The 57,671-nt window shown below is 63.7% G+C and carries 46 protein-coding genes (2 of these 46 cut by a window edge); 21 read left to right on the forward strand and 25 right to left on the reverse strand.

Features of this window, described 5'->3' with window-relative positions; all coding sequences use genetic code 11:
* Both KMZ29_RS06405 and fdhF read left to right on the forward strand, forming a co-directional pair.
* Positions 1 to 56, forward strand: the final stretch of a protein-coding gene (locus KMZ29_RS06405; protein ID WP_215622939.1) for an NADH-ubiquinone oxidoreductase-F iron-sulfur binding region domain-containing protein. 1,648 nt of this gene lie to the left of the window's left edge; only the last 56 of its 1,704 coding nucleotides appear in the window; the start codon falls outside the window, past its left edge; its stop codon occupies positions 54 to 56.
* Complete coding sequence (gene fdhF, locus KMZ29_RS06410; RefSeq protein WP_215622940.1) at positions 53 to 2,818, forward strand: formate dehydrogenase subunit alpha; 2,766 nt, start codon at positions 53 to 55, stop codon at positions 2,816 to 2,818. The genes KMZ29_RS06405 and fdhF overlap by 4 nt, the downstream gene beginning before the upstream one ends.
* A 12-nt stretch (positions 2,819 to 2,830) precedes the next feature.
* Here the strand turns inward: fdhF and KMZ29_RS06415 are convergent, their stop codons facing one another.
* Positions 2,831 to 3,301: a hypothetical protein gene (locus KMZ29_RS06415; protein ID WP_215622941.1), complete on the reverse strand. Its 471-nt coding sequence runs from the start codon at positions 3,299 to 3,301 to the stop codon at positions 2,831 to 2,833.
* A 470-nt stretch (positions 3,302 to 3,771) separates the two neighbouring features.
* Between KMZ29_RS06415 and KMZ29_RS06420 the strand changes: the two genes are divergently transcribed.
* The 7 genes from KMZ29_RS06420 to KMZ29_RS06450 all read left to right on the forward strand — a co-directional run bounded on the left by KMZ29_RS06420 (position 3,772) and on the right by KMZ29_RS06450 (position 12,497).
* Positions 3,772 to 3,861, forward strand: coding sequence for a K(+)-transporting ATPase subunit F (locus KMZ29_RS06420; RefSeq protein WP_215614988.1), 90 nt, complete (start codon positions 3,772 to 3,774; stop codon positions 3,859 to 3,861).
* Positions 3,862 to 3,903: 42 nt separating this feature from the next.
* Positions 3,904 to 5,607 (forward strand): potassium-transporting ATPase subunit KdpA, encoded by a 1,704-nt coding sequence (kdpA, locus tag KMZ29_RS06425; protein WP_215622942.1) that lies wholly within the window; start codon positions 3,904 to 3,906, stop codon positions 5,605 to 5,607.
* Positions 5,608 to 5,632: 25 nt separating this feature from the next.
* On the forward strand, positions 5,633 to 7,753 hold the full coding sequence (gene kdpB / locus KMZ29_RS06430; protein WP_215622943.1) for a potassium-transporting ATPase subunit KdpB: 2,121 nt from the start codon (positions 5,633 to 5,635) through the stop codon (positions 7,751 to 7,753).
* Positions 7,754 to 7,936: 183 nt separating this feature from the next.
* A complete protein-coding gene (locus tag KMZ29_RS06435) occupies positions 7,937 to 8,569 on the forward strand; it encodes a K(+)-transporting ATPase subunit C (protein WP_215622944.1) in 633 nt (210 codons plus the stop codon).
* A 16-nt stretch (positions 8,570 to 8,585) separates the two neighbouring features.
* Entirely contained in the window at positions 8,586 to 11,309 is a 2,724-nt protein-coding gene (locus KMZ29_RS06440; protein ID WP_215622945.1) for a DUF4118 domain-containing protein, read from the forward strand.
* Positions 11,306 to 11,995, forward strand: coding sequence for a response regulator (locus tag KMZ29_RS06445; protein WP_215622946.1), 690 nt, complete (start codon positions 11,306 to 11,308; stop codon positions 11,993 to 11,995). The genes KMZ29_RS06440 and KMZ29_RS06445 overlap by 4 nt, the downstream gene beginning before the upstream one ends.
* Before the next feature lie 61 nt (positions 11,996 to 12,056).
* Positions 12,057 to 12,497 (forward strand): PTS sugar transporter subunit IIA, encoded by a 441-nt coding sequence (locus tag KMZ29_RS06450; RefSeq protein ID WP_215622947.1) that lies wholly within the window; start codon positions 12,057 to 12,059, stop codon positions 12,495 to 12,497.
* 590 nt (positions 12,498 to 13,087) lie between these two features.
* On the opposite strand, the gene KMZ29_RS06455 is transcribed toward KMZ29_RS06450, so the two are convergent.
* Positions 13,088 to 14,050 carry an IS110 family RNA-guided transposase gene (locus tag KMZ29_RS06455; protein ID WP_215620640.1) on the reverse strand — a complete coding sequence of 321 codons (963 nt, stop codon included), beginning with the start codon at positions 14,048 to 14,050 and terminating at the stop codon, positions 13,088 to 13,090.
* A 683-nt stretch (positions 14,051 to 14,733) separates the two neighbouring features.
* Here KMZ29_RS06455 and ligD point away from each other — a divergent pair.
* Together ligD and KMZ29_RS06465 are read left to right on the forward strand one after the other, a co-directional pair.
* On the forward strand, positions 14,734 to 17,385 hold the full coding sequence (gene ligD, locus KMZ29_RS06460) for a DNA ligase D (protein ID WP_249779842.1): 2,652 nt from the start codon (positions 14,734 to 14,736) through the stop codon (positions 17,383 to 17,385).
* A gap of 71 nt (positions 17,386 to 17,456) precedes the next feature.
* Positions 17,457 to 17,768: a polyhydroxyalkanoic acid system family protein gene (locus KMZ29_RS06465; RefSeq protein ID WP_215622949.1), complete on the forward strand. Its 312-nt coding sequence runs from the start codon at positions 17,457 to 17,459 to the stop codon at positions 17,766 to 17,768.
* 11 nt (positions 17,769 to 17,779) lie between these two features.
* Here the strand turns inward: KMZ29_RS06465 and treZ are convergent, their stop codons facing one another.
* The 5 genes from treZ to KMZ29_RS06490 are packed head-to-tail and all read right to left on the reverse strand — an operon-like array spanning position 17,780 to position 28,979.
* Entirely contained in the window at positions 17,780 to 19,546 is a 1,767-nt protein-coding gene (treZ, locus tag KMZ29_RS06470; protein ID WP_215622950.1) for a malto-oligosyltrehalose trehalohydrolase, read from the reverse strand.
* Entirely contained in the window at positions 19,543 to 21,618 is a 2,076-nt protein-coding gene (gene glgX / locus KMZ29_RS06475) for a glycogen debranching protein GlgX (protein WP_215622951.1), read from the reverse strand. Before glgX ends, treZ begins: the two co-directional genes overlap by 4 nt.
* Before the next feature lie 3 nt (positions 21,619 to 21,621).
* Positions 21,622 to 23,769: a 1,4-alpha-glucan branching protein GlgB gene (gene glgB / locus KMZ29_RS06480; protein ID WP_215622952.1), complete on the reverse strand. Its 2,148-nt coding sequence runs from the start codon at positions 23,767 to 23,769 to the stop codon at positions 21,622 to 21,624.
* On the reverse strand, positions 23,766 to 27,068 hold the full coding sequence (gene treS / locus KMZ29_RS06485) for a maltose alpha-D-glucosyltransferase (RefSeq protein ID WP_215622953.1): 3,303 nt from the start codon (positions 27,066 to 27,068) through the stop codon (positions 23,766 to 23,768). The genes glgB and treS overlap by 4 nt, the downstream gene beginning before the upstream one ends.
* Positions 27,069 to 27,077: 9 nt before the next feature.
* On the reverse strand, positions 27,078 to 28,979 hold the full coding sequence (locus KMZ29_RS06490) for an alpha-1,4-glucan--maltose-1-phosphate maltosyltransferase (RefSeq protein WP_249779926.1): 1,902 nt from the start codon (positions 28,977 to 28,979) through the stop codon (positions 27,078 to 27,080).
* Between KMZ29_RS06490 and KMZ29_RS26630 the strand changes: the two genes are divergently transcribed.
* Both KMZ29_RS26630 and malQ read left to right on the forward strand, forming a co-directional pair.
* Positions 28,878 to 29,303: a hypothetical protein gene (locus KMZ29_RS26630; protein WP_249779993.1), complete on the forward strand. Its 426-nt coding sequence runs from the start codon at positions 28,878 to 28,880 to the stop codon at positions 29,301 to 29,303. The two genes, KMZ29_RS06490 and KMZ29_RS26630, sit on opposite strands and share 102 nt — an antisense overlap.
* Positions 29,228 to 31,186 (forward strand): 4-alpha-glucanotransferase, encoded by a 1,959-nt coding sequence (gene malQ, locus KMZ29_RS06495; protein WP_215622955.1) that lies wholly within the window; start codon positions 29,228 to 29,230, stop codon positions 31,184 to 31,186. Before KMZ29_RS26630 ends, malQ begins: the two co-directional genes overlap by 76 nt.
* 21 nt (positions 31,187 to 31,207) lie before the next feature.
* On the opposite strand, the gene KMZ29_RS06500 is transcribed toward malQ, so the two are convergent.
* From KMZ29_RS06500 to KMZ29_RS06525, 6 genes are all read right to left on the reverse strand, one after another.
* On the reverse strand, positions 31,208 to 32,020 hold the full coding sequence (locus KMZ29_RS06500; protein ID WP_215622956.1) for a Cof-type HAD-IIB family hydrolase: 813 nt from the start codon (positions 32,018 to 32,020) through the stop codon (positions 31,208 to 31,210).
* Entirely contained in the window at positions 32,017 to 32,535 is a 519-nt protein-coding gene (locus tag KMZ29_RS06505) for a gluconokinase (RefSeq protein WP_215624166.1), read from the reverse strand. The genes KMZ29_RS06500 and KMZ29_RS06505 overlap by 4 nt, the downstream gene beginning before the upstream one ends.
* Positions 32,536 to 32,598: 63 nt before the next feature.
* Complete coding sequence (gene zwf / locus KMZ29_RS06510) at positions 32,599 to 34,119, reverse strand: glucose-6-phosphate dehydrogenase (RefSeq protein WP_215622957.1); 1,521 nt, start codon at positions 34,117 to 34,119, stop codon at positions 32,599 to 32,601.
* Complete coding sequence (gene gnd, locus KMZ29_RS06515) at positions 34,120 to 35,148, reverse strand: phosphogluconate dehydrogenase (NAD(+)-dependent, decarboxylating) (RefSeq protein WP_215622958.1); 1,029 nt, start codon at positions 35,146 to 35,148, stop codon at positions 34,120 to 34,122.
* A gap of 11 nt (positions 35,149 to 35,159) precedes the next feature.
* Positions 35,160 to 38,006, reverse strand: coding sequence for a bifunctional transaldolase/phosoglucose isomerase (locus tag KMZ29_RS06520; RefSeq protein ID WP_215622959.1), 2,847 nt, complete (start codon positions 38,004 to 38,006; stop codon positions 35,160 to 35,162).
* Positions 38,007 to 38,247: 241 nt separating this feature from the next.
* Positions 38,248 to 39,069 (reverse strand): RMD1 family protein, encoded by an 822-nt coding sequence (locus tag KMZ29_RS06525; protein WP_215622960.1) that lies wholly within the window; start codon positions 39,067 to 39,069, stop codon positions 38,248 to 38,250.
* 403 nt (positions 39,070 to 39,472) lie between these two features.
* Here KMZ29_RS06525 and KMZ29_RS06530 point away from each other — a divergent pair, with 403 nt between their 5' ends.
* The 4 genes from KMZ29_RS06530 to KMZ29_RS06545 are packed head-to-tail and all read left to right on the forward strand — an operon-like array spanning position 39,473 to position 43,573.
* Positions 39,473 to 40,633: an acyltransferase family protein gene (locus KMZ29_RS06530; protein ID WP_215622961.1), complete on the forward strand. Its 1,161-nt coding sequence runs from the start codon at positions 39,473 to 39,475 to the stop codon at positions 40,631 to 40,633.
* A gap of 45 nt (positions 40,634 to 40,678) precedes the next feature.
* Positions 40,679 to 41,812, forward strand: coding sequence for an ABC transporter permease (locus tag KMZ29_RS06535; protein ID WP_215622962.1), 1,134 nt, complete (start codon positions 40,679 to 40,681; stop codon positions 41,810 to 41,812).
* The gene (locus tag KMZ29_RS06540; RefSeq protein WP_215622963.1) at positions 41,809 to 42,528 is read left to right on the forward strand and encodes an ABC transporter ATP-binding protein; all 720 of its coding nucleotides are present in this window, start codon (positions 41,809 to 41,811) and stop codon (positions 42,526 to 42,528) included. Before KMZ29_RS06535 ends, KMZ29_RS06540 begins: the two co-directional genes overlap by 4 nt.
* Positions 42,529 to 42,550: 22 nt before the next feature.
* Entirely contained in the window at positions 42,551 to 43,573 is a 1,023-nt protein-coding gene (locus tag KMZ29_RS06545) for an HlyD family secretion protein (RefSeq protein WP_249779843.1), read from the forward strand.
* Between the two features lie 46 nt (positions 43,574 to 43,619).
* Here KMZ29_RS06545 and KMZ29_RS06550 read toward each other — a convergent pair whose 3' ends face one another.
* The 12 genes from KMZ29_RS06550 to pqqA form a co-directional block, all read right to left on the reverse strand.
* Positions 43,620 to 44,069: a DsrE family protein gene (locus KMZ29_RS06550; RefSeq protein WP_215622964.1), complete on the reverse strand. Its 450-nt coding sequence runs from the start codon at positions 44,067 to 44,069 to the stop codon at positions 43,620 to 43,622.
* 46 nt (positions 44,070 to 44,115) lie between these two features.
* A complete protein-coding gene (locus KMZ29_RS06555) occupies positions 44,116 to 44,754 on the reverse strand; it encodes a hypothetical protein (RefSeq protein WP_249779844.1) in 639 nt (212 codons plus the stop codon).
* A gap of 195 nt (positions 44,755 to 44,949) precedes the next feature.
* A complete protein-coding gene (locus KMZ29_RS06560) occupies positions 44,950 to 46,005 on the reverse strand; it encodes a 2-oxoacid:ferredoxin oxidoreductase subunit beta (protein WP_215622965.1) in 1,056 nt (351 codons plus the stop codon).
* A complete protein-coding gene (locus KMZ29_RS06565; protein ID WP_215622966.1) occupies positions 46,002 to 47,849 on the reverse strand; it encodes a 2-oxoacid:acceptor oxidoreductase subunit alpha in 1,848 nt (615 codons plus the stop codon). The genes KMZ29_RS06560 and KMZ29_RS06565 overlap by 4 nt, the downstream gene beginning before the upstream one ends.
* Positions 47,819 to 49,618 (reverse strand): FAD-dependent oxidoreductase, encoded by a 1,800-nt coding sequence (locus tag KMZ29_RS06570; RefSeq protein WP_215622967.1) that lies wholly within the window; start codon positions 49,616 to 49,618, stop codon positions 47,819 to 47,821. Before KMZ29_RS06570 ends, KMZ29_RS06565 begins: the two co-directional genes overlap by 31 nt.
* Positions 49,619 to 49,846: 228 nt before the next feature.
* Positions 49,847 to 50,506 carry a DUF4286 family protein gene (locus KMZ29_RS06575; protein WP_215622968.1) on the reverse strand — a complete coding sequence of 220 codons (660 nt, stop codon included), beginning with the start codon at positions 50,504 to 50,506 and terminating at the stop codon, positions 49,847 to 49,849.
* Positions 50,507 to 50,519: 13 nt separating this feature from the next.
* Complete coding sequence (pip, locus tag KMZ29_RS06580; RefSeq protein ID WP_215622969.1) at positions 50,520 to 51,509, reverse strand: prolyl aminopeptidase; 990 nt, start codon at positions 51,507 to 51,509, stop codon at positions 50,520 to 50,522.
* Positions 51,499 to 52,707 carry a pyrroloquinoline quinone biosynthesis protein PqqE gene (pqqE, locus tag KMZ29_RS06585; protein WP_215622970.1) on the reverse strand — a complete coding sequence of 403 codons (1,209 nt, stop codon included), beginning with the start codon at positions 52,705 to 52,707 and terminating at the stop codon, positions 51,499 to 51,501. The genes pip and pqqE overlap by 11 nt, the downstream gene beginning before the upstream one ends.
* Positions 52,704 to 53,018, reverse strand: a complete 315-nt coding sequence (pqqD, locus tag KMZ29_RS06590) for a pyrroloquinoline quinone biosynthesis peptide chaperone PqqD (RefSeq protein ID WP_215622971.1) — start codon at positions 53,016 to 53,018, stop codon at positions 52,704 to 52,706. The genes pqqE and pqqD overlap by 4 nt, the downstream gene beginning before the upstream one ends.
* 12 nt (positions 53,019 to 53,030) lie before the next feature.
* Positions 53,031 to 53,795: a pyrroloquinoline-quinone synthase PqqC gene (gene pqqC, locus KMZ29_RS06595; RefSeq protein ID WP_215624169.1), complete on the reverse strand. Its 765-nt coding sequence runs from the start codon at positions 53,793 to 53,795 to the stop codon at positions 53,031 to 53,033.
* 11 nt (positions 53,796 to 53,806) lie between these two features.
* Positions 53,807 to 54,736, reverse strand: a complete 930-nt coding sequence (gene pqqB / locus KMZ29_RS06600) for a pyrroloquinoline quinone biosynthesis protein PqqB (RefSeq protein WP_215622972.1) — start codon at positions 54,734 to 54,736, stop codon at positions 53,807 to 53,809.
* A gap of 131 nt (positions 54,737 to 54,867) precedes the next feature.
* On the reverse strand, positions 54,868 to 54,948 hold the full coding sequence (gene pqqA / locus KMZ29_RS06605; protein ID WP_012029362.1) for a pyrroloquinoline quinone precursor peptide PqqA: 81 nt from the start codon (positions 54,946 to 54,948) through the stop codon (positions 54,868 to 54,870).
* 302 nt (positions 54,949 to 55,250) lie between these two features.
* Between pqqA and KMZ29_RS06610 the strand changes: the two genes are divergently transcribed.
* The 4 genes from KMZ29_RS06610 to KMZ29_RS06625 form a co-directional block, all read left to right on the forward strand.
* Positions 55,251 to 55,508: a DUF6894 family protein gene (locus KMZ29_RS06610; RefSeq protein ID WP_215622973.1), complete on the forward strand. Its 258-nt coding sequence runs from the start codon at positions 55,251 to 55,253 to the stop codon at positions 55,506 to 55,508.
* A gap of 115 nt (positions 55,509 to 55,623) precedes the next feature.
* Positions 55,624 to 57,024, forward strand: a complete 1,401-nt coding sequence (locus KMZ29_RS06615) for an amidase family protein (RefSeq protein ID WP_215622974.1) — start codon at positions 55,624 to 55,626, stop codon at positions 57,022 to 57,024.
* A 25-nt stretch (positions 57,025 to 57,049) separates the two neighbouring features.
* Positions 57,050 to 57,526, forward strand: coding sequence for a glutathione peroxidase (locus tag KMZ29_RS06620; RefSeq protein WP_215622975.1), 477 nt, complete (start codon positions 57,050 to 57,052; stop codon positions 57,524 to 57,526).
* A 14-nt stretch (positions 57,527 to 57,540) separates the two neighbouring features.
* Positions 57,541 to 57,671 carry the 5' portion of a DUF3297 family protein gene (locus KMZ29_RS06625; protein ID WP_369810082.1) on the forward strand. Its footprint extends 118 nt past the window's final position, so the window shows 131 of its 249 coding nt (coding positions 1-131); its start codon is at positions 57,541 to 57,543; its stop codon lies beyond the right edge, outside the window.

Raw genomic sequence — 57,671 nt, forward strand, 5'->3', positions numbered from 1 at the left:
CGCTCACCACGGTCATTAAATACTTCCCCGACGAGTTCAAGGAAGCGGCGGAATGATGAAGATTCAGTTCGAACTCGACGGCCAGCAGGTCGAAGCCGTCAACGGCGAGACCATCTGGCAGGTGGCAAAGCGCCAGGGCCGCGAGATTCCGCATCTCTGTTATTCGCCGGAGCCGGACTACCGCCCCGACGGCAATTGCCGCGCCTGCATGGTCGAGATCGAGGGCGAGCGGGTGCTGGCGGCTTCCTGCAAGCGCACGCCGAGCGTCGGCATGAAGGTGAAATCGGCGAGCCCGCGCGCCGTCTCGGCGCAGAAGATGGTGATGGAGCTCTTGGTCGCCGACCAGCCGGCGCGTGCAACCTCGCACGATCCCGATTCGAAATTCTGGCACTGGGCTGAAAAAACCGGCGTCACCGAAAGCCGCTTTCCCGCGGCGGAGCGCTGGGAAGGCGACGCCAGCCATCCGGCGATGCGCGTCAATCTCGACGCCTGCATCCAGTGCGGCTTGTGCGTGCGCGCCTGCCGCGAGGTCCAGGTCAACGACGTGATCGGCATGGCCTATCGCAGCCATGAATCCAAGATCGTGTTCGACTTCGACGATCCGATGGGGGAATCGACCTGCGTCGCCTGCGGCGAATGCGTGCAGGCCTGTCCGACCGGTGCGCTGATGCCCGCGGTGATGCTCGACGAGAACCAGACCCGCGTCACCTATGCCGACAGGAAGGTCGATTCGCTGTGCCCGTTCTGCGGCGTCGGCTGTCAGATGACCTACCAGGTCAAGGACGAGAAGGTCATTTACGCCGAGGGCCGCGACGGCCCGGCCAATCACAACCGGCTCTGCGTCAAGGGCCGTTTTGGATTTGACTACATCCACCACCCGCATCGCCTGACCAAGCCGCTGGTGCGGCTGCCGAATGCAAAGAAGGACGCCAACGACCAGGTTGATCCGGCCAATCCCTTCACCCATTTCCGCGAAGCGTCCTGGGAAGAGGCGCTTGATCTCGCCGCCAACGGCCTCGTCAGGATTCGCGACGGCAAGGGCGTCAAGGCGCTGGCCGGTTTCGGCTCTGCCAAAGGGTCCAACGAGGAAGCCTATCTGTTCCAGAAGCTGGTGCGCACCGGCTTCGGCTCCAACAATGTCGATCACTGTACGCGGCTGTGCCACGCCTCCTCGGTGGCGGCCTTGATGGAGGGCCTTAACTCCGGCGCGGTGTCGGCGCCGTTTGCGGCGGCCATGGACGCCGAAGTCATCATCGTGATCGGCGCCAATCCGACCGTGAACCACCCGGTCGCCGCGACCTACATCAAGAACGCGGCCAAGCGCGGAGCCAGGCTGATCGTGATGGATCCGCGCCGCCAGACGCTGTCGCGCCACGCCTGCAAGCACCTTCAGTTCAAGCCCGGCAGCGACGTCGCGATGCTGAATGCGATGCTCAACACCATCATCAGCGAAGGCCTGACCGACGAACAATATATCGTCGGCTATACCGAAGGCTTCGATGAGCTGAAGGAGCGCATCAAGGAATTCACGCCGGAGAAGATGGAGCCGATCTGCGGCATTCCAGCCGAGACCTTGCGCGAAGTGGCGCGGATGTATGCGCGCTCGCGCGCTTCCCTCATCTTCTGGGGCATGGGCATCAGCCAGCATGTGCACGGCACCGACAATTCGCGCTGCCTGATCGCGCTGGCGCTGATCACCGGCCAGATCGGCCGTCCGGGCACCGGCCTGCATCCGCTGCGCGGCCAGAACAACGTGCAGGGCGCTTCCGACGCCGGCCTGATCCCGATGTTCCTGCCGGATTACCAGCCGGTCGGCCGCACCGACCTGCGCGAACCGTTCGAAAGGCTCTGGCACCAGGACCTCGATCCCGTGCGAGGGCTGACCGTGGTCGAGATCATGAACGCGATACATGCCGGCGAAATCACCGGCATGTATATTGAGGGCGAAAACCCGGCGATGTCCGACCCGGATCTGCAGCACGCCCGCGGAGCGCTGGCCAGGCTCGATCATCTTGTGGTGCAGGATCTGTTCGTCACCGAAACCGCGTTTCATGCCGACGTGATCCTGCCGGCCTCGGCGTTCGCCGAGAAATCCGGCACCTTCACCAACACCGACCGTCGCGTGCAACTGGCGCGCGAGGTGGTCAAGTCGCCGGGCGACGCGCGGCAGGATCTCTGGATCATCCAGGAGATCGCCAAGCGCATGGGACTGCCCTGGAACTATGCCGGCCCGGCCGACGTCTTCACCGAAATGACGGAGGTGATGCCGTCGCTGCGCAACATCAGCTGGGAGCGGCTGGTGCGCGAGGGTGCGGTGACCTATCCGGCCGACGACCCCGACAAGCCCGGCAACGAGATCATCTTCACCACCGGGTTCCCGACCGCGAGCGGCCGCGGCAGGATCGTGCCGGCGAATGTCTCGCCGCCGGACGAGTTGCCGGACGGCGAATATCCGATGGTGCTCTCCACGGGGCGCGTGCTCGAACACTGGCACACCGGCTCGATGACGCGGCGCTCCCAGGTGCTCGACCAGATCGAGCCGGAGGCGGTGGCATTCATGTCGCCGAAGGACATGCGGAAGCTGCAGGTCTGGCCGGGCGACAAGGTGCGTCTGCAAACCCGGCGCGGCGCCGTCGAGGTCAAGGTGCGCTCCGACCGTGACGTGCCGGAGAACATGGTGTTCATGCCGTTCTGCTACGCGGAGGCCGCCGCCAACCTGTTGACCAACCCCGCGCTCGATCCGTTCGGCAAGATTCCCGAATTCAAGTTCTGCGCGGTCAAGGCCGAGCGCGCCGAGGTTCGCGCCGCGGCGGAGTAGACGCGCCGGTCCCTAGGCGAAATTTTCGCAGCCGGCCGGCTCGTAGAACGCGTCGGCGTTGCGCGGCACGGTGGGGACGCTGGTCCGGCTCGCCGGCGGCGCATTGATGCGTTGGGCGTCGGCATACGCGCTGAGGATCGCCAGCGGCAAATCCACATGACGGGCCTCGATCGACTGGTCGAGCCATTCCGGCAGTTCGCGCTGACGCGACAGCGCGCAATGCCACTCGCCCTCGTCATAGGCGATGCGGCGAACTTGCCATTGCGGCATTTCCAGATCGATCAACGCCAGCGCCACCTCGGTCCAGGCTTCCGAGCCGATCAGGCGTTCGATCCGCGCGGTCTTTTCGCTCTGGCCGGCGGACGGAAAGCGCCGGCAGGTTTCGCCGATCAGATCCGACAGGAGTTTTGCCGTCACGGCATGCGCCTCGCGCAGCCGATCATGGATCCCGGCGGGTTGCTGACGTCCTGAAAGGGCAAGCATGGCGGTATCTCGCTTCAAGCGCGGCCGCGACCGGCCGCTCCCGCAAGATGGTCAAGACGCCATTTGAAAACGAGGTGGGGCGGGGACCGGAGAAATAGGGATTTCATAAGTGTATCCGCGTCGTCCCGGCGAACGCCGGGACCCATACGCCGCGGCTTATCGGTGACGCGAGCTGGGAGACACCTTCAATCAACAGCAAGCGGCTGTGGTTGTGGGTCCCTGCTTTCGCAGGGACGACCCGTGATCTTTATGAGATTCCTATAACCTCGCCCCAACTCCCGTCTCGAAAACCTATGCGCCGGGTGGCACCTCAGCCCCGACATCGCGAAGGCCGCGTCCCGGTCCCGCGGATCACTGCGCACAGGAGCACCTCATGCTGGACATCGTCATGCTGGCCCTCGGCCTCGGCCTGTTCGCGGTGGGCATAGGCTGCGCCTATGCCTGCGAACGGCTTTAGGGGGAGAACGATCATGATCTTCGACTATTCACTCGCCGCCATCGTCTCCGCCGGGCTGCTGTTTTACCTGACCTACGCCCTGCTGCGGCCCGAGCGGTTCTGACTGCTTCGCGCGCCGATCCCGCACATCTAAAGGCATACGACCATGACCGTCATTGGCTGGATTCAAATCATTCTGTACTGCGCCATCGTCGTCGCGCTCGCAAAGCCGCTCGGCTGGTACATGACGCGCGTCTTCAACGGCGAGCGCACTTTCCTGTCCCCAATCCTGCGCCCGGTCGAGGCCGGACTTTACTGGATCGGCGGTGTCGACGAGAAGCGCGAGCAGCACTGGCTGACCTACACGGTCGCGATGCTGCTGTTCCATGTCGGCGGCTTCCTGATCCTTTATGCGTTGATGCGCCTGCAGGCGGTGTTGCCGTTCAACCCGCAGGAGCAATCCGCGGTCGCCGCGGATCTGTCGTTCAACACCGCCATCAGCTTCATCACCAACACCAACTGGCAGAACTACGGCGGCGAAAGCGCGATGTCCTACCTCGTGCAGATGCTGGGGCTCACCCACCAGAATTTCCTGTCGGCGGCGACCGGCATCGCGCTGGCGATCGCGCTGGTGCGCGGCTTTGCCCGTTCCTCGATGCGCACCATCGGTAACTTCTGGGTCGATGTGACCCGCGCCACGCTGTACGTCATGTTGCCGATCTGCGTCGTCTACACGCTGTTCCTGGTCTGGCAAGGCATGCCGCAGACGCTAGGGGCCTACGTCGATGCCACGACGCTGGAAGGCGCCAAGCAGACTATTGCGGTTGGACCTGTCGCCTCGCAGATCGCGCCCAAAATGCTCGGCACCAATGGCGGCGGCTTCTTCAATGTCAACGCCGCGCATCCGTTCGAGAACCCGACCGCGCTGTCGAACTTCGTCCAGATGCTTTCGATCTTCCTGATCGGCGCAGCCCTGACCAACGTGTTCGGCCGCATGGTCGGCAACCAGCGCCAGGGTTGGGCGATCCTGGCCGTGATGGGCGTGCTGTTCATATCGGGCGTGGCCGTCACCTATTGGGCGGAAGCGGGCGGCACCACCGCGCTCAGCTCGCTCGGGCTGACCGGCGGCAACATGGAAGGCAAGGAGGTTCGCTTCGGCATCGTCGCGTCCTCGCTGTTCGCCGTCATCACTACGGCGGCCTCCTGCGGCGCCGTCAACGCCATGCATGACTCGTTCACCGCGCTCGGCGGCATGGTCCCGCTGATCAACATGCAGCTCGGCGAAATCATCGTCGGCGGCGTCGGCGCCGGCCTCTACGGCATGCTGCTGTTCGTCGTGCTGGCGATCTTCGTCGCCGGCCTGATGGTCGGCCGCACCCCGGAATATGTCGGCAAGAAGATCGAGGCGCGCGAAGTCAAGATGGCGATGCTCGCCATCCTGGTGCTGCCGCTGATGTATCTGGGCTGGACCTCGGTGGCTGTGGTGTTTCCGCCGGCCGTCGCGTCAATGGCCAATGCCGGTCCGCACGGCTTTACCGAGGTGCTCTATGCCTACACTTCGGCGACCGGCAATAACGGCTCGGCCTTCGGCGGGCTGACCGGCAACACCTTCTTCTACAACCTGACCCTGGCGAGTGCGATGTTCGTCGGCCGGTTCTTCATGATCATCCCGGCAATGGCGCTGGCGGGATCGCTGGCCGCCAAGAAGTCGATTCCGCCGTCGGCCGGCACGCTGCCGACCACCGGCGGGCTGTTCGTCGGCCTCGTCGTCGGCGTGATCCTGATCATCGGCGGTCTCACCTTCTTTCCGGCGCTGGCGCTCGGCCCGATCGTCGAGCATCTCGCCGGCAACGCCAACACCTTGTTCTGATCGAACTCATTTCGGAGTTACGTCCATGGAAGTCGTTCATAAATTGAACAAGCGGATGCCGGTGTCGGCGATGCTCGATCCGAAGATCGTGATGCCCGCCATAGGCGCGGCGGTGACAAAACTCGATCCGCGGCTGATGATCAAGAACCCCGTGATGTTCGTCGTCGAGGTCGTCGCCGCGCTCACCACGGTGATCTTCCTGCGCGACCTCGTGACCGGCGGCGCCAACCTCGCCTTCACTTTCCAGATCATCCTGTGGCTGTGGTTCACGGTGCTGTTCGCCAATTTCGCCGAGGCCGTCGCCGAAGGCCGCGGCAAGGCCCAGGCCGAGTCGCTGAAGAAGACCCGCACCGAGAGCCAGGCCAAGCTCGTGACCGGTTCCGACAAGACCTATCGTCTGGTCCCCGGCACCAGCCTGAAGGTCGGCGACATCGTTCTGGTCGAGGCCGGCGACAATATTCCCTCCGATGGCGAAGTGATCGAGGGCGTTGCCTCGGTCAACGAGGCCGCGATAACAGGCGAATCCGCGCCGGTGATCCGCGAGTCCGGCGGCGACCGCTCGGCGGTCACCGGCGGCACCCAGGTATTGAGCGACTGGATCCGCGTCCGCATCACCGCGGCGCAGGGATCGACCTTCATCGATCGCATGATCAAGCTGGTCGAAGGCGCCGAGCGGCAGAAAACACCGAACGAGATCGCGCTTAATATCCTGCTCGCGGGCCTGTCCATTATCTTCATATTCGCGACGGTTACGATCCCGAGTTATGCGGCCTATGCCGGCGGTTCAGTGTCGGTGGTGGTGCTGGTGGCGCTGTTCGTCACACTGATTCCGACCACCATCGGCGCGCTGCTGTCGGCGATCGGCATCGCCGGCATGGACCGGCTGGTGCGCTTCAATGTGCTGGCGATGTCCGGCCGCGCGGTCGAGGCCGCCGGCGACGTCGATACCCTGTTGCTCGACAAGACCGGCACCATCACGCTCGGCAACCGCCAGGCCACGGCATTCCGCCCGGTGCGCGGCGTGACCGAGCAGGAACTCGCCGACGCGGCCCAGCTCGCCTCGCTGGCGGACGAGACCCCGGAAGGGCGCTCGATCGTCGTGCTGGCCAAGGAGAAATACGGCATTCGCGGCCGCGACATGGCGGAACTGAACGCGACGTTCATTCCGTTCACGGCGCAAACCCGCATGAGCGGCGTCGATGCCGGCGCATCCGCGGTCCGCAAGGGCGCGGTCGATGCCATCCTGAACTACGTCACCGGTGGAAGCGGAACGCATACGATTGCGGCTGGAAACACCGTGCGGTCGCTTCAGTCCGCCGCGAATTCCGATGTCGCCCGCGAGATCCAGGCTATTTCGGATGAGATCGCCAAGTCTGGCGGCACCCCGCTGGCGGTCGCCAAGGACGGCCGTCTGCTCGGCGTCGTCCAGCTCAAGGACATCGTCAAGGGCGGCATCCGCGAGCGCTTCGCCGAACTGCGCCGCATGGGCATCCGCACCATTATGATCACCGGCGACAACCCGATGACGGCGGCGGCGATTGCGGCGGAAGCCGGCGTCGACGATTTCCTGGCGCAGGCGACGCCCGAGGACAAGCTGAAGCTGATCCGCGACGAGCAGGCGAAGGGCAAGCTGGTCGCGATGTGCGGCGACGGCACCAATGACGCGCCCGCGCTGGCGCAGGCCGACGTCGGCGTCGCCATGAACACCGGCACCCAGGCCGCCCGCGAGGCCGGCAACATGGTCGATCTCGACTCCAACCCGACAAAACTGATCGAGGTGGTCGAAATCGGCAAGCAGCTGCTGATGACCCGGGGCGCGCTCACCACGTTCTCGATCGCCAACGACGTGGCGAAGTATTTCGCCATCATCCCGGCGATCTTCCTGACGTTCTACCCGCAGCTCGATGCGCTCAACATCATGCATCTGGCGAGCCCGCAGAGCGCCATCCTGTCGGCGATCATCTTCAATGCGCTGATCATCATCGCGTTGATTCCGCTGGCCTTGAAAGGCGTGGGGTATCGCGCCATCGGCGCCGGCGCGCTGTTGCGCCGCAACCTGATGATCTACGGCCTCGGCGGCATCATCATTCCCTTCATCGGCATCAAGGCGATCGACCTCATTGTCGCCGCCTTGCACCTGGCCTGAAACCAACCGTCATTGCGAGCGCAGCGAAGCGATCCACAGACGGTCATTCCGGGGCGATGCAAAGCATCGAACCCGGAATCTCGAGATTCCGGGTCTGGTGCTAACGCACCATCCCGGAATGACGGAGTCAAAATTGCTTCGTCGCTGCGCTCGCAATGACGGAATGTTCCAAGGAGAAACATCATGCTTCGAGAAATCCGCCCCGCCATCCTGATCCTCGTCCTGCTGACGCTGATCACGGGCCTCGCCTATCCGCTCGCCATGACCGCCATTGCCGGCGTGCTGTTTCCGAAGCAGGCGCAAGGCAGCCTGATCGAGAAGGACGGCAAGGTGATCGGATCCGCCCTGATCGGGCAGGAATTCAAGGACGACAAATACTTCCATGGCCGGCCGTCGGCGACCTCGGCCCCGGATCCGGCCGATTCGACCAAGACCATTTCGGCGCCGTATAATGCGGCGAACTCCGCCGGCTCCAACCTTGGCCCGACCAGCAAGGCGCTGAACGACCGGATCAAGGAGGACGTCGAGAAGCTGAAGGCCGAAAACCCCTCGGCCTCCGTCCCGGTTGATCTCGTCACCACCTCGGGCAGCGGCCTCGATCCCGATATCTCGCCGGAAGCTGCCCTGTTCCAGGTGCCGCGCGTCGCCAAGGCCCGCAACATGCCGGAAGAGCTGGTTCGCCAGCTGGTGATCGCAAATACCCAGGGCCGCTTCGCCGGATTGCTGGGCGAACCGCGCGTCAATGTGCTGGCGCTGAATCTGGTTTTGGATCGCGCGGCGTCGAAGGAGCATGCGCCTAGGCTGGACCTGAAGTGAGGACTATAATGGAATAATGGCTCAGCAGCGCCGCGATCCCGAACAACGTCCCTCGCCGGAGGCCCTGCTGGAAGCGGCCCGGCGGGAGGAAAGCCGCGCCGGCCGGCTTAAGATCTTCGTCGGCGCGGCTCCCGGCGTCGGCAAGACCTATGAGATGCTGCAGAGCGCGCACGCCAAGCGCAAGGGCGGCGTCGATGTCGTGGTCGGCGTGGTCGAGACCCACGGCCGGGCGGAGACGGAAGCGTTGCTGCACGGGCTCGAGGTCCTGCCGCGCAAGCGGATCGAGTACAAGGATCAGCTCATCGAGGAGATGGACCTCGACGCGCTGATCGCACGCCGCCCCGGAATCGCGCTGGTCGACGAACTCGCCCACACCAACGCGCCCGGCAGCCGCCACCCCAAACGCTACCTCGACGTCGAGGAGCTGCTCTCCCGCGGCATCGACGTCTATACCGCGGTCAATATCCAGCACATCGAAAGCCTCAACGACGTGGTCGCCCAGATCACGCATGTGCGGGTGCGCGAGACCGTGCCGGATTCGGTGTTCGACCGCGCCGATGCGATCGAGCTGATCGATCTCACGCCTGACGACCTGATCCAGCGGCTGAAGGAGGGCAAGGTCTACGTTCCCAAGCAGGCCGAGCGCGCGCTGGAGCATTATTTCTCGCCCGGCAATCTGACCGCGCTGCGCGAGCTGGCGCTGCGGCGGACCGCCGAGCGCGTCGACGAGCAGCTATTGACCCACATGCAGGCCAACGCCATCGCCGGCCCCTGGGCGGCCGGCGAGCGCATCCTGGTCTGCATCAGCGAGGATCCGCGCGCCGCAGGGCTGGTGCGCTACACCAGGCGGCTGGCGGATCGCCTGCACGCGCCCTGGACCGCGCTCAGTATCGAGACCCGCCGCAGCCTGCAACTGACCGACGAGCAGCGGGACCGGCTGGCCGACACGCTGCGGCTGGCGGAAGCGCTGGGCGGCGAGGCGCTCACCATTCCCGGCGTCGGGCGCCGGATCGCCGACGACATCATCGGCTTCGCGCAGGCCAATAACGTCACCCAGATCATCATCGGGAAGTCGATGCGTTCCTGGTGGTTCGAGATGAGGCGCGGCTCGGTGGTGCACGATCTGGTGCGGCGCGCCGGCAATATCAGTATCAACGTGATCGCCGGCGAGGAGCTCGCGGCGGAGCCGGTTCCAAAGAAGACGGTGCGCACGGCCGAACGGCAGGAGCCGTTCGATCCCGTTCCCTATGCGATATCGCTGCTGCTGGTTGCCGCGGCGCTTGGCGCCGGCCTGCTGATCCATCCGTGGATGGGCATCGAAAACGTCGACCTCGTGTTCCTGACGGCGGTGGTCGCAGCCGCTGTGCGTTACGGCCTGCTGCCATCGGTGTTGGCGAGCATCGTCGCATCGCTCTGCTACAACTTCTTCTTTCTGCCGCCGATCTACACCTTCACGATCACCGACCCGACCAACGTCGCGGCCTTCTTCTTCTTTATGCTGATCGCGATCGTGGTTTCCAATGTGGCGGCGCGGGTGCGCACCCAGGCCGTCTCCGCGATCGGCAGGGTGCGGACCACGGAATCGCTCTATGCCTTCAGCCGCAAGCTCGCCGGCACCGCGACGCTGGACGACGTGTTGTGGGCGACCGCCTATCAGACCGCCTTGATGCTGAAGGTACGGGTGGTCCTGTTGTTGCCGGAGGACGGCGTCATCACGGTCAAGGCGGGCTATCCGCCGGAGGATCAGCTCGACCAGGCCGATCTCGCCGCCGCCAACTGGGCGTGGGGCAACGACCGCGCGGCCGGGCGCGGCGCGGATACGCTGCCGGGTGCCAAGCGCCTGTTCCTGCCGATGCGGACCGGACGCGGGCCGATCGGCGTCATCGGCATCGACGACGACAAGACCGGGCCGCTGCTGACGCCGGATCAGCGCCGTCTGCTCGATGCGCTGATGGATCAGGGCGCGCTCGCGATCGAGCGGGTGCAACTGGTGGAGGACATGGACCGGGTCAAGCGTACCGTGGAGTCGGACCGGCTGCGCTCGGCGTTGTTGACCTCGATCTCGCACGATCTCAAGACGCCGCTGGCGTCGGTGCTCGGCGCCGCCTCGACGATGCGGGATCTCGCCAGCGGGCTGAGCGAATCGGAAAATCGCGACCTGCTGGCGACCGTGATCGACGAATCCGAGCGGCTCAACCGCTTCATCGCCAATCTGCTCGACATGACCAAGCTGGAATCCGGCGCCATCGTGCCGAACACCGCGCCGCACGATATCGGCGAAATCGTCGGCAGCGTGTTGCGGCGCGCCAGCAAGATTCTCGCCCGTCACAAGGTTTCGCTGCAGCTCGCCGCCGATCTGCCGATGCTGCAACTCGACGCGGTGCTGTTCGAGCAGGTGCTGTTCAATCTCTTGGACAACGCGGCAAAATATTCCCCTGCCGACACCACGATCTCGATCAGGAGTTTTCTCGACGAGGATTGGGTGTCGTTGCAAATCCTCGACGAGGGCGAGGGCATTCCGCCGGCGGAGCTGGAGATGATCTTCGACAAGTTCTATCGCGCGCAAAAGGGCGATCATGTCCGCCCCGGCACCGGCCTCGGGCTTGCGATCTCGCGCGGCTTCGTCGAGGCCATGCATGGCACGATCCTGGCCGCCAACCGCACCGACCGCAGCGGCGCCGTGCTGACGATCCGGCTGCCGATACCCGCTGCATCAAAAGCGCTGGACACCGCCGCATGAACGCCACGCCTATCAAGGTCCTGGTCATCGACGACGAGCCGCCGATCCGTAAACTGCTGCGCATGGGACTGAGCACCCAGGGCTACGAGATCCTGGAGGCGTCCAATGGCAAGAACGCGCTGGAATTGCTGGAGCAGAATCCGGCGCTCATCGTCCTCGATCTCGGCCTGCCCGACATCCAGGGCCATGAACTGCTGCGCATGATCCGCGGCCTCAACGACAGCGTTCCGATCGTGGTGCTGTCGAGCCGCGGCGACGAGGCGGGCAAGGTCCAGGCGCTCGATCTCGGCGCCGACGACTATCTGACCAAACCGTTCGGGATGGACGAACTGCTGGCCCGTATGCGCGCGGCGTTGCGGCATCAGTTGCAGGTCCATGGCGAGCGCCCGGTGTTTCGCTCGGGCGATCTCTCGGTCGACCTGGTGCGCCGTATCGTCAAGGTCGGCGAGCGCGATGTCAAGCTGTCGCCGAAGGAGTACGAATTGCTGCGCGTGCTGGTGCAGCACGCCGGCAAGGTCCTGACCCACCGCTTTCTCTTGAAGGAGCTGTGGGACGAACTGACCGACGCGCAATATTTGCGGGTCTATGTGCGCCAGCTCCGGCAGAAGATCGAGGCCGATCCGGAGCGCCCGCAATTCGTCCTGACCGAGACCGGGATCGGCTACCGGCTGCGCGCGCCGGACTAGATCCGCCCCTCCCGGCCGGAGGCCCGATCGACTGTTGACCATACGTGCTCCTGGAGCGCCCATGAAGATTTCCGATATGCTGTCGCCAACCGACGTCCTGATCGACGTCCGTGGCTCGAACAAGCGGCTGTTGTTGCAGGAATTCGCGGCCAAGGCCGCCGACAGCCTCGGCCTGCGCGTCGACCAGGTAGCGCCCTACCTGCTCAAGCGCGAAGAATTGGGCTCGACCGGGATCGGCCGCGGCGTCGCCATCCCGCACGCCCGGCTACCAGATCTGCAGCGCCCCTTTGGGCTGCTGGCGAGGTTGAAAGCGCCGGTCGAATTCGACGCCATCGACGGGCAGGCGGTGGACATCGTGTTCGTGCTGCTGTCGCCGGCCGCCGCGGAAAGCGGACAGATCGGGCCGCTCGCATTGGTGGCGCGGACGTTGAGGCCGCCGGAGAATCTTGCCCGCTTGCGCGCCGCCATGAATACGACCGAGCTTTATGCGGCGGTCGCCTGAGCACTGCGCGCCCGATGATAGGGTCCGCGACGAAGCGATCGAGTGCGCGAGGCAGGCGATTTGCCCGACGGGTTGTTTTTCAGGAGGCGTGTCCAGCCCCCTTCGCAAAAATATTCTGCTTCGCGATTTGGTAGAAACACCATTACTGATTCGCCCATCCTGTTCCGATGAGGGGCGTATCATGATCGTCACGAACGTAGGGGCGGGATGCGGTGGACGCGGCAGCGTCGGGCGCGCAAGTGATCGTAGGGCGGGTTCAAATCCGTGAGCGATGAAACGGCGCGCTGACGAACGATGCTGAAGCGTACGGTGAAGCCGTGTGGTCCTGACGCCTCTGGGTTGGCGTCAAGTCCGGCGGAGGCATGCCGGCCCGACCGGGTGCAGGCACGCCATATCCGCTTGGCGACGGTGACAAACAAATCCTGATCACCGGGGAGCAACTGTATTTTACGTAGACCTGTGATCGGCCGGCCTCAAGGCTGGCGCTGCGCGCCACCGCCTTCGGCGGCTGACGGCCTTGACCCCGTCCGCTCACCGGTCTTTTGGCTTTGCATGCGCTCGGTCCTGGACCGAGCGCAGGGTTCGCTCGATCAGCTGACCGCGTAGCGTTTGGCGTCCCACTTCTGGCGCCGCTCGATCATGATGTTGAGAATGCTGATCAGCTTGCGCATGCAGGCAGTGAGCGCCACCTTCTTCAGTTTTCCCTTCGCCACCAGGCGGTCGTAAAAGGCCTTCAACACTGGATTGTGCTGTGTCGCCGCCCCAAGGCAGGCCATATAGAACATGTTGCGGGTCCGGCGCCGTCCGCCCTTGATGTGCCGTTCGCCTCGACGTCGGCCACTGTCGTCATCGTAAGGAGCTACACCCAACAAGGAGGCCACGATCTTGTTGTTGGCCTGGCCCAGCTCCGGCATGGCGGCAATGAGCGCAGCAGAGGTGACACGGCCGAGTCCCGGAACGCTTTCGATGATCTCGGCGAGTTCGGTAAAACGCGGCGTGGCCTGGATCATGGCTGAGATCTCAGCCTCGATCTTGACCAACTCGACGGCGATCGTCTTCGATATCCGGGCGTGAATCCGCTGCACCGCAGCCGGTAACGCATGCTCGCCCTGGCTTGCCAGCTTGGTTTGCATATCCTTCAGTGCCTGGCGCGCATTGACCATCTGGTGAAGCTGCTCGCACGTCGCATCGTAGGCCTGGCCCCGAGCTTCGTCGAAGGTCTCGGCGAACCAGGCAATCATCTCGGCATCGATCGTGTCATTCTTGGCGAGCCGCCCGGCCGATTGAGCGAAGCTGCGAACCCGCTTCGGATCGACGATCCGAACCTCGATCCGGGCGTCACGCAGCACCTTGGCCCACTCGCGCTCGTAGCCGCCGCTCGCCTCCATCACCGCCTTGCCGACCTTCTTCCGGCGGAGCCACGAGGCCAACTCGCGCCGGCCCTCCGCCGTGTTTGCGAACGTGCGCCTCAACGACAGCGAACGAATGCAACCATCCACCTTGTCTTTAGCGACATCGATCCCCGCGACAACGAGATCATTTTGTGCCATCATCCAGCTCCCTTCCTTGCTCGGTCCGGGCTCTAAGCCCATGCAACTGTTCGGGTTGAGGAAGACACCGGATCTGTCCCACGCTCCCCGGCAGGCTCTAACGGCCTTCGAGCACGAACGGGCTCAGATCCAGCGACGGGCGGTTGGTGAGAACCGCCCGTTCGCACATTCTGGCAGATTTTGCGGACACAAGAGCGCGGAGTAAGCCGTAAAACCATTGCGCAGGGAAGGCCGGATTGCCTCCGCTGAACCTGTATGCTCGTGTGCGTCTTTCTATGTGCATCTTGCACACGAGACCGCGGGTGCAGCGCGCACCCGGCTTTCCCTGCGCCCTCTGAATGGAGGGGGCGGAAAATTCCAGCAAACCTCGGGCATTTCAGGCCGCGAGATCGCGAAGCCGTGTTTGTGGTCGTTCGAAAGCCTGAATCCTCTTTCGTCGTCCCCGCGAACGCAGAGACCCATACGCCGTGGCCTTTCGGATAGGCGCAGGCGTTGGATACTTTCTGCAACAACAAGCGCCGGTGGTTATGGGTCCCTGCGTTCGCAGGGACGACATTGGGAGAGCCAACGGGTCGCAACACCCGGTGCCCGGGAACAATCTTCAACGGTGCCAATTATTTTCTCTCCAATAGCCGCGGCGGGGCACTACAATCTCCGGCATGTCCCGGCGCGAAACGGATCGATCCGTGCCCCCCAAGAGCCTGTCCACCTATCGGAAGAAGCGCGACTTCGAAAAAACCGCCGAGCCCTCGGGCGAGGTCGAGGTCGCGCCTTCGAAGCAGCGGCGGTTCGTGATCCAGAAGCACGATGCGAGCCGGCTGCACTACGACCTCCGGCTCGAATTCGACGGCGTGTTCAAGTCCTGGGCGGTGGCGCGCGGGCCGTCGCTCGATCCGCACGACAAGCGGCTGGCGGTCGAGGTGGAGGATCATCCGCTCGACTACGGCGATTTCGAAGGCACCATCCCGAAGGGGCAGTATGGCGGCGGCACCGTGCAGCTCTGGGATCGCGGCTTCTGGGAATCCGACGACCCGGAAAAGGGATTCCGAAAGGGCGACCTGAAATTCACCCTGCACGGCGGCAAGCTCCGCGGCAGCTGGGTGCTGGTGCGCATGCGCCATGACCGTAACGGCGGCACCCGCACCAACTGGCTGCTGATCAAGCATCGCGACGCGTTCGCCAAGGAGGGCGAGGCCAACAGCATCTTGGACGAGGACAGATCGATCGCGTCGGGGCGGACGATGGCGGAGATCGCGGCCGGCAAGGGCAGGGCGCCGAAACCGTTCATGCTGGCGAAGGCCGGCCGCGGCAACGCCGACGCGGTCTGGGATTCGAATGAGGGAAGTGCGGCAGAGGCGCGCGCGGAGAAGAAGCAATCCGCATCAGGGCCAGCGCCCGCCAGGGCAAACAAGGGCAAAAAAGTCGCCGCGATGCCGGATTTCGTCGCGCCGCAGCTCTGCACCCTGGTCGAGCGTCCGCCGGATTCGCAGGGCTGGTGCCACGAAATCAAGTTCGACGGCTACCGGGTGCAACTGCGTGTCGAGGGCGGCCAGGCCACGCTGAAGACCCGCAAGGGACTGGACTGGACCGACAAGTTCGAGGCCATCGCCAGGGAAGGCAGCGCGCTGCCGGACGTACTGATCGACGGCGAGATCGTCGCGCTCGACCACAACGGCGTGCCGGATTTCTCCATGCTGCAGGCCGCGATTTCCGATGGCAAGACCGACAACCTCGTCTTCTTTGCGTTCGACCTGCTGTTTGCCGGCGGCGAGGACCTTCGCAGCGTGCCGCTCGGCCAGCGGAAAGAGCGGTTGAAGGAATTGCTGGGGGCCCGGAAGGGCAAGAGCAACCTGATCAGCTATGTCGAGCATTTCGAGACCGGCGGCGACGCCATCCTGCAGTCGGCGCGCAAGCTGTCGCTGGAGGGCATCGTCTCGAAGAGGCTCAGCGCGCCCTATCGTTCGGGGCGTTCCGAGAGCTGGACCAAGGCAAAGTGCCGCGCCGGGCATGAGGTCGTGATCGGCGGCTGGAAAACCACCAACGGCAAATTCCGTTCGCTGATGGCCGGTGTCCATCGCGGCGATCATCTCGCCTTTGTCGGGATCGTCGGCGCCGGCTTCGGTCAGGACACGGTGCGGCGGATCATGCCGGCGCTGAAGGCGGCGGCCTCGGACAAGAACCCGTTCGGCGGCAAGGATGCGCCGAAGGAGACCCGCGACGTGCACTGGCTGAGACCCGAACTGGTCGCCGAGATCGAATTCGCCGGCTGGACCGCGGATGGCAACATACGGCAGGCGGCGTTCAAGGGGCTGCGCCAGGACAAGCCGGCCGAGGAGATCGAGGCGGAAACCCCTGCCACGGTGAACATCGCCAACCCCTCCGGCAAAGCCGCGGGCAATCCCGGCAAGGCGCGGTCCGTGTCGGCGGGCAGGTCCGCCGAGGTGATGGGCGTGATCATCTCGAAGCCCGACAAGGAGCTGTGGCCAGACGCCGGCGACGGCAAGGGCGTGACCAAGCTCGATCTCGCCAGATATTTCGAGGCGGTCGGCGGCTGGATGATCGGCCATCTCAGGGGACGGCCGTGCTCGGTGGTCCGCGCGCCCGACGGCATCAAGGGGGAAAAATTCTTCCAGCGCCATGCGATGCCCGGCACTTCGCACCTGCTGGAGCTCGTCAAGGTCTCCGGCGACCGCAAGCCATATCTGCAGATCGACCGCGTCGAGGGTCTCGCCGCGGTGGCGCAGCTCGGCGGCGTCGAGCTGCATCCCTGGAACTGCGCGCCTGATGCGCCCGACGTGCCCGGCCGGCTGGTGTTCGATCTCGATCCCGCGCCGGAAGTCGAATTCTCCGACGTCATCGAGGCGGCCAAGGACATGCGGCAGCATCTTGCCGCTCTCGGCCTGGAAAGCTTCTGCAAGACCACCGGCGGCAAGGGGCTGCATGTGGTGACGCCGCTGGCCTGTGGCGCCAAGGACCAGGTGACCTGGAAGGAAGCCAAGGCTTTTGCGTTTGGCGTCTGCCAGTGGATGGCGAACGAAGAACCCGGGCGCTATCTGCTCAACATGTCGAAGAAGCTGCGCAGCGGAAAGATCTTCCTCGATTATCTCCGCAACGACCGCCTGGCCACCGCGGTCGCGGTGCTGTCGCCGCGGGCGCGCGAAGGCGCCACCGTCTCGATGCCGCTGACCTGGGCCCAGCTGCGCGGCGATCTCGATCCCAGGCGCTATACGGTGCGAACCGTGCCGGCGCTGCTGGCGCGGACAAAGGCGTGGGAGGGCTACGATGATGCGGCATCGTCGATCAAGGCTGCGATGAAGAAGTTGGCGGAGAAGATCTAACCGTTGTCATCCCGGGGCGCGCGAAGCGTGAACCCGGAATCTCGCGCTGATAGTCTCTGGAGGATGTCAAGATGTCCGCACCACTCATCGTTTCGATTCCACATCGGCTTGGCCGCGAAGAGGCGGTGCGCCGCCTGAAAACCGGTTTGACACGGGCCGCCTCCAGCGTGCCGGTGTTGACCGTCGATGAGGAGCGATGGGAGCAGGACCGCATGATCTTCCGCATCCGCGCGCTCGGGCAGGCGGCCTCGGGTCATATCGATGTCGCCGATGATCATGTCCGGCTGGAGGTCACGCTGCCCTGGCTGCTGCAGCGGTTTGCCGAAGTCGCGCACGCCGCGATCAAGCAACGCGGCAATCTGCTGCTGACCAAGAAGGATTGATTGACGCGGTGTTACCCTGCGGCAACGCGCCAGAACACCGACCACGGCGGGAGCACGTCGCCGATTTCGCCGCCCCAGATCGGCGTGCCGGCCGTTTTGCCTTGTTGGCTGGCGATTCCGCCCGGCGACAGGTTGGCCAGCAGATGCAGCGTCGCGCCGTCGCCCATGCGCCAGCTTGCCGTCAGCAAGCCGTTGTCCGCTGCATGCGCCTCGCCGAACGCTGTGCCCGCCAGCCGCGGGACGATTTCCCGGCGGCGGGTCGCGAGCAGGTTCCGCACCAGCGCCAGCCGTGTCTGTCCCGGCTCCTCGTTGCACGCCTGCCAATCCGGCACTGCGGATTGAAACGTTGATTGTTGCAGGGGATCGGGCACCTCGTCGCCATAGGTCGCGTAGGCCCAGTCGTACTCCCTGCGTCGTCCCTTGCGCACCGCCTCGGCGAGATCGCCCTTGAAATCGCAGAAGAACGGGAACGGCGTTTTCGAGCCCCATTCCTCCCCCATGAACAGCATCGGGATCGACGGCGCCAGCAAGGTAACCGCCAGGGCCGCTTCGATCGCGCGGCTATCGACGATGCTTTCGAGCCGGTCGCCGAGCGCGCGGTTGCCGATCTGGTCGTGGTTCTGCAGGAAATTGACGAAGGCGGTGGGGGAAAGTGTGCCGCTGGATTCGCCGCGCGGTCGCCCACCCAGAAACGCGAAGTCCTCGCCCTGAAAGACAAATCCGGAGCCGAGCGCCCGCGCAATGTCCCGCAGCGGAGATGTCGTGTAGTCGCCGTAATAGCCCTGCCTCTCTCCGGTCAGGAAAACGTGCCAGGCGTGATGATAATCGTCGTTCCATTGCGCGCGGTATTTGCCGCGCGGCGGGTCTTGCCCCGTCTCCAGCAGGCTCGCGCGGTTATCGCCGTTTTCGACGACCAGATGGATGTGCCGGCCGGTCGCAGCGGCGAGCTCCCCGGCCGCGCGGCTGAGATCGTGCAGCAGCGAGAGCCCGCCCGGTTCGGCGATGGTATTCACCGCATCCAGCCGCAGCCCGTCGAAGCGGTATTGGCGCAGCCAGTACAGCGCGTTGCCGATGGCGAAGGCGCGCACTTGGGGCACGCGATAGTCGATGACGTTGCCCCAGGGCGTCTGCGCCTGCGTGAAGAAAGCGGGCGCATAGCGGCCGAGGTAATTTCCTTCGGGGCCGAAGTGGTTGTAGACCACGTCGAGGAACACCATCAGTCCGCGCAGATGCGCCTCGTCGATCAGGGTCTTGAGATCGTCGGGGCGCCCATAGGCGCTGTCGGGCGCATACCACAGCACGCCGTCATAGCCCCAGTTGCGGGAGCCCGCGAAATCCGCCAGCGGCATCAATTCGAGCGCGGTTACTCCGGTGGCCGCGAGATGATCGAGTTTTTCGATCATGGCGCGGTAGGTGCCTTGTTGCGTGAAGGCGCCGACATGGCTTTCGAGCAGGACGGTCTCCTGCCATGGGCGTCCGCGCCAGCAGCTCGCGCGCCATTGGTAGGTGGAATGATCGATCACCTCGCTCGGGCCGGATACGTCCTCGGGCTGAAACGCCGAGGCCGGGTCGGGTACGTCGATCTCGCTGTCGATCCGGAATTTGTAGTGTGCGCCGGCTTTGACGCCGGCGATATCGGCGGAATACCAGCCATCGTCGCCGCGCTGCAGGGCGTGAGGCCGATCCAGCAGCAGGTCGACGCGCTTTGCCGCGGGCGCCCAAAGCCGAAATGACGCACCGTCCGCCGTCAGTCGTGCGCCGAATGGCTGCTCATTCATGCCGACCCCGCAAAGGCGAGGACCGAACGGGGAGGTGCCATCGTCTCGTCTCCCGGCGCGAAGTCCGCGGCCTCCTGCTTGACGTCGGCGGTGTTCAACAGTTGCTGCCAGTTGGCGTATTCCGGCATCGTCGGCAGCTTGAACGCAATCGGTTCGGGCGCTGCGTTCAGCACGATGAAGATCGGTTGCTGACCATGCTCGATCGGCCCCAGCACGTAAGCGAGGAACCGGCCTTCCGGAAAATTCCAGTCCTGCTCCTTCATTTCCTCGGCCGCCGGCGTCAGCCACAACACGCCGTAGGAACCGTCGGCGCGCCGCCCATCGAGCCAGCGGTGTGCGCGGATCTGCGGAAAGCGCCTTCGCAGCCCGGTGATGTGGCCGATGAAGTCGGTGAGGTCATCGCCCTCGCGGTCAAGACCGTCCCAGCTCACCCAGCCGATTTCATTGTCCTGGCAATAGGCGTTGTTGTTGCCGGACTGCGAATTGCCGACCTCGTCGCCGGCCAGGATCAGCGGCAGGCCCTGCGCCAGCAACAGGCATGCCAGCTGGTTCTTCCGCAGCTGACGGCGCAGCACGACGATGCCCTCGTCGTCGGTCGGGCCTTCATGGCCGCAATTGTTGCTGTGATTGTCGTTGGAGCCGTCGCGGTTATCTTCGCCGTTGGCCTCGTTGTGCTTCTCGTTGTAGCTGAACAGATCCGCCAGCGTGAAGCCGTCATGCACCGTGATGTGGTTGACGCTGGCGCGTTGCGTGCGGCCGTCATGGTTGAACAGGTCGGACGAGCCGGTCATGCGGCGGGAGACTTCGCCGATCAGGCTGCCTTCGCCGCTCCAGTAGCGTCGCATGGTGCTGCGGTAGCGGTCGTTCCATTCCGACCATTGCGACGGAAATGCGCCGACCTGATAGCCGCCCAAGCCGAGGTCCCACGGCTCGGCGACCAGCTTCACCGATGCCAGAACCGGGTCCTGCCGGATCGCAGTGAGGAAGGCGGCGTTGCGGTCGAAGCCATTCGGCCCGCGCGCCAGCGTGGTGGCGAGGTCGAACCGAAAGCCGTCGATATGGCAGACTTCGACCCAGTAGCGCAGCGAGTCCATCACCATCTGCAGCACGCGCGGATGCGTGAGTTTGACAGAGCTGCCGCAGCCGGTGAAATCGTCGTAGAACCGCGGGTTATCCGGCTTCAGCCAGTAGTAGGAGGCGTTGTCGATGCCGCGGAACGACAGCGTCGGGCCCATATGGTCGCCTTCGGCGGTGTGGTTGTAGACGACGTCGAGCATTACTTCGATGCCGGCATCGTGCAGCCGCGCCACGGTGGTGCGGAAGGCGTCGAGCGGGTTGTCCTGTGCGTAGCGCGCCTCCGGCGCGAAGAAAGCCAGCGTGTTGTAGCCCCAGTAATTCGACAGCTTCTTTTCAACCAGCATCCGATCGTCGATCAGGCCGTGGATCGGCAAGAGTTCGATGGTGGTGACGCCGAGGCGCTTGAGATGCTCGATCATGGCCGGCGACGACAGGCCGCCATAGGTTCCGCGCAGGTTGGGCGGCACGTCGTCGCGCTTCTGGGTCAGGCCCTTGACGTGCGCCTCGTAGATGATGGTGTATTCCCAGGGGACGTTGGGGCGCATTTCGCGCCGGCCCCAGTTGAAGGTCTCGTCGACCACGACGGCCTTCGGCATGCCGCGCGCATTGTCGCGGCGGTCGAACGACAGGTCCTCGCGGGCGCTGCCGGTGCGATAGGCGAAATGCGCATCGCTCCAGACCAGCCGGCCGGCGAGGCGCCTGGCATAGGGATCGAGCAACAGCTTGTTGGCATTGAAACGGTGGCCATGTTCGGGCTCATAGGGGCCGTGAACGCGATAGCCGTAGAGCTGGCCGGGCGAGATATCGTTGAGACAGCCATGCCAGACATCCTCGGTGCGCTCGGGCAGTTCGATGCGCTCGAGCTCGCGGCGGCCCTGGCTGTCGAACAGGCACAGCTCGACCTTGTGCGCGTTGGCGGAGAACAGCGCAAAATTGGTGCCCCGGCCGTCCCAGCTTGCACCGAGGCGAGAGGACGTTCCGGCTGTCAGGCGCATGCGTCAGCTTTCCGGTACGAGAAATATCGCGGCCAGTGGCGGAACGGTGAGATTGAGTTCGGGCACGAGGCCCTCCGACGCCTTTACCTCGCCGACGTTCCCCACATTGCTGCCGCCGTAATGCGCGGAGTCCGAATTGAGCACCTCGCGCCACTCGCCGGCGATCGGCACCTGGACGCGGTAGTTGTAATAGACATTCGGCGAAAAATTGATGACGACGAGGCAGCGGGAACGGGCATCGTTGCCCTTGCGGATCCAGGCGAATACGTTGCCAGCGGCGTCATCGGTGACGATCCATTCGAAGCCGGATGGATCGCAGTCCAGCTCGTGCAGTGCCGGCAGCGTGCGGTAAAGTCCGTTGAGGTCCCGGATCAGGCCTTGGATGCCCAGGTGTCTCTTCTGTTCGAGCAGGTGCCAGTCGAGCGCGCGATCGTGATTCCATTCGCGCTCCTGGCCGAATTCGCAACCCATGAACATCAGCTTCTTGCCGGGGTGGGCGAACATGAGACTGTAATAGGCGCGCAGGTTCGCAAAGCGCTGCCAGTCGTCGCCGGGCATCCGCCCCAGGATCGAGCGCTTGCCGTGGACCACCTCGTCATGCGACAGCGGCAGGATGAAGTTTTCCGAGAACGCGTAATGCAGGCCGAACAGGATGTCGCCGTGATGATGCTTGCGGTGGATCGGATCCTTGCCGATGTAGTTCAGCGTGTCATGCATCCAGCCCATGTTCCACTTATAGCCGAAGCCGAGCCCGCCATACTCGACCGGACGCGACACCTGCGGCCATGCGGTCGATTCTTCGGCGGCCGTGGTGGCTTGCGGAAAGCGCGCGAACACTTCGGTATTGAAGCGGCGCAGGAAATCGATCGCCTCGAGATTTTCGCGTCCGCCATGTTTGTTCGGGATCCAGCCGCCGGCGGGCCGGCTGTAGTCGAGATAGAGCATGGAAGCGACCGCATCGACGCGCAGCCCGTCGATGGCATAGCGCTCCAGCCAGAACAGCGCGTTCGACACCAGGAAATTGACGACTTCAGTGCGGCCGTAATTGTAGATCAGCGTGCCCCAGTCGAGGTGACGGCCCTGCAGCGGGTTGGCGTGTTCATAGAGCGCGGTGCCGTCGAAATGGCCGAGACCGTGCGGATCATCCGGAAAGTGCCCGGGCACCCAATCCAGCATCACCCCCAGGCCTTCGCCATGGCAGGCGTCGACCAGTGTGGAAAAATCCGCCGGTGTCCCGAACCGGCTGGTGGGCGCGAACATGCCGGTCGGCTGGTAGCCCCAGGAGCCGTCGAACGGATGCTCGTTGACGGGAAGGAATTCGACATGGGTAAAGCCGAGATCCCTGACATAGCGCGGAAGCTGCTCGGCCAGCTCGCGGTAGCTCAGCCATTCGTTGCCGCCTTTGCGCCGCCAAGAGCCGAGATGGACCTCGTAGATCGAGACGGGCGCGCCCAGCGCGTTGATGCCGGATGGTGCGGGCCGCGGACGCGGCAACTTGGTCTCGTCCAGCACGATGGACGCGGTGCTCGGGCGCAGCTCCGCAGCAAAGGCCAGCGGATCGGCCTTCAGCGGCAGATGCTGGCCCTGCGGTCCGATGATATCGAACTTGTAGTGGTCGCCGGCGGCGGCGTGAGGCACGAACAGCTCCCAATAGCCGGTGCCGCGCACCCGCATCGGATGTCGCCGCGGATTCCAGAAATTGAAATCGCCGACCACGCTGACCCGCCGCGCATTGGGCGCGAACACCACGAAGGCCACGCCGGGAACGTCGTCCAGCGTCATCGGATGAGCGCCAAGCTTGTCGTAGATCCGCTGATGGGTGCCCTCGCCGAGCAGATAAAGATCCAAATCGCTCAGCACGGGTGGAAAACGGTAGGGGTCGTCGAGTTCGACCACGGTGTCGCCAAAGCAGGCGCGCAGCCGGTAGCGCCTGGAGCCGTTCGGCAGCGCGCCAGCGAACAGGCCGGCGTCATGGATGCGCGACAGCTCCGCCATTGCGCCATGTTCGTCGATCGCGTCGACCTTCGACGCTTCCGGCAGGAAGGCGCGGACCACAGTTTGGCCGTCCTCGGTATGCAAGCCGAGATAGTGAAAGGGATCGGATTGGCGGCCTTCGACGATCGCATAGGCCTCAGCGGACAGTTCGGTCATGCGGCCTCGTTGGTATTCCCGGACAATAATCTGAGCAACCCGGTCAGCGGGACGCGCAGCCATTCCGGCCGATGGGCTAGTTCGTATTCGATCTCATAGAAGGTCCTTTCAAGCAGAAAGAACTTCAGCATCTGCTCGGCCGCGGCCGGATCGGCAGGCCACAGGCGCTGATTTGTCAGGGTTTCGCGGTAGGCGGCAAGAAACGCTGCCGCGGAACGGTCGCGCCACTCCGCGAGCGCAGCACCAAGCTTGCCGTGCTCGTCGGGCGCCACTTTCAGCGCGCGCTCCAGCGCGGCCGTGGCGGAGTAGTCGATAGAACGGATCAACGCCGCGACATCGCGCGCCGCCGGCGCCTTGCGCCGACGTTCTTCCAGCGATCGGCGGGGCTCGCCCTCGAAACCGATGATGAAGATATCGTCCTTGACGATCAATATCCGAGCGAGATTGAAATTGCCGTGATGGCGGATATTCAGGCCGTCGATTTCAGGCGGCAGCAGAGCGCTGAGGCGGTCGTGCAGGCCTTCACGTTGCGCCAACACCAGCTCGACCAGCAGACGATCGGCTTCCTTTATCGTGTCGCGCCGCTGCTTCAGGACGTCGAAGATCCGTTCGGCGCGGGTCACTGCATGTTCGACCCAACGCCGGACGTCCTCAGGTCGCGTCGCTTCAGGCGCGAAGTCGACACCTCCTCCATTGCCGACAAATGCGAGCTGCATCTCGGCGACGCGTCGTCCAGCCTGGGACATGTAACGCAGATAGGGAACCTGTTCGTCGCTTTCGCTCGCATGTTGGCTACTCGCCAGCAGGCGCTGCTCGTCGACGAAACGATCAAGATAGGCCGACGTCACGGTCCAGGCATCGCCCTGATTTGCCACGAAGGCATGCACGATCGCAATTGCGAATTTGTTGTCGCCCTCGACCAGTTCGACGCTGCCGATCAGTGCCGGCGTGTTGGCAAAACCCGCGACCTCGGTCAGAAACCGGCCGATCTCGATTTCGGGGTTGGTGCCGGATTCGAGCTTGCGATAAACCTTGACCACATAGTCGTTGTCCACCAGCGCCATGCTGCTGGATTGTTCGGTTTCGACCGCGCGGATGTGATCTGGCTGTCTGATCGGCTTGTCGGAAAGCCTTGCTGTCGGTCGGAATTCGAGGCGCAGGCCGTTTTCCTCGACGGTCAGGGCTTCGTGCAGGTTGCGCAGCAGCAGCGCGATGAAGATCTGGTCGGTCGCAACGTCAAGTAAAGTTCCTTCCCGAGCGCCCTGACGAACGGCTGCAAATGCGTGAGGGTTATAGCGCTCGCGGTCGAAGCGCACCCATTCGATCCGCATCGGTAGCACGTAGCGCGCGGTCTCGCCGTGTTGCGTCGCTTCAAAGAAAGCGAGCCAGGGGCGGTTGTCGCCGATATCGCAGAATGGAATTGCCGATGTCAGGGTTGGCTGGATCGCCTGCGGCGAACGCTCCGGATACCAGCGGGTCCGCGACAGGTGTCCCGGCAGCACGTCGCGCTCGAACACACTGCGGGTGCGCGCCAGCGACATCCAGGTCGCACCCAGCGGCACCACGAGTGTCTCGAATTCCGGCACCACCGAAGGTTCGACATGCTCCGACCTGTCGCGCTCCCTGAGCTGGAACCAGTAGAAGCCATAGGGCGCCAGCGTGATCATGTAGGGCAGGTCGCCGATCGCCGGAAAGCGGGTGCGGCCGAGCATCTCCAGCGGAACGCGGTCTTTCCAGGCTGAGAGATCGAGTTCAGTCGCCTGCGCCGATCGCGACAGGTTGGCGACGCACAGAATGATTTCGTCCTGATACTGGCGGACGTAGCACAGCACCGAGCGATTGGCCGGACGGATGAACGTCATGGTGCCGCGGCCGAACGCCAGCGTTGACTTGCGCACCGAGATCAGCCGCTTGGTGGCGCTGAGCAGCGACGACAGGCTGCGTGACTGCGCCTCGACATTGACCGCCTCGTAGCCATAGACCGGGTCCATGATGGTCGGGGCATAAAGCCGCGCTGGATCGGCGCGGGAAAATCCGCCATTGCGGTCCGGCGACCATTGCATCGGCGTGCGCACGCCGTTGCGGTCGCCGAGATAGATATTATCGCCCATGCCGATTTCGTCGCCGTAATAGACGATCGGCGTACCAGGGAACGACAGCAGCAGTGAGTTCATCAGTTCGATCTTGCGCCGGTCGTTGTCCATCAGCGGCGCCAGGCGCCGGCGGATACCGACATTGATGCGGGCGCGGGGATCGTTGGCATAGGTCGACCACAGATAGTCGCGCTCGACGTCCGTGACCATTTCCAGCGTCAGCTCGTCGTGGTTGCGCAGGAACAGCGCCCACTGGCATTTGTTCGGGATATCCGGCGTCTGGCGCAGGATGTCGGTGATCGGAAAGCGGTCCTCCTGGGCGATCGCCATGTAGATCCGCGGCATCAAGGGAAAATGATAGGCCATGTGGCATTCGTCGCCGCGGCCGAAATATTCCTGCACGTCCTCCGGCCACTGGTTGGCTTCAGCCAGCAACACCTTGCCCTTGGCATAGGTGTCGAGCTCGGCGCGCAGCTTCCTGATGATGGCATGGGTTTCCGGCAGGTTCTCGTTGTTTGTGCCGTCGCGCTCGCACAGATAGGGGATGGCGTCGAGACGGAAGCCGTCGACGCCAGCATCGAGCCAGCGCTTCATCACCTGCACGATCGCGCGGACCACACGCGGATTGTCGAAATTGAGGTCCGGCTGGTGCGAGAAGAAGCGGTGCCAGTAGAATTGGCCGGCTTCCGGATCCCAGGTCCAGTTCGATTTTTCAGTGTCGGTGAAGATGATCCGCGTGCCCAGATATTTCTGGTCGGTGTCGCTCCAGACGTACCAGTTGCGCGCACTCGACTTCGGGTCGCTGCGGCGGGCGCGTTTGAACCATTGGTGCTGGTCGGATGTGTGATTGACGACGAGCTCGGTGATGACCCGCAGGCCGCGCCGCTTGGCTTCGACGATGAAGCGCCTGAAATCCTTCATGGTCCCGAAATCGGGATTGATGGCGCCGTAATCGGCGATGTCGTAGCCGTCGTCGCGGCCGGGCGAGGGATAGAACGGCAGCAGCCACAGCGCGGTGACGCCGAGATCCTGCAGATAGCCGAGTTTCTCGGTCAGGCCGGCGAAATCGCCGATACCGTCATTGTTGCTGTCGGCAAAGGCCTTGACATGAAGCTGGTAGACAATGGCGTCCTTGTACCAGAGCTCGTCGCCATCCAGCGCGGGGACCGGCAGCTCCGTTGCATCGATAGAGGACAAGAGGTTCATGGCGCTCCCTTACGCCAGACAGCGAAACAGCAGGGCGGGATCGTTCATCGGATTGATCCGCAGCCGAATGCCGCCCCACTCCAGTGGGTAGCGTTCGCCGGTGATGACGTTCTCAAGCGCGGCGACGTTGCGGCGATCGTCGGCCATACCGACCTGAATGTCGCCGAGCGGCAGCCAGAATTCGTATACGTCGCGCGACAGCGCAATCGCGGCGACAACGCTGTTGGTTTGGTTGACGGATTCCTTGACGAAGGCAATGATATTTTCGTCCTCGACCGAAATGAAGCGAAGATTGGCCGTCTGCTGCAGCGCTGCGTTTTGCCGGCGGGCGCGATTGAGATCCCTGATATAGGGCTTGATATTGCCGGGCCTGTCCCAGTCGCGCACCTTGATCTCGTATGTTTCGGAATCGCGATATTCCTCACGGCCCGCAATCGGCTCGTGCTCCAGGAGCTCGAACCCGCTGTAGACGCCGTAAGCGCTGGACAGCGTGGCGGCCAGCGCGACACGGGACTTGAACATCCAGGCCTCGCCGCTCTGTAGATGATAAGGCAGGATATCGGGCGTATTGACGAAGAAATTCGGGCGAAAGTAGTCACGCTCCGGATAACCCGTCAGTTCGCCCAGATACTGCTCCAGCTCGCACTTCCGGGTACGCCAGATGAAGTAGGTGCAGGACTGGGTGAAGCCGAGCCTGGCGAGGCCCTTCATCGGTTTCGGCCGGGTAAAGGCTTCCGCGAGGAAGATCGCCTCGGGATAACGAAGCTGAACCTCGTGGATCAACCATTCCCAAAATCTGAAGGGTTTGGTGTGGGGATCCTTGACCCGGAAGATGCTGACGCCCTGTTCGATCCAGAACAGCACCACGTCGCGTAGCGCATTCCACAAGGCGCCGGCGTCCTCCGACGAGAAATCGGGATTGACGCTGTCCTGATGCTTCCCGGACGGGTCGTCCGCATAGCGCAGCGAGCCGTCCGGCCGCCGTCTGAACCACTGCGGGTGCTGTTTCAGCCAGGGATGATCGGGCGAACACTGCACGGCGAAATCGAGCGCGACTTCCATGTCGAGCACCTTGCAGGCGGCAATGAACTCGCGAAAATCCGCAAGCGTGCCCAGCTCGGGATGCACGGCATCGTGGCCGCCCGCGGCCGAGCCGATGGCGTAGGGGCTGCCCGGATCGCCTTCACCAGCGGTCGGCGCGTTGTAACGGCCCCTGCGGCCGGTAAGGCCGATCGGGTGAATCGGTGTCAGACAGACCACGTCAAAGCCCATCGCCGCGATATCCGGCAGCCGCGCCATGCAATCCTTGAAGGTGCCGTGGCGGCCGGGCGTCTTGCCCTGGCTGCGCGGCACCATCTCGTACCACGCGCCGTAGCGCGCCCTTGGCCTATCGGCGACGAACGGAAAGAATTGCGATCGCATCAGGTCCGGCCGAAACTGGCTTTCGGCCATGGCGATCTTCAATTCATCGGTCAGCAGCGGCGCGGCGTCGCCGGTCTGCAGAAAATCCTCGCATTGCTGCAGGATCACGGCGGACGCGGCAGGTCCGCCGGCCTGCGCCTTGGTCAGCATGCCCGCGCCCTCGAGCGCATCCAGGGGAAGGTCGGCGCCGGTCTTTTGCTTGAGCTCGAAGCCGTGCCGCCAGGTCGCGAATTCGTCGGTCCAGGCCTCGATCGCATAGATGTAGCGGCCGGGGCTATCCGGTACGAACGATCCGCCCCAACGGTCGTTACTGTGATGGGTCATCGGCGCGCGCCGCCATTCGCGGTCGCGCTCGCGGCGCCAGACCAGCGCCACTGAAATCACATCATGGCCGTCGCGATAGATATCCGCCCAGACCTCGACGCGCTCCCCGACGATCCGTTTCACGGGGAAGCGGCCAGCATCGACAAGCGGGTAAACATCCTCGATATGGAAAGCGCCGCCAGCGCTCTCGACAGTTTGAGTTGTTTTGTTCACGGTGATGCCAGTGACATGGAAAACACGTCCCGTCTCGATTGCGGGAAAGGAGACGTTCCGGACATATATACAAAGCCGTTCGCCGGGCATTGGTTCCCGGGGAACGCCGGGGACGCCAGAGAGTTAACCACGGCTATCCTCTTCCTGCATTTAGAGAATTTCGCGACGCCCTTCACCGTTGCGTGCAAACTGCGTGCCGAATGGACCTTTTCGCCAGAGCCAAAGAATTGGGAATCCAGACCGAATTCCTGGACGGTCAGGGTCACCGGCGTGTGACGGATGCGGCCGCGCTGAAAATCATCCTCGATGCCCTTCCGGCCGGCATCCCGCGCCGCCTCCTGGACCAGGCGGTGGTGATCCGGTCAGGCCATCCCGCTCGCACCGAACTCAATCAGGCTGCCACGTTCCCGCTGCGCTGGAAAATCGTTGCGGGCATTAAGGTTATCGCGGAGGGTGAGACCCATGACCGTGTCATCGTGTGGCCCAAGGATCTGCCTGAGGGTTCGTACCGGCTGCATCTGACCGATGAGTCCGGCTTCACCGAGCAAGCGCCCCTGATGGTCGCGCCGCCGAAGGCTTTTGGCGGCGATTTCGACCGCTGTTGGCTGGTGGCGGTACAGCTCTATGGCGTCCGCTCGGCGCGCAACTGGGGGATCGGGGATTTCACCGACCTCGAAGGGCTGATCGAACTGGCCGGTGGTCTGGGTGCCGACGGCATCGGGCTCAATCCGCTGCATGCGCTGTTCGACGATCGGCCCGGCGATTGCAGCCCATATTCGCCGAACAGTCGGCTGTTTCTGAACCCGCTCTATATCGATGTCGAAAAGCTTCCCGAATTCCAGCCCGACGCCGTCGCCGGGAGTAGTGAGGCGATCGCTCGGCTGCGGGTGGGCGATATCGTCGATTATGTCGCCGTCGCGGCCTTGAAATGGCGGGCGCTGCGCTTCGCATTCGAGGCCTTCAAAGCCGATCCCAAAGCCGAACGCTGGCAAGATTTCGAACAGTTTCGCAGCCAGCGCGCGCCGCTGCTGTCGCGGTTCGCCTGTTTCGAGGCGCTGCGGCACAAATTTGGCAAGCCGTGGTGGGAATGGCCCGCGGAATTGCAGCAGCCCGATGAAGTCAAATGCGCAACCCTCCGCGAGGGGCCGGATGCCGTTGAAATCGAATTCGTCGAATTCGTGCAATGGACCGCCGACCGGCAGTTGCAGGCCTGCAAGGAACTCGCGACCCGACTCGGCATGAAGGTTGGTCTCTATCTCGACGTCGCCGTCGGCGTGCAGTCCGACGGCTTCGATGCCTGGAACGAGCAATCGGCGATTTCCCGCCATCTCGCCGTCGGCGCACCGCCGGACCCCCTCAACACCGCGGGCCAGAACTGGGGGCTTGCGGGTTTCAACGCCGCGGGGCTGGAGGTCGCCTCGTTCGAGCCGTATCGCGAGATGCTGCGGGCGTCGATGCGCCACGCCGGGGCGATCCGGCTCGATCACGTGCTGGGCCTGAAACGGCTATATCTGGTGCCGCACGGGTTCGATGCGGCCCAGGGCGTCTATGTGCAAATGCCGTTCGAGGCACTGCTGGCGGCGACCGCGCAGGAAAGCGTGAAGCACCGCTGCGTGGTGATCGGCGAGGACCTCGGCACCGTGCCGGAGGGCTTCCGCGAGACGATGGCGGAGTGGGGTATCTGGTCGTACCAGGTGATGATGTTCGAGCGCGACGATCAAGGCTCGTTTCGCGGCATCGACCATTACTCGGCCAATGCGCTGGTCACCTTCAACACCCACGATCTCTCGACCTATGCCGGCTGGCGCTCGTTCAGCGATCTCAAGCTGAAGCGCTCGCTCGGAATCGATCCCGGCGAAAGCGACGACGCGCGGTGGCACGCTCTGACCATGCTGAGCGACGCGCTACGCCATCACGCCATCGACAGCCATGATCTCTATGCCGTCGCCGGTTTCCTGGCGCGGACCAAATCCCGCCTGCTGGTGATTTCGCTGGAGGATCTCTTGGGCGTGATCGACCAGCCCAATATTCCCGGCACCGTCAACGAACATCCGAACTGGCGGCGGCGCCTGCCGGTGGCGATCGAAGCGATGGCGTCCGAGATCGATCTCGCCGCGCTGAAGGTTGCAACGTGGGAGCGGTCGCGCGGGGCGACTTGAGAAGAGGGTACCCGCCTCGATTCAGCCCGCTTCACTGTTCCTCAAAATCATCTCCAGCGCCTTCGCAAATCCCTCGTCCTCGTTTGAGGCCGTGACATGCGTCGCCATCTTTTTGATGTTGTCGGCGGCGTTGCCCATGGCGAAGGAGATGCCGCTCGCTTCGAACATCGCCAGATCGTTTTCCATGTCGCCGATGGTGGCGACTGCGTCAGTTGAAATGCCGAGGCGTTTGGCCATCGCCTGCACGAAAGTCCCCTTGCTGCGGCCGGGCGGAGTGACGTCGAGATAATAGCTTTGCGAGCGCACGGCGGTGGCCTGCGCGCCCAGCGCCTGCTGCATCGCAGCCTCGCAGCGCTGCAGCCGCGCGGCATCGGAGCTGGCGCCGACGATTTTGCAGGCCGCCGTCAGGTAAGGCGCAAAATCCCCGACGATGGTCGGATCGGCCCGGATCGCGCGTTGTTCATTCGGGACGTATTCGCCGTCAGGATTACGCGTGAGCCAGCGATCGTGGGTGAACAGCCAGGTATCGAGGCCGAATTCGTCGAGCACATCGAGGCTGGCTTGCGCCGCGGCTGCGGGGATCAGATGCTGTTCGATCGGATTGAGCTGCGGGTCGACGATGGCGCTGCCGTTGAAGGCTCCGACCGGCAATGTGATCCCAAGCGGCTCGATCAAGAATCGCATGCCGACGGTCGGGCGGCTGGAGGTGAGGGTAAAGCCGATGCCGGCATCGCGCAGCCGCCGCACCGCGTTCCTCGCGCCGTCGGTCAAGGTCTTGTCTTTGGTCAGTAGCGTGCCGTCGACGTCGGAGACGAGCAGGGCGATGCGGGTCACGGGCGGCTCCGGCTGTTCGCGGCGTTGTCGGCGGGAATGAGCCCCAACCGGCTGATGATGTCATCGACGATGGCTTCGACCGGTGCATCGATCGACACGGTGACGGGATTTTCGCTGTTGGCCGGCGGCTCAAGCGTCCTGAACTGACTGGCCAATAGTCCCGGCGGCATGAAATGGCCTTTGCGCGCGGCGAGGCGGGCTGCGATCAAATCCTGCGTGCCATCGAGAAAGATGATCCTGACGTCGTCGCGGCCATGCACCAGAATATCGCGATAGGCGCGTTTCAGCGCGGAGCAGGCGATGATTGTACGTTCGCCCGCTTCGCAAGCCCGGTCGATCTCATCGGCGATCGCCTGCAGCCAGGGTCGGCGGTCCTCGTCGGTCAGCGGCTGGCCGGCGCTCATCTTGGCGACGTTGCCGGCGGGGTGAAAAACGTCGCCATCTTCGAAATCCCAGTTCAGTCGTTGGGCGAGGCGGTCCGCGATGGTGCTCTTGCCGGAGCCGGACACGCCCATCACGACAAGCACGCACGGCATCTTGCCGATTTCATCGCTCACGACATTCTCCGGCAGCGCCATCTAGCCGAGCTTTCGCCAGCTGCGGCCGTCGCGCGTCAGCAGCGCATTGGCCTCAGTGGGACCTTCGCTGCCGGCCTGGTAGGGCAGTAGACCGTCGGCACCGGCTTTTTTCCAGGCATCGAGGAACGGCTGCACGGCCTTCCAGCCGGCCTCCACGCTGTCGGCGCGCTGGAACAGGATGTTGTCGCCGATCATGCAGTCGTGGATCAGCGTCTCGTAGCCGGTGCTCGGCTCGGCCTGGAAATAATCCTTGTAGCGGAACTTCATCTCGACGCCGTCGATCCGGATTGAGGGGCCGGGCACCTTGGTGTTGAACTGCAGCGCGATACCCTCGGTCGGCGCCACGCCAATCACGAGGTAGTTCTGCGCCAGCGTCTCCACCGGCGTGCAGCGGAACATCGCAAACGGCGCCTGCTTGAACTTGATCGCGACCTCGGTGCGCTTGAGGCCGAGCGCCTTGCCGGTGCGCAGGCAGAAGGGAACGCCGGCCCATCGCCAGTTATCGATGGAAAGCTTCAGCGCTGCATAGGTCTCCGTGGTGCTGCCAGGCCTGACATCCCTGGTGCTGCGGTAATCGCTGACCTCGGTATTGTCGATCCTGCCGGCGCGGTATTGACCGCGCACGGAATTCTGCAGGGCTTCGCTCTCGCTCTGGGTCTGGATCGCCGCCAGCACGTCGGCTTTCTCGGCGCGCACCGAATGGGCGTCGAAACGGATCGGCGGCTCCATCGCCACCAGCGAAAGCAGCTGGAACAGATGGCTCGGCACCATGTCGCGCAGCGCACCGGTCGAATCGTAGAATCCGCCGCGGTGTCCGACATCGAGTTTCTCATCGACCGTGATCTGGACGTGATCGATGTGATTGCGATTCCAGATCGGCTCGAACATGCCGTTGGCAAAGCGCAGCACCAGAATGTTCTGCACTGTCTCCTTGCCAAGGTAATGATCGATCCGGTAGATCTGGTGTTCGTCGGTAATCGCCAGCAATTCCGCATTCAGCGCCTTCGCCGAGGCGAGGTCGGTGCCGAACGGCTTTTCGATCACCAGCCTCCGCCACGCGCCGGCGTCCTGCCGCAGCATGCCGGTGCGGCCGAGCTGACGGCTGATCGGCACAAAGGCGTCGGGCGGCGTCGCCAGATAGAACAGGCGGTTGCCACCGGTCTGCCGCGCAGCTTCGAGTTCGTCGAGCTCTTTTCGCATGCGGTCGAACGAGGCCGGCTCCCCGGGATCGGCGGCGATGCAGGTGACGCATTCCAAAAGGCGTTCGGCCGTTGCGTCCTCCACAGGGCGGGTGGCGAATTGGCGCAAGCCATTCATCAGGCTGTCGCGCAAGGCCTCGTTCGACATCACCTTGCGGGTGATGCCCACCACGCAGAGCCTGTCTGGCAGAAGGTCACTTGCCGCAAGGTTATAGAGTGCGGGGATCACCAGCCGGTGCGCGAGGTCGCCAGTGGCGCCGAAGATAACGAAGGAGCAGGGCTCGGGCTTCTTCTGGATCGGCTGGTCTGACGGCATCGGCATTTACGCCTTTGGCTTGACGATGTCAGGGGCGTTCTGTTGCACCGGCCCAGGATGCTGCTGCGGCTCCTTGTGGCCGCCGAAGCCGTCGCGCATCGCGGAAAGAACTTTTTCGGCAAAGGTATGGTCCTTGCGCGAGCGGAACCGCGCGAACAAGGCTGCGGTGAGCACCTCGGCAGGGACTGCCTCATCGACGGCGGCGTTGACAGTCCAGCGGCCCTCGCCGGAATCTTCCACGAATCCCGAATAGCTTTCGAGCGTCGGGTTTTTGGCGAGCGCGGAGGCCGTGAGGTCGAGCAGCCATGACGGGATCACGCTGCCGCGCCGCCAGACTTCGGCGATGTCGGCAATGTCGAAATCGAACCGGTGCTCGGCGGGCAGCGCCTCGATATTGGCATTTCTGAGGATGTCGAAGCCCTCGGCATAGGCCTGCATCAAGCCGTATTCGATGCCGTTATGAATCATCTTGACGAAGTGCCCGGCGCCGATAGGACCGGCATGGATATAGCCCTGTTCGATCCTGGCATCGCGGCCCTCGCGTCCCACGGTACGCGGGATGTCGCCGGGGCCCGGCGCGAGACTCGCGAAGATCGGATCGAGCCGGTCGATCACCGCCTTGTCGCCGCCGATCATCATGCAATAGCCGCGCTCGATGCCCCAGACGCCGCCGGAGGTACCGACGTCGACATAATGGATGCCGTGTTCCCTGAGCGCCTTGCCGCGGCGGACGTCGTCCTGCCAGAAACTGTTGCCGCCGTCGATGATGACGTCGCCGGCTTGCATCAGTTTGGTCAGTTCATCGATCGTCGCTTCCGTGATCCTACCCGCGGGCAGCATTACCCAGACGCTGCGTGGCCGCTCCAGCTTGCCGACGAAATCCTGCAGCGAACGGCCGCCCGTAGCGCCCTCGGCCGCGAGCGCCGCGACCGCTTTCGGGTCCTTGTCGTAGACGACGGTGGAGTGGCCGTGCTTCATCAGCCGGCGGACGATGTTGCCGCCCATCCGCCCCAGGCCGATCATGCCGAGCTGCATCTGCAGTACCCTTAGTTGAGTGCATCCTGAATCGCTGCGTCGAGCATGTTCAGGCCCGCTGCGAGATCGCCCTTGAGATGCACGCGCAAGGCGCGCCGGCCGCGCTCGGTCAGCACGTCGAAATCGCCGCGGGCCTGCGCCGCCTTGATCACGCCGAAACTGGCCTTCTGGCCGGGCACCGCGAGATCCCTGTCGTCATCTGATGTGATCTGCAGGAATACGCCGCTGTCGGGCCCCCCCTTGTAGGCCTGGCCGGTGGAATGCAGGAAGCGCGGGCCGAATTCGGCGCAGGTCGCAAGATGCCGCCGGTCGTGCACCTTCAGCCGCATCGCCTGCAGGCTGCCGATATGCGCAGGGCAGCGTTCGATATAGGCAAGCAGCGCCATGTAGTCGTCCGCGCCGGCGCGGGCGAGATGCGCCTTCAGCCAGGAGCCGAGATCACCGTCGGCGCCGGCCCTGCGCAGGTCGGCGGCGTTCTTCTCGTCAGTGTAGAGGTCCGCCTGCGCGCTGGACATCACCGGCTTCTCGGCGGGCAGCGAACCGGATTTCTCGAAGGCCGCGGTCAGTTCCCGGGTCTTGACCTTGGCGTCCTCGACGTCGGGCTGATTGAACGGATTGATACCGAGCACGGCGCCGGCCACCGCCGTCGCCAGTTCGAAGCGGAAGAATTCCTGGCCGATATGGTCGATCGATTTCATGACGATGCGGACCACCGGATGGTCGGCCGCTTCCAGTGCAGCGAGCTTGTCGTCATGCGCAGCGTCGTTCTCGGCTTCGGTTCTGAGATCGATGAAGAACCGGTCGTTACCGTAGAGCGAGGGGTCGCCCAACGGTTCGCCGTCGATCGGGATCAGGCCCTTGCCGTCCTTGCCGGTGGATTCGGCGATCAACTGCTCCGCCCAGGCGCCGAAATCGGCGATCTTGGGAGACGAGAGAATGGTGACCTTGTCGCGGCCTTCGAGACCGGCCAGCCCCATCGCGAGGCCGAGCTGCACGCCGGGATTTTCGTGCGGCGGCACGTCGGGACCGCAGGAGCGCACCATCGCAAGCGCATGCCTGATCAGGGCGCTGACGTCGATGCCGGCGGTCGCGGCCGGCACCAGCCCGAACGGCGACAGCACGGAGTAGCGCCCGCCGATGGTGGGATCGCCGTGGAAGATACGGGCAAAGCCTTGCTTGACGGCAACCTTCTCCAGCGAGGAGCCGGGATCGGTCACCGCGATGAAGCGGTGGCCGGCCTTGTCGGCGCCGATGGTCTTGGAGACCTGCGCGAAGAAATAATCCTTCATCACGTTGGGCTCGGTGGTGCCGCCCGATTTGCTGGAGACGATGAACAGCGTGCTGGCGAGATCGACGGAAGCCTGCAGGGTGCGGACCTGGGCAGGATCGGTCGAATCCAGCACGTGCAGTTTCGGAAAGCCGGCTTTCTTTGCAAACGCCTCCGCCAGCACTTCGGGCCCGAGGCTCGATCCGCCCATGCCGAGCACCACGGTGTCGGTGAAGTTCTGTCCCTTCACGCGCTGCGCATAGTCCTCGTAGTTGGCGATATCGGCTGCGGCGGCGCTGTCGAGCCAGCCCAGCCATTTGTGCTCATCGGTGCCGGTCCACACCGACTTGTCCTTGTGCCAGAGGCGGCGGATGTTGGCCGATGCGCGCCAGTCCTCGGTGGCCTTCTCGACGGCCTTGCCGAGGTGGCTTCCGAGCTTGAGCTGCTGACGGTCGATGCCGCCGCCGAGCACGGTGGCGCGCTTGTGCGCTACTGCGCCGTAGAGCTTGTCGGCGGCGTCCGCGAACAGCCTGACGCCGTCCTTGACCAGCTCGGCGGTGATGGCGTCGAGCGAGATGCCGGATTTTTCGAGTTCGGTGAGCACGCGCCAGGCATCCTCGACATTTTCCTCGAGGCTGTCGCGCGGCTTGCCGTGATCGCGGAAGGCGTCGAGCGTGGCCGGCGGCACGGTGTTGATGGTATTGGGACCTATCAGCTCCTCGACATAGAGCACGTCGCTATAGTCCTTGTTCTTGGTGCCGGTCGAAGCCCACAGCAAACGCTGCGGCTTGGCGCCCTTGGCGGCGAGCTTGTCCCAGCGCGCGCCGGAGAACAGGCGTTTGTAATCCTGGTAGGCGAGTTTTGCATTTGCGATGGCGACCTTGCCTTTCAATGCGGCCAACCGCGCTTTCTGGGTGGGGTCGTTCGCCTTCGCGATCTTATCGTCGAGTGCCTTGTCTACCGCGCTGTCGATCCGGCTGACGAAGAAGCTGGCGACGCTGGCGACGCGCGAGGGGTCGCCACCGTTCTTGACGAATTCTTCGAGGCCCGCGAGATAGGCCTCGGCGACCTGCACATAGACCTTCTGCGAGAACAACAGCGTGATGTTGATGCTGATGCCTTCGCCGATCAGATGCTGAATCGCGGGCAGGCCTTCCGGCGTCGCCGGCACCTTTACCATCAGGTTTCGGCGCTTGACGTTGCTCCAGAGCCGCTCGGCCTCGGTGATCGTACCCTTGGTGTCCATCGCCAGATAGGGGGACACTTCCAGGCTGACGAAACCGTCGCCGCCATTCAATCGGTCGTAGACCGGGCGCAGCACGTCCGCCGCGTTCTGGATGTCCTCGATCGCCAGATGTTCGAACAGCTCGGCAATCGGACGATCGCCCTTTTTCAGGGCAACGCCGATCGCGCCGTCATACTCGTCCGAGCTGCCGATCGCCTTCTCGAAGATCGAGGGATTGGACGTAACGCCCTTGACGCCGTCGGTGTCGATTAGCTGCTTCAGGTCGCCCTTGGCGACGAAGCCGCGGGCCAGGAAATCCAGCCAGACCGCCTGGCCGTGGTTTTCGAGTGCTTTGACGGGATTCATGGTGCCTTGTTCTGTTCGAGCTGGGTTCCCGCACCTTTTCTGGCGAGAAGCCGGGTTGTCAACACGTCGTTAGGCGGCGCTGATGAAGGGATTATGCGTATCCCGGCACCATAACGCCACCCGCAACATATCGATCCCACCGGGAGACGGCAGTTTGGTGGCGATCCAGGTTTTTGAAGGTCGATTGAACCGGCCTTTTCTGGCGGCGGCGACCGGCGGCGGTCATGGCGCGACGCAGAAGTCAGCCGGGGCGCAAGAAGAGGTCGTAGAGATAGACCGAAATCTCGAGCATGATCAGGAGCACGATCATCGTTTCCAGCCGAATCCCGCGCTGCGCGTCGATCAGTTCGGTCAGCGCGGTCATCATCACCTCGACGGCGTCGAGCTTGCGCGACAACGCCTTGGCTCGCTTCTTGAAATGATAGGCTTCGGCCAGACGGTCGTGCAAACGTCCGGTTTCACCGTCATTTGGCAACAGCTCGGGTCGCTCTTCAACCTCGACCCGTTCGAGAAGGCGATGATGGGTCAGCAAGGCATGGCCCACGGTGCGCAGCATCCGTCTCCGTTTCCACGGCAGCTGGCCGGAGCTGGCGAGGTCGCTGGCGATCGGTTCCAGCGCCTCCAGTACATTCCGGACTTCCTCTTCCTCAAAGGCGAGCGCGACATTCTTGGCCAGCGCGTCGGCAACGGCAACGAGGCGCGCCGGTGACAGGTCCCGAACGGTGATGATATCCCCCGAGATCCCCTCGCTCGTTCCGATCGAGATCTCCGATGCAACGATGACCGGCGCGTCCAACCGGCTTTCGACGCGGCCGCCGAGCTTTTGCAGCAAGGCTTCTTCCTCGCCAGGCGAAACCCCGATGAGGACAACGGTACCGTAGGGCAACAGCGCGGCAATGCCTCCACCGCCGAGGCGCAATATCAAGGGCGACGTCGTGATCGCTTCTGCTTGATTGATGTCTGCAGCCTCGAGGCCTGTCAGCCTGAGGCGACGGCCAAGGCGGAGTGCGCGAACGGACTGCCGCTTTTCCGAGGTCGCTCGTAGGGGTGTGATGTCAGTCATTTCCTGCTTCAAAGTGCCCGCCTCTTGGGAAAATGCCACACTACAAAAGGCGTCACTTGCGTTACATCAACCTTCCAGCCGCCGAACTCTTGCGGGCGCGCGGTCGCTCGCCATAGACGTTTGAGTGAAGGCAGAAAACGTAAGTGAAGGCAGAAACGGTCGCTGGCCGGTCGCCGCGTTCGCTAACGCAGCGAATATGCCATTGCCTGGGATGTTTTTTTGGCAGCGAACATCCGTATTTGCGCCCAGATTGCATCAGATCAAGGCAAGGTGCGTGCGATTGACAGATTATGTGCTCCGACCGGCAAGAATAATCCCCGGGGAGGGCGATTCGGTGGATTGGCGTGGGACTTGCGCGACAATGAGCGGATCAAGCATTGCCCTCGTTAATCTTCGAGCTGTTGTGATCCTCATCGTATTGGCTTTCCACTCGGTCCTTCCCTACCTCGCTTCCCTGCCGCCGGCCGCCTATCCCTTCGGCAGCGAACCTTATCTATGGCTGGCCTTTCCGATCGTGGACAGCCAGCGATGGTTCGGCTTCGACCTGTTCTGCGCCTGGCAGGACGTGGTTCTAATGACCCTGATGTTCTTCCTCTCGGGCCTGTTCGTGCCATCAAGCCTTGCGCGCAAGGGAAGCTGGAAGTTTCTGTCGGATCGCCTGCTGCGGATTGGCCTGCCGATGGCGCTGGCCATCATTCTTCTTGCGCCGCTCGCGTATTATGCCGCCTATCGCACGACTGCCACTGACCCCAGCCCGAACGCATATTGGCAACATTGGCTCGCGCTGCCGTTCTGGCCGTGTGGGCCGCAGTGGTTCCTGGGTATGCTGTTGATATTCAATGCTCTCGCGGCCGCGATGCATGGTTTCGTTCGCGGATGGGGCCAGTTCCTTGTCCAGCTGGCGGCCTTCGCCAGCGGCAATCCGGTGCGGTTCCTTGTTGTACTGGTGACGATCTCCGCGCTGGCCTATGTGCCCCTGGTGCTGGCGTTTTCACCGTTCGCATGGGTGAACATCGGCCCCATCTCGTTTCAATCCAGTCGCCCGTTGCATTACCTCGTCTATTTTCTTGCGGGAGTAGCGGTCGGGACCTATGGCCTCGACCGTGGCCTGCTTGACCGCGATGGGGTCCTCGCGCGGCGCTGGCCGGCATGGCTCTCCGCAGCCTTTGCCGGTTTCCTGCTCTGGGCCGTGCCGACCTCGGTGACGATGGCGGATTGGAGCAATGCCTCCCTGTTCGCGAAATTGGCCGCTGGCATGGGCTTTGTCGTCGCCTGCGCGGCGGGCTGCATGTGCTCGCTGGCGATCTGCCTGCGCTTTGCACATTGGCGCCTGCGGGCCTTTGACAGCCTGTCAGCCAATGCCTACCGAATGTACCTGATCCATTACGCGTTTGCCGTCTGGCTGCAATATGCGCTGCTGGGCAACGATCTGTTTGCGATCGGCAAGGCCGCGATTGTGTTCGGTGGTACACTGATCATGAGCTGGTCGATCGCCGCCGCCATTGGCGGCGCACCGCCGGTCTCGCGACTGAATGCAACCACGCGCGGAGCACGCCGCGCGTGAAGACTGAACTGATGTTGGACGGAAAGTGATCGAGTCCCCGTAATAATGCCACTGGTTTTTATTCTCGCATTCCGGAATCTGTTTCATGACCGGCTTCGCTTCATCGCGACCGTGATCGGGATCGTATTCTCGATCGTTCTGGTAACCGTCCAGATGGGTCTGTATCTGGGCTTTGGGCGAATGGTGACGACGATGATCGATCATGCGTCGGCCGATCTCTGGATCATGCCGCAAGGCACCAAGTGCTTCGAGGACCCGTCGCTGCTGGACGCGCGTGAGCGATATCGCGCGCTTTCGATCAACGGTGTGGCGGAGGCAATTCCTGTCGTGATCGGATTTGCAGATTGGCGAATGCCGGGCGGTGCGACGACTCCGGTTTTCGTGGTTGGCTCGGATCTCCGGTCCGGCGGCCTGCAGCCCTGGAACCTGGTGGAAGGCCGGATCGAAGCGCTGTCGACGCCCAAGGCGGTCGCCGTCGATCGCTCCTATTTCGACCGGCTCGGCATCTCGGGAATCGGGGCAACCGCCGAAATCCGCCAGCAACTCGTGCGGGTCGCGGTCGTCACCAACGGCATCCGTTCATTCACCACGACGCCTTTCGTCTTCATGGACGTCGATCGGGCGCGCGCTCACACCGGAGTCCCTTCCGGCAAGGCCACCTATTTTCTGGTTCGCCTGAGCCCTAACACCGACGTGGCCTCCGTCCGCCGTCAAATCCTGTCGAACATCTCCGATGTCGAGGTGCTGACACCGGCCGAGTTTCGCGAGCGCAGCCGCGCCTTCTGGCTGTTCAGTACCGGCGCGGGCGCCGCGCTGTTCGCCGGAGCGTTGCTCGGCGTGATCGTCGGTACCGTCATTGTCGCCCAGACGCTCTATTCAAGCACGAAAGAGCATTTGAACGAGTTCGCCACTCTGCGTGCGATGGGTTCGTCCCGGCGCTATATCTATGCGGTGATCGTCTGCCAGGCGCTCCTCAATGCCATCATCGGCTTCTCTATCGCCGCGCTTGTCGGCGAGGCCATCGTGAAGCTGACTGCGGCCACCGCATTGCCGATCGTCATTACGCCCGGATTGACGATCGGGCTGTTTCTGCTGACCGTCGTGATGTGTGTCGGATCGGCCATCGCCGCGATCATTCAAGTCACCCGCATCGACCCGGTCATGGTGTTCACGCGATGACAGATCCCATGATCGAAGCGGTGAATGTGTCGAAGGACCTTGGCAGCGGCGCAGCGAAGGTGGCGGCTCTCAAGAGCGTAAGCCTGGCGCTTAATGGCGGCGAGCTGACGCTGCTGATGGGACCTTCCGGCAGCGGCAAGACGACGCTGCTGTCGATACTCGGATGTATGCTGACGCCGACGGAAGGGACGGTTCGTATCCGCGGGCGTTCAACCGGCGGCGCCGAACCCGAGGACCTCGCACTTCTCAGGAGAGAGCATGTCGGCTTCGTCTTCCAGTCGTTTCATCTGTTTCCGACGCTGTCCGCTACCGACAATGTCCGGTTGGCCCTGGATATACGCGGCGAGCGTTCCAGACGCGCAAAGGCTAAGTCACGCGAAGCCCTGGCCAGGGTCGGACTGCCGCACAAGTTGAAGGCGTTTCCGCGCGAACTCAGCGGCGGGGAGCAGCAGCGCGTTGCGATTGCTCGCGCCATCGTCGGAAATCCGTCTATCATTCTTGCAGATGAGCCAACGGCCGCCCTGGATGGCGAGAACGGCCAGGCGGTCATGAGGATCCTGGCCGGAATCGCCAGGGAACAAGGACGCGCGGTGCTCATAGTGACGCATGATCCGCGGCTGCTGCCGCTGGCGGATCGGGTTGTCCATATCGAAGACGGGCGGATTGTCCGGGAGGAGCACCGCGGCGCGGAGCGGAGCTGCAATGATTGCATGTGAATGTTATCGGGGACGATTATCCATGTCGAAACGCCGCGGGGCCTTGGTTGCGCTCGCTGAGCTGGTCATCGCTGCAGGGGTCTTGATGGCGGCCAGCGGCGTCACGATCGCCTCACCCGATGACAAGCGATGGCAGGCCGTTGCGCCCGGTCGCGTCGAATCCTGCTCCGGCCAGATCAAGGTCGCGACCGATGTCACGGGGGTGGTCGACAAGGTGCTGGTGAAGGCCAGTGACAGGGTTTTTGCTGGCGAACCGCTGATCCATCTCGCTGACGGCGAACCCGCCGCACGGCTCGCCGCCGCCGAAACGCAAGTCGCGCTGCGCAAGCGCGCCCGTGATGAAAGGTCGGCAAGCGGCAGCGCGAACGCGCGACGCAAGGCGAGGGATGCCGTGGCCAATGCCGAACAGGCGGTGTATGACGTTCGCGCCATCGTCGATCGTGCGGCTGCCGAATGGCGAGCCAAAGGCGGGCCGGACGACAGCCTGACGACGGCCCGCTCGGCACTGGCACGGGCCCAGGTCGAGTTGACCAAACGCCAGGAGGAGCTCCAGACAACCGAGGAGGACAGCCCTCTACCCAGCCTGCTGGAGGGGCAGCTCAGCATCGCCCGCTCGGAATATGCGGTGGTGCGATCCGCCCTCGACAAGATGACGGTGCGCGCGCCGATCGACGGCACCGTGCTCCAGGTCAATGTGCGGGCAGGCGAGCTTGTTTCACCGGGTTCGCCACAGCCACCGCTGCAACTCGCCGATCTCTCGGCCCTGTGCCTGCGCGCGGAATTGGACGAACGCGACCTCGGATCCGTCAAGGTGAAGCAACCGGTATCGGTACGGGCTGCGGCGTTTCCGGGTCGCGAGTTCGAGGGAATTGTCTCTTCGATCGCGCCGCTCGTCGAGCCGGGCCGCCTCGAGCCTTCCGGATCGCGCAATCAGACCGATGTGAATATCGTGGAAGTCATGGTCAAGCTGACGGGATCGGGAGAGCTGATGGTCGGAATGAAGGCCGATGTCTATTTCCGTTTTGGGCAAGTCGTCGATCGATAGGCGGCGACCGCCCCAGACCTGTTTGTGACCACACCAGGATGCCGGTTCACGGCCGCAGGTAGAGATAGCCCTGCGACTGCAGTTCCGCGATCCGGACCACGCCGCCCCGGTCGGCGCTGATGAAACCCGGCAGCAAGTCCTTCAGCTCGACCTTCTGCGATTTCATGGTGTTGCCGCAGGCCGCGAGTTCGAGACCGGCCTTGGAAAACTGGCCGACGCGCCGGGTGATGTCGGGGTTCGCGGAGGCCGAGTGAAACGCCCGCAGCGCCTGGCCGTGGATGACGAGCGCGATGGTGACGTGGTCGGGGCCGCCGACGCCGTCGAAATGATTCTGGATGTTGCCGAGCACGAACGAGACCTTGTCGAGGTCGTTGAGGTGGTAGACCACTTTCAATTTGGCCGGAGCTGCGGCGTCAGCGGCGGCATTGGCGCGCGATGCGGCGAAGGCCGCGCCAAGGGTGGAGACCACCCCCCACAACATGCTGCGTCGATGCATGGCATCCTCCATCGTGAGCGTCCCCCGGTGGTTGTCGGTGCGACCGCTATTTGTGCCTGATGGCCGCAAGTTCCTTGCGGTCGGTCACCAATGACGCGCATTCACGGGCCTCGACGCGGTCGAGCCGGAAGATCCTGTCGTCGGCGCCGGCCACCAGCGAATCCTCGGCTTCTTCGTCGGGCTTGTTGTTCTGCCAGATCCGCACCCGTTCGAGCCGAATGATCGCGGACTTGTCATCCTTCGACATCGCCACGACGATGCCGCCGCCGTCGCAATCGACCCCGCAGCCGAACCGAATCTCATGGCCGGCGTCTTCGGAGATGACATGGCCGCAACTGCCGCTGGAATCGAAATCGCCGGCGCGGTGGCGATATTTGACGCCGAGGCGGAACGAATAATTGGTGGTGTTCTCGTCCGGCGGGATCTCCGCCGTTATCAAGAGCTTCATGGCCCGGACCTTCTGGAGCGGATGCCGCGCCAGATGCTCGGGATCGTAACGGCGGACGAAGCAGGCATAGGCCTTGTTGCCGGGTGGCTTGGCGAGCATCCTGACGTCGAACGCATCGGCCTTTGCCTTGTCGATGCCTTCCTCCGCGGCGTGGCCGGTGGCCGAGACGGCAGCAACAATGGCGGCAGCCAGCGTGACGATCGAGCAGCGCTTCCTGATATTCGCGGCCATAGCCATCCATCCATCGGTCGCCGGGCAAGCCATTTTGACGCAGCGCGGGGCGTTGCGTTCCAGGCATGCCGGGTCAATGCTTTGGTCGCGGCAGGTGCGGGGGACGTTCAATCACCGCTGCCCCGATGGAGCGCCAGAGACACAGGGAATGTCGGCGGTTCGGGACCGGACAGCAGTCCTGCCGCGGCGTTGGACGACGCCCTAGCGCAGGCTGGCGTTGATCCTGTCGAGCGCGGTGGTGCCGGGGCAGAGGTCTTTTGCTTCAAGCGTGTTGAGCGGCGTTTCCACGGTATCGAGATGGCTGTGCAGGTCGTCCGACTCGGGATCGACGTACAATAGCCCGGTGACGATCTGGCCCTTGGCGGCGTGCTTCTGCAGGAACGTCATCGCCCCGACGCGATCATGCGCGTCGTAATCGGCATCGATCTTGCGTAGCGCGATCCTGGAGCCGTCGTGCTGCTCGACCACCTGCACCGTGCCCGGCGCGTAATCCACCGAGATCGGGTCGCGGCCGGTGATGACGTCGAGGCGGTTCACCGCATCGTTGTGTTCGCGCACATAGTCGAAGCTCTTGGTCGAGCCGGCGTGATTGTTGAAGGCGATGCAGGGGCTGATCACGTCGATGAACGCCGCGCCCTTGTGCTGGATCGCGGCGGCGATCAGCGGCACCAATTGGGTCTTGTCGCCGGAGAAGCCGCGCGCCACGAAGCTCGCGCCAAGTTGCAGCGCGATCGCCACCAGGTCGATGGCGTTGTCGGTATTGGTCACGCCCTTCTTGGACTTCGAGCCGCGGTCGGCGGTGGCCGAGAACTGGCCCTTGGTCAGACCGTAGACGCCGTTGTTCTCGACGATATAGGTCATGTTGACGCCGCGCCGGATCGAATGCGCGAACTGGCCGAAGCCGATCGAGGCCGAATCGCCGTCGCCGGAGACGCCGAGATAGATCAGGTCGCGGTTGGCGAGATTGGCGCCGGTCAGTACCGACGGCATCCGGCCGTGCACCGAATTGAAGCCGTGCGAATTGCCGAGGAAATAATCGGGCGTCTTCGAGGAGCAACCGATGCCGGAAATCTTGGCGACGCGATGCGGCTCGATCGACAGCTCGAAACAGGCCTCGATGATCGAAGCGGTGATCGAGTCATGGCCGCAGCCGGCGCACAGCGTCGAGATCTTGCCCTCGTAATCCCTGTGGGTGAAGCCGAGATCATTCTTGGGCAGGCCGGGATGATGGAATTTCGGCTTGGCGATATAGGTCATGACTTCACCTTGCGGAGCGGGGTCAGCTTGAGCTGGTCCTGATGGTCGCCGATCGCGCCGGCGATGAAGCGCGCGGTAATCGGCGTGCCATCGTAATGCAGGATCGGAACCAGCCGGACCGGATCGATGCCGTTCTCGTTGACGATCAGCGAGCGCAGCTGCGAGTCGCGGTTCTGCTCGACCACATAGACGAAGTCGTGGTCGGCGATGAAGCTCGCGACGCTGGAATGGAACGGGAAGGCGCGGATCCTCAAACGATCAAGCTGATGCCCGTTCGCCTCCAGCAGCCCGATCGCCTCGTCCATGGCCGGCGCGGTCGAGCCGAAATAGATCACGCCGTATTTGGTGGGCTTGGCGGCGTTGGCCTGCAGCGGCCGCGGCACCATGTCCTGGGCGGTCTCGAACTTGCGCACCAGCCGCTGCATGTTGTCGGCATAGACCGAGCCTTCCTCGGAGTAGCGCGCATAACGGTCGCGCGAAGTGCCGCGGGTAAAGTACGAGCCCTTGGTCGGGTGGGTGCCGGGATAGGTGCGGTAGGGGATGCCGTCGCCATCGACGTCGAGGTAGCGGCCGAAGTCGCGGCCGTCGTCGAGCATTTCGGCGGTCATTACCTTGCCGCGGTCATACTGCCTTGCGTCGTCCCACTTCAGCGGGCGGCACAGCCGGTGGTTCATGCCGATGTCGAGATCGAGCATGACGAAGATCGTGGTCTGCAGCCGCTCGGCGAGATCGAAGGCTTGCGCTGCGAATTCGAAGGCTTCGGCCGGGTCTTCCGGCAACAGCAGCACGTGCTTGGTGTCGCCGTGCGAGGCATAGGCGCAGGCGATAATGTCGCACTGCTGGGTGCGCGTCGGCATGCCGGTCGAGGGGCCGGCACGCTGCACGTTCATGATCACGGCCGGAATCTCGGCGAAATAGGACAGGCCGATGAACTCCGTCATCAGCGAGATGCCGGGGCCGGAGGTGGCGGTGAAGGCGCGGGCGCCGTTCCAGGACGCGCCGATCACGATGCCGATCGAGGCCAGTTCGTCCTCGCCCTGCACGATGGCGTATTTCGCCTTGCCGGTTTCGGGATCGTGCCGCAGCTTCTTGCAGTGGCTGGTGAAGGCGTCGGCAAGCGAAGACGACGGCGTGATCGGATACCAGGCGCAAACCGTGGCGCCGCCATAGACCGCGCCGAGGGCTGCTGCGTTGTTGCCTTCGATGAAGATGCGGTCGCCGACCTTGTCGGCCTTCTTGATGCGCAGGCCGATCGGACATTTCAGGTTCTGCAGCGCCCAGTCGCGGCCGAGATGCAGCGCGTGGACGTTCGATGACAAGAGCTTTTCCTTGCCCTTGTACTGCTCGCCGATCAGCTGCTCGACCAGCTTCGGGTCCATGTCGAGAAGGGCGCAGAGCGCGCCGAGATAGATGATGTTCTTGAACAGCTGGCGCTGGCGCGGGTCGGTATAGGTCGAGTTGGTGATGGCGGTCAGCGGCACGCCGATCACGGTGATGTCGGCGCGGAATTTCGACGCCGGCATCGGCTTGGTCGAATCGTAGAACAGGTAGCCGCCGGGCTCGATCGAGGCGAGGTCCTTGTCCCAGGTCTGCGGGTTCATCGCCACCATCATGTCGACGCCGCCACGGGCGCCGAGATGACCGTCCTCGGTGACCCGCACCTCGTACCAGGTCGGCAGGCCCTGGATGTTGGAGGGAAAGATGTTGCGCGGCGACACCGGCACGCCGTGGCGCAGGATCGAGCGCGCGAACATTTCGTTGGCGCTCGCCGAGCCCGAGCCGTTGACGTTGGCGAAGCGGACGACGAAGTCGTTTACGCTGCTGATCGGGCTTTGGACGGGCATGATGAACCTGCGTGTGTCATATCGATGAGGTATTTCTGCATGTCCCAGGCGCCGGTGGGACAGCGTTCGGCGCACAGCCCGCAATGCAGGCAGACGTCCTCGTCCTTGACCATGACGCGGCCGGTCTTGAGACCGTCGGCGACGTAGAGGTTTTGGTCCGGATGCAGCGAAGGCGCTTTCAGCCGCGCCCGCAGATCGGCTTCCTCGCCGTTTGGCGTGAAGGTGATGCAGTCCATCGGGCAGATATCGACGCAGGCGTCGCATTCGATGCACAAGGGAGCTGCGAAGACGGTCTGGACGTCGCAATTCAGGCAGCGGTGCGCCTCGCCGAGCGCCAGCTTGACGTCATAGCCGAGTTCGACTTCGGCGCGGATGTCCTGCAGCGCGATGACCTTGTCGCGATGCGGCACCTTGTAACGCTTGTCGGGGGAAATGTCGTTGTCGTAGCTCCACTCGTGGATGCCCATCTTCTGCGAGGAGACATGCACTTCCGGCAGCGGACGCTCGGTGATGTCCTCGCCCGAGAGCAGCCTGTGGATCGAGAGCGCGGCGTCGTGGCCATGCGCTACCGCCCAGATGATGTTCTTGGGACCGAAGGCGGCGTCGCCGCCGAAGAACACCTTCGGATTGGTCGATCCCATGGTCTTGGCGTCGACCTTGGGCATGTTCCATTTGTCGAATTCGACGCCGCAGTCGCGCTCGATCCAGGGGAACGCGTTCTCCTGGCCGACCGCGACCAGCACGTCGTCGCAGGGAATGGTCTGGTCAGGTTCGCCTGATGGCACCAGGTTGCGGCGGCCGCCTGCGTCGTACTCCGCCTTCACCTTCTGGAAGGTGACGCCGGTGAGCTTGCCGTTGTCGTGGGTGAAGGCGATCGGCACCATGAAGTTGAGGATCGGAATGTCCTCGTGCAGGGCGTCTTCCTTCTCCCAGGGAGAGGCCTTCATTTCCTCGAAGCCGGAACGCACGATCACCTTGACGTCCTCGCCGCCGAGACGGCGCGCGGTGCGGCAGCAGTCCATCGCGGTGTTGCCGCCGCCGAGCACGATCACGCGCTTGCCGATCGTGCTGGTGTGCTCGAACGAGACCGAAGCCAGCCATTCGATGCCGATATGGATATGGCTGGCGGCCTCCTTGCGGCCGGGAATGTCGAGTTCGCGGCCGCGCGGCGCGCCGGAGCCGACGAAGATGGCGTCGTAGTTCTCACCGAGCAGCTTCTTCAGGCTGTCGATGCGCTGGCCGCCCCTGAACTCGATGCCGAGGTTGAGGATGTAGCTGGTTTCCTCGTCGATCACCGAATCCGGCAGCCGGAACTTCGGAATCTGCGTCCGCATCATGCCGCCGGCCTTGGGGTCCTGGTCGAACACGGTGCAGTGATAGCCGAGCGGCGCGAGGTCGCGGGCCACCGTCAGCGAGGCGGGGCCGCCGCCGACGATCGCGATGCGCTTGCCGTTCTTCGCCGACGGCCGCGGCATGCGGCCCTTGACGTCGTCCTTGAAGTCGGCGGCGACGCGCTTCAGCCGGCAGATCGCCACCGGCGTCTCCTCGACGCGGCCGCGGCGGCAGGCGGGCTCGCACGGACGATCGCAGGTGCGTCCCAGAATTCCGGGAAACACATTCGATTTCCAGTTGATCATGTAGGCGTCGCTGTAGCGGCCTTCAGCAATCAAGCGGATGTATTCTGGAACTGGCGTATGCGCGGGACAGGCCCATTGGCAGTCGACTACCTTGTGAAAGTAGTCCGGCGCCGAGATATCAGTCGGTTTCATTCCTACCTTGTCCGCGCAATTTCAAGGAAGGCGCGGCCTTATCTTTGCCCGCGAACGCTCAGCCGGCGTTCTTGTGGTTTTCGAATTGGATCATAGGCTTACCTTATTAGAGCCATTCCAGAGCGTGCACAAAGGCAAATTTATCTCATCTCCAGCTTTCATGGCTGGGCCGCCATAACGTTAGTGTCATCGTGTGCTATGTCGCGGTGCAGCATGTGCAGCGCAGCGCTAAATGTCGCTTTTCGCGAGGTCCCACATCAAATTGTAGACGCCGCTCGTGATCACCAGCGGTTTGCACGCGGCATTGCCGGCGATGCGCGCGGCAGCCGCCGGGATCGCATTCACATCCGTGGCATCGATCAGCACGAACCAGTCGCCGGCGCCGGGATTGGTGGCCGAGGGATCATCGGTGATGGGCCGTGACAGTGCCGGATCGCACTCGATCAGATGCATCGAGATGATGCCGTCGAGCGCATGCGGATCGAACTGGTTCCGCAACGCGCTGCGCAGTCCATCCATATCGCCGGTTGGGCGGAGGCGGATGATGCCGAGCGCGGCGCCTCGGCCCTGACCGCAGCTGATGGTGATGCGTGCCACCGCGCGGATCATGTTCTTGAAACGGGCGATGTTGGTCTTCGACCAGTCGGTCTGGTTGGCCAGCGCGGTGCGATAGGCCGGGCTGTCGAGCACATCGAAGGTGGCGGTGGAATAGAGGCTGAGATATTTCGGCTTGCCGTCATGCGCGACATAGCGCCGGGCCTCGAGGAAGCCGGGAATCGCGACGCGCTCTTTGAGATGCTCGCGGTCGTACCAGCGGTTGAACTCGGCTTCATCGGACGGATCGATGTCCATCGATGTCAGCAGCATTCCCTTTCCGGCGAGAGGCATGTTCGGATCGTCCCTATCGATTGATTTTGGAAGCAAGGTCCGAGATCGCCTTCATCACGGCGTCCCTGACGCCGGGATCATACAGCGAGTGGCCGGCGCCCTCGACGAGACGCACTTCGGCTTCGGGCCATGCCGCGGCGAGCGCATGCGAGGTTGCCGGCGGGCACAGCAGATCATAGCGGCCTTGCACGATGATCCCGGGAATCCCCTTGAGCTTGCCGGCCTGATCGAGAAGCTGATCGGGCTGCATGAAGCAATCGTTGCGAAAATAATGCGCTTCCATGAACGGCGTCGCAGGGAGGGCGCGGGACGAATTCAGCGACGCCAGATCGAGCCGGACGCGATTTGGAGCGTGTTCGGAGAGGATGCGTTCGGTCTCGCCCCAGGCGCGGGCGGCAGGGCCGTGGATGGCCGGATCGGAATCGAGAATACGGCGGAAGTAGGCATCCAGCGGTTGCGCCCGTTCTTCGGGCGGCAGCACGCTGAGGAAATCTTCGGAGAGACCGGGATGCAGGCGTGGCAGCGCATCGAGGAAGGCGCTTTCGAGTTCGCCTCGGGTGCCGAGAAAGGTCGCGCGCAGTACGATGCCTGTCACCCGATCGGGGTGCGTCTCGGCATAGGCCAGCGCCAGCGTCGCGCCCCAGGAGCCGCCGACGATCATCCAGCGTCGAAAGCCGAATTTCTCGCGGATCATTTCCATATCCGCAATCAGATGCGGCAGCGTGTTGTCGTCGCGGCGGCCCTTGGGACGGCTTCGCCCGGCGCCGCGCTGATCGAACAGCACGGCGTGAAAGCGTTCCGGGTCGAACAGCCGGCGGTGATCGGGCTGGTAGCCGCTGCCGGGCCCGCCATGCAGATAGACCGCCGGAATGCCGTCGACCCGGCCGACGGTCTCGACATGGATCTCGTGGCCATCGCCGACCGGCAGCAGTTCCGATGTCAGCGGTGCGAAGGGATCGGAGCGGTGGCCGCGTGCCTTGCCCGCGCCGGCGTCAGGCGCCATGGCCGCCGCCCGTCTCGGGCGTTCCCCCGGCGAAATTACGATAGATGAAGCGGTCGTTGCCGGCCGCGGCCTCCAGTTCGGCCTGCTTGAAGATATGCTCATGTATCGGCGACAGCGTGCAGGCCGGGTCGGTATTGCCGGCGTCGCCCGACAGCGCGAAGGCCTGGCAGCGGCAGCCGCCGAAATCGATCTCCCGGAACTCACAGCTCTTGCACGGCTCCTTCATCCAGCCGGTGCCGCGATAGCGGTTGAAGGCTTCGGAATTCTGCCAGATCCAGGCGATCGAATGATTCGACCGCACCGACAGGAATTCCAGCCCGGTGATGGATTCGGCGGCGTGGCAGGGCAGGATCTTGCCTGATGGAGAAATGTTGAAGAACTGCCGGCCCCAGCCGCCCATGCATTTCTTCGGCCGCAGCGCGTAATAGTCCGGCACCACATAGTCGATGGCGAGAATGCCCTTCAGTCGCGCCTGGGCTTCCTCGACGATGCGGCTGGTCTCCTCGATCTGCGCGGGCGTCGGCATCAGCGCCGTGCGGTTCTTCAGCGCCCAGCCGTAATACTGCACGTTGGCGACCTCGAGCCGGTCGGCATCGAGATCGACCGCCATCTGGATAATGTCGGACAACTGATACAGGTTCTGCCGGTGCATCACCGCATTGACGGTGAGCGGCAAATCGAGTTCGCGCGTCCACTTCGCAACTTTGAGCTTCTTCTCATGCGCGTGTTTGAAGCCGGCCACCCGATCGGCGACCACAGGCTCGTTGCCCTGAAAACTGATCTGCACGTGGCACAGCCCGGCGCCCGCCAGCGCGGAAAGCCTTTCGCGTGTCAGCAGCACGGCCGAGGTGATGAGATTGGAGTACAGCCCGACATCGCTGGCGTGCTGCACCAGTTCGACCAAGTCCTTGCGCGCGGTGGGTTCGCCGCCGGAGAAATGAATCTGCAGCACGCCGATGTCGGCGAGTTCGGTGAGAACCTTCTTCCATTCCTCGGTCGTCAGCTCGCTGCCGCCGCGGTCGAGTTCGATCGGGTTGGAGCAATAGGGGCACTGCAGCGGACAACGATGCGTCAGCTCGGCGAGCACTGCGAGCGGAATTCCAAAAGCCTCCGCCGTCGAGCCGCGCGCCTCCAGCACCGCGAGCCCGTCGGAGGGGTCGCTCGCGATCACATGGGCGTCGGTCAGCGTCGGGCTCATGACGTCTTCTCGCGTGCTTCGGTGAGGAATCCCTTGTCGGCGAGGTCCTGCAGCATGGCGATGACGTCGGCCGAGATCGCGGCGCGCTCGGCGGAGTATTTGGCCGCGAGCTGGTCGACCATGCCGGCGACGCTGCGAACGCCGTCGCAAAGTTGCAGCACTTCCACCGCGATCTCGTCCGGCGCCAGCACGCGCTCCGGTGCCAGGATGACCCAGACCTGCCGCGTCTCATCGAATCTCAGCCTGGCGTGCCGCGGCAATACCGGCTGGCTCGCCTCGCTGACACTGATGTTGCGGCTGCGGCCTGCCATCGCTGATTGCCTCTATTTGTCCTTGGGAACAAACGCGCCCGGCGGAATGTGACCGTCGACATAGGCATGATACAGCGCGTCGAGCTGAACCCATAGCACATTGGTCTTGAAGATCAGCGCATTGCAGACCAACTCGCGTTCCGCCGGCGTGGTCGCATGCTGCCTGACGTAGGCGAGCGCGAAATTGGCATCGCGCGGCGCCTGCGTCAGGCGCCGGCTGAAATAGCTCATGATATCAGGGTTGACGAAATCGTAATGCGCCAGCATGCCTGCGATGCGTTCTTCATGCAGGTTCGGCGCGAACAGTTCCGTCAGCGAGGAGGCGATGGCCTCCAGCGGGCTCTTGTCGCGGACGAAATGCACATAGGCCTCTACCGCAAAGCGCGTCGCGGGAAGAATGCCTTCGGTGGATTCGACGTAGGCGTTGTCGAGCCCCAGCCCCTCGGTCAGCTTCAGCCAGCGCTCGATGCCGCCTTCGGTGCCGAGATCGCCGTCATGGTCCTCGATCCGGTGCCGCCATTCCAGCCGGATGCCGCGGTCGCGAAAGCGCGAGATCACCACCGCGTCCTTGATGGGAATGGTGCTCTGGTAATAATAGCGGTTCAGCGCCCAGGCCTGCACCTGACCCTTGTTCAGTTTGCCGCCGTGCAGCAGCCGGTGAAACGGATGCAGATTGTGATAGCGGGTGGCTCCGATCTGGCGGAGCGTGGCTTCGAGTTCCTCGGCGCTGTTCAGCGGCGCGCTGCCGGCGAGCGAAAAGGCCGTCATCCCGTTCAGGTTCATCGCGTTCACAGCGTAATCTCCGTTCCATCGGCGGGGATCTGCCAGCCCGCGCGCTCGGCTTGCTGGCGCTCGGCGGAATCGCGCAGCAGCGCCGGGTTGGAGTTGTTGATATGCAGAAACACTTTCCGGCCGATACCGAGGCCGGACAAGGCTTCGATCGCGCCGCTATCGCCTGACATTGCAATATGTCCCATGGCTTGTCCGGTCTTGCTGCCCAGCCCCGCCGCGATCAACTCGTCGTCGCGCCACACCGTGCCATCGAAGAAGATCAGCGGCGCCCCGGCAAGCCGGGATTTGAGGTCGTCGGTGACATCGGCGCAGGCGGCGAGAAAATAGAAGTATTTGCCCGAAACCTTGTCGGCGATGCGAAGCCCGAGCGTGTCGCCCGTACCGTCGTCTCCGCCCGGGTGAACCTTGCCTTCCAGATACCACGCACCCTTGCCGGCCACGGCGAATGGCAAAATCTCGATGCCGGACGGCGCGCCGCCGGGCAATGCCGGTTCGAAGGCCTGGTCCGGATCGATCGGCTGGCGCCGCACGTTGTTCTCGGCCAGCACGTTGAAGATGCTGTTGGACTTCAGGATCGCAAGCACTTTCTCGTGGGCATAGATCGTAAACGGCGAGCCTTCCCGCATCGACAGCAGACCGGCGACCGCATCGATTTCGCCGTTGGTCAGGATCACGCCCAAAATCGGGCTGTGACGAAGCTGTCCAGCCTTGGGATGCAGCTGCGGGGTCGCGATCAGTTGCTGGCGCAGATCGGGCGATGCATTGACCAGAAACCAGTGCTCGTCATCGGCGCTGATCGCAATCGAGGCCTGGGTGCTTTGAAGTTCGGGATTCTCGGTTCGGGCTTTTCGGCAAACCCGACATCCGCAATTCCACTGCGGAACGCCACCACCCGCCGCGGCGCCCAGGACGACGATGCGAAGCATGATTCGTCTCCTGGCAATTCCAACACTTCTACAAAGTTTCGAAGGTGGACACCGCGACGTTCACGATCCCGCCTTGGGAACGTATCACGCCCGGAGGTCCACCTTACGTCAAACGAAACCGTCGTAGCCGCTTACTTCCGGGCGGCGCACGCATACATGTTGATTTCCATGCCGACCGGCACTTCGACGATCTTCGGGGCTTTCCAGGCCATTTGGTTCTCCTTGTCAGATCGGACGATTTCCGCCCTCATCGTTAAACCTACTGCGGAAAGAAAAGTTCGCCAGCGAAATCTTTTGCCACACAACCGCGGCGCTATTTTTGTTGCAACGCAAAAGGAAATCACCGGATTGTGCAGGCCAGTGTCAAAACAATGTGGGATCAACGGGTTCAAAGTCGCGCGCATCGGCTTTAGATGGGGGCTCGGCCTGAGGTCGCTGGCGGCCTTCGGATAAATAACTTGTGAAATATCCCGGGTTTCGGCTGGAGCCCTCAACGGAAAGTGGTTTGGGCCCAATGCCCCGGTATTTTTTCAACACCCGTATCGGCGACGAGTTGATCGAAGATCCCGAAGGCGAGGAACTGCGCGATCCCGATCGCGCCTGGGAAATGGCGCGGGCCATGATCCGGGAGTTGCTGAAGCTCGAAGGCGCGGAGGGCGGCCTGCTCAATGCGATCCTCGAAGTGACCGACGACCAGGGCGAGATCGTGCTGGAGTTTCCGTTCACCGAGGCGATCCTCGACGGGCCGGAAAGCGCTCCCACCAGACACTGACGTTACCCGGCGTCAGTCCTGTTTGCGCTGACACCCTCCTTGGAATGATGACCGTCGGCGGGTCGACAACCATTGCCGCGCAGCGCTACAAGCGATCGAGCAAATGGAGTTGATAATGGAAGATCTCTGGCGTCTGTCGGCCGCTGATGTCGCGGCACTGGTAAGATCGAAGAAGATATCGGCGAAGGAGGCGGCCTCGGCGGCACTTGCCCGGCTCGACGCGGTCAATCCCAAGATCAACGCCGTGGTCGACCATCGGCCGGCGGAGGTGCTGGCGCAGGCCGCCGCCATCGATGCGGCGATCGCGCGCAACGAAGACCCAGGTCCACTGGCGGGTGTGCCGGTCACCGTCAAGGTCAATATCGACCAAGAAGGGTTTGCGACCACCAACGGCCTCAAGCTGCAGCGCGATGCCATCGCGAAAACCAACAGCCCCGTGGTCGACAATCTGCGCAAGGCCGGCGCCGTCATTCTCGGACGCACCAATTGCCCAGCATTCTCGTACCGCTGGTTCACCACCAACCTGATCCATGGCGACACCAAGAACCCGCGCGACGCGAGCGTCACGCCCGGTGGCTCATCCGGCGGGGCTGGGGCGGCGGTCGCCGCCGGCATCGGCCATATCGCGCACGGCACCGATATCGCCGGATCGATCCGCTATCCGGCCTATGCCTGCGGCGTGCATGGCCTGCGCCCGACCGTCGGGCGCATCGCGGCCTTCAATGCGGCGCTGCCCGAGCGTCCGATCGGACCGCAGATATCAGCGGTATCGGGTCCGCTCGCGCGCACCATCGGCGATGTCAGGATCGCGCTGGCGGCGATGTCGGGCAAGGACGCGCGCGACCCCTGGTGGGTGCCGGCGCCGCTGGAGGGCCCGGCGATGCCGAAGCGCGCCGCGCTGTGTCTCAATCCCGACGGGCTCGATCCGGTGGCGGAAGTCAAAGTCGCCGTCGCCGATGCCGGTAAGCGGCTGGAGCGTGCGGGCTGGGTGGTCGAACAGATCGAGACGCTGCCGCCGCTGCGCGAGGCTGCGGAACTTCAGACCAAGCTGTGGCTCGGCGACGGCTTTGAAGCACAACTGGCCGCGGCCGAGCGCGAAGGCGATCCCGGCGCGCTCGCCTGCCTGCGCGGCAGCCGGTCCAAGGTTTTCCCATTCGACGTCGACACTCTGTCGAAAGTGCTGACGCGGCGTGCCACGCTGATGCGCGAATGGTTGCAGTTCTTCGAGAAATACGCCGTCCTGTTGATGCCAGTGTCCGGTGAATTGCCGTTCCCCGACGGGCTCGATATGCGCGATGACGCGTCTTTTGCCCGCGTCTGGCACGCGCAGCTGACGCAAATCGCCATTCCCTTCATGGGGCTGCCGGGGCTGACCGTGTCAACGGGGCTGGTGGGCCGCATTCCGGTCGGCGTGCAGGTCGTCTCAGGCCGCTATCGCGAGGATCTGTGCCTCGCTGCCGGCGAGGCGATCGAGGCCGGCGGGACCCCATCGGCGGCGATCGATCCCGCAGGCTGATGGCTGTTTCAGACGAAAGAACCTGATGGCTGGCGTTCATGATTTCACGGCAAAGTCGCTCGCCGGCGAGGACATTTCGCTCAAGCGGTTCGAGGGCCAGGTTCTCCTGATCGTCAATACCGCGAGCAAGTGCGGCTTCACCCCGCAATACAGGGGTCTCGAGGCGCTGCAACAGGCGTTCGGTCCGCGCGGCTTTTCGGTGCTGGGCTTTCCGTGCAATCAGTTCGGCGGCCAGGAGCCGGGCGACGCCGCGCAGATCGGAGAGTTCTGCACCGACAACTACGCCGTCACCTTTCCAATGTTTGCCAAGATCGACGTCAACGGCAATAACGCCCACCCGCTGTTCAACTATCTGAAGAGCGAGAAATCCGGCCTGCTCGGCCCGTCGATCAAGTGGAATTTCACCAAATTCCTGGTCGATCGTTCCGGCAAGGTCGTCGCGCGGCATGCGCCGACGGCGACGCCGGAAGGACTGATGAAGGAAATCGAGGCGCTGCTATGAACGAGAAAGATCAAATGGCCGATCAACTGCCCGACCGCCTGTCGACCGATCCGAGGAGCCCTTACTACAACGAAGAGGTGCTCGCGCGCGACGTCGGGATCCGCTTCAAGGGCGTCGAGAAGACCAATGTCGAGGAATATTGCGT

The organism is Bradyrhizobium sediminis (genome assembly GCF_018736085.1).
Taxonomy (GTDB): domain Bacteria; phylum Pseudomonadota; class Alphaproteobacteria; order Rhizobiales; family Xanthobacteraceae; genus Bradyrhizobium; species Bradyrhizobium sediminis.

What these genes read in the sequence shown, in the direction of transcription:
- fdhF (WP_215622940.1), top strand. Translation starts at nt 53, where the DNA reads ATGATGAAGATTCAGTTCGAACTCGACGGCCAGCAGGTCGAAGCCGTC.
- KMZ29_RS06415 (WP_215622941.1), bottom strand. Translation starts at nt 3,301, where the DNA reads ATGCTTGCCCTTTCAGGACGTCAGCAACCCGCCGGGATCCATGATCGG.
- KMZ29_RS06420 (WP_215614988.1), top strand. Translation starts at nt 3,772, where the DNA reads ATGATCTTCGACTATTCACTCGCCGCCATCGTCTCCGCCGGGCTGCTG.
- kdpA (WP_215622942.1), top strand. Translation starts at nt 3,904, where the DNA reads ATGACCGTCATTGGCTGGATTCAAATCATTCTGTACTGCGCCATCGTC.
- kdpB (WP_215622943.1), top strand. Translation starts at nt 5,633, where the DNA reads ATGGAAGTCGTTCATAAATTGAACAAGCGGATGCCGGTGTCGGCGATG.
- KMZ29_RS06435 (WP_215622944.1), top strand. Translation starts at nt 7,937, where the DNA reads ATGCTTCGAGAAATCCGCCCCGCCATCCTGATCCTCGTCCTGCTGACG.
- KMZ29_RS06440 (WP_215622945.1), top strand. Translation starts at nt 8,586, where the DNA reads ATGGCTCAGCAGCGCCGCGATCCCGAACAACGTCCCTCGCCGGAGGCC.
- KMZ29_RS06445 (WP_215622946.1), top strand. Translation starts at nt 11,306, where the DNA reads ATGAACGCCACGCCTATCAAGGTCCTGGTCATCGACGACGAGCCGCCG.
- KMZ29_RS06450 (WP_215622947.1), top strand. Translation starts at nt 12,057, where the DNA reads ATGAAGATTTCCGATATGCTGTCGCCAACCGACGTCCTGATCGACGTC.
- KMZ29_RS06455 (WP_215620640.1), bottom strand. Translation starts at nt 14,050, where the DNA reads ATGATGGCACAAAATGATCTCGTTGTCGCGGGGATCGATGTCGCTAAA.
- KMZ29_RS06465 (WP_215622949.1), top strand. Translation starts at nt 17,457, where the DNA reads ATGTCCGCACCACTCATCGTTTCGATTCCACATCGGCTTGGCCGCGAA.
- treZ (WP_215622950.1), bottom strand. Translation starts at nt 19,546, where the DNA reads ATGAATGAGCAGCCATTCGGCGCACGACTGACGGCGGACGGTGCGTCA.
- glgX (WP_215622951.1), bottom strand. Translation starts at nt 21,618, where the DNA reads ATGCGCCTGACAGCCGGAACGTCCTCTCGCCTCGGTGCAAGCTGGGAC.
- glgB (WP_215622952.1), bottom strand. Translation starts at nt 23,769, where the DNA reads ATGACCGAACTGTCCGCTGAGGCCTATGCGATCGTCGAAGGCCGCCAA.
- treS (WP_215622953.1), bottom strand. Translation starts at nt 27,068, where the DNA reads ATGAACCTCTTGTCCTCTATCGATGCAACGGAGCTGCCGGTCCCCGCG.
- KMZ29_RS26630 (WP_249779993.1), top strand. Translation starts at nt 28,878, where the DNA reads ATGGCCGTCGCGATAGATATCCGCCCAGACCTCGACGCGCTCCCCGAC.
- malQ (WP_215622955.1), top strand. Translation starts at nt 29,228, where the DNA reads ATGGACCTTTTCGCCAGAGCCAAAGAATTGGGAATCCAGACCGAATTC.
- KMZ29_RS06505 (WP_215624166.1), bottom strand. Translation starts at nt 32,535, where the DNA reads ATGGGCGTGTCCGGCTCCGGCAAGAGCACCATCGCGGACCGCCTCGCC.
- zwf (WP_215622957.1), bottom strand. Translation starts at nt 34,119, where the DNA reads ATGCCGATGCCGTCAGACCAGCCGATCCAGAAGAAGCCCGAGCCCTGC.
- gnd (WP_215622958.1), bottom strand. Translation starts at nt 35,148, where the DNA reads ATGCAGCTCGGCATGATCGGCCTGGGGCGGATGGGCGGCAACATCGTC.
- KMZ29_RS06520 (WP_215622959.1), bottom strand. Translation starts at nt 38,006, where the DNA reads ATGAATCCCGTCAAAGCACTCGAAAACCACGGCCAGGCGGTCTGGCTG.
- KMZ29_RS06525 (WP_215622960.1), bottom strand. Translation starts at nt 39,069, where the DNA reads ATGACTGACATCACACCCCTACGAGCGACCTCGGAAAAGCGGCAGTCC.
- KMZ29_RS06535 (WP_215622962.1), top strand. Translation starts at nt 40,679, where the DNA reads ATGCCACTGGTTTTTATTCTCGCATTCCGGAATCTGTTTCATGACCGG.
- KMZ29_RS06540 (WP_215622963.1), top strand. Translation starts at nt 41,809, where the DNA reads ATGACAGATCCCATGATCGAAGCGGTGAATGTGTCGAAGGACCTTGGC.
- KMZ29_RS06545 (WP_249779843.1), top strand. Translation starts at nt 42,551, where the DNA reads ATGTCGAAACGCCGCGGGGCCTTGGTTGCGCTCGCTGAGCTGGTCATC.
- KMZ29_RS06550 (WP_215622964.1), bottom strand. Translation starts at nt 44,069, where the DNA reads ATGCATCGACGCAGCATGTTGTGGGGGGTGGTCTCCACCCTTGGCGCG.
- KMZ29_RS06555 (WP_249779844.1), bottom strand. Translation starts at nt 44,754, where the DNA reads ATGGCTATGGCCGCGAATATCAGGAAGCGCTGCTCGATCGTCACGCTG.
- KMZ29_RS06560 (WP_215622965.1), bottom strand. Translation starts at nt 46,005, where the DNA reads ATGACCTATATCGCCAAGCCGAAATTCCATCATCCCGGCCTGCCCAAG.
- KMZ29_RS06565 (WP_215622966.1), bottom strand. Translation starts at nt 47,849, where the DNA reads ATGCCCGTCCAAAGCCCGATCAGCAGCGTAAACGACTTCGTCGTCCGC.
- KMZ29_RS06570 (WP_215622967.1), bottom strand. Translation starts at nt 49,618, where the DNA reads ATGAAACCGACTGATATCTCGGCGCCGGACTACTTTCACAAGGTAGTC.
- KMZ29_RS06575 (WP_215622968.1), bottom strand. Translation starts at nt 50,506, where the DNA reads ATGCCTCTCGCCGGAAAGGGAATGCTGCTGACATCGATGGACATCGAT.
- pip (WP_215622969.1), bottom strand. Translation starts at nt 51,509, where the DNA reads ATGGCGCCTGACGCCGGCGCGGGCAAGGCACGCGGCCACCGCTCCGAT.
- pqqE (WP_215622970.1), bottom strand. Translation starts at nt 52,707, where the DNA reads ATGAGCCCGACGCTGACCGACGCCCATGTGATCGCGAGCGACCCCTCC.
- pqqD (WP_215622971.1), bottom strand. Translation starts at nt 53,018, where the DNA reads ATGGCAGGCCGCAGCCGCAACATCAGTGTCAGCGAGGCGAGCCAGCCG.
- pqqB (WP_215622972.1), bottom strand. Translation starts at nt 54,736, where the DNA reads ATGCTTCGCATCGTCGTCCTGGGCGCCGCGGCGGGTGGTGGCGTTCCG.
- pqqA (WP_012029362.1), bottom strand. Translation starts at nt 54,948, where the DNA reads ATGGCCTGGAAAGCCCCGAAGATCGTCGAAGTGCCGGTCGGCATGGAA.
- KMZ29_RS06610 (WP_215622973.1), top strand. Translation starts at nt 55,251, where the DNA reads ATGCCCCGGTATTTTTTCAACACCCGTATCGGCGACGAGTTGATCGAA.
- KMZ29_RS06615 (WP_215622974.1), top strand. Translation starts at nt 55,624, where the DNA reads ATGGAAGATCTCTGGCGTCTGTCGGCCGCTGATGTCGCGGCACTGGTA.
- KMZ29_RS06620 (WP_215622975.1), top strand. Translation starts at nt 57,050, where the DNA reads ATGGCTGGCGTTCATGATTTCACGGCAAAGTCGCTCGCCGGCGAGGAC.